This is a genomic window from Cryptosporangium minutisporangium (assembly GCF_039536245.1).
GTDB lineage: Bacteria > Actinomycetota > Actinomycetes > Mycobacteriales > Cryptosporangiaceae > Cryptosporangium > Cryptosporangium minutisporangium.
The window spans coordinates 1-57,671 of the sequence record NZ_BAAAYN010000033.1 but is presented as its reverse complement, the minus strand read 5'-3'; the positions used below and the strand labels follow the sequence as shown (position 1 = coordinate 57,671).

Below are 57,671 nucleotides of genomic sequence, written 5' to 3'. Positions count from 1 at the left end.
AGAGCCGGACCAGCGCGTCCGCGCCGACCCGGCGACCGGGTTCGGCGTGCGCCCGCATCGCGTACGCGATTTGGGTCAGTCGGACGGTGGGGTTCGGCTCCCCGATCGGGAGGTCGATCAGGGAGGTAGCGACACTCGCCCCGACGTCGCCGCCGAACGCCGCCGGCGGACCGCCGCGGACGCTGGTCGGAACCAGGGCTCGGAGAACGCTGTCCGACCGGAGCGGCGTGCCCCGGTAGAGCATCCACTGCCGCAGCGCGCCGGCGACGGTCGCCAGCACCACGTCGTTCACGGTGCCGGACGACCTCAGCCGCCGGTAGCGGTCGAGATCGGTCCGCGCGCACGCGAACCGGCGCTGCCTGCCAGGGTCGGCGTTGAGCGGACTCGTCGGTGCGGGGCGGGCGGACATCAGTAGGCCGGTCCCGGTCCCGAGCAGCCGACCGGCTCCGCGTACTCCGGCCTTCACCGCGCCGACGACGTGCGTCGGGTGCCGCACGAGGTCGACGGCGGCGTCGAGCACCAGCTCGGTCGGGCCGGGCTCCGGTGCCGGACGCCACACCGGAGTCACGGCGTCCGCCGTCGCCGGGCTGTCGTCGAGCAGGACGTGTAGCAGGTCCACGCCGCTGGCGCCGTCCACCAGCGCCGGATGCGACTTGGTGACGACCGCGACCCGGCCGCGGCTGAGCCCTTCGACCAGGTACAGCTCCCACAGCGGGCGCGACCGGTCGAGCTGGCCGGAGATCAGCCGACCGACCAGCGTACGGAATTGCGCGTCGGTGCCCGGAGTCGGTAATCCAGTGCGCCGCACGTGATACGCCAGGTCGAACCGGGCGTCGTCCACCCAGACCGGCGGCCCCAGACCCGCCGGCAACGACCGCACGCGCTGCCGGAAACGGGGTACCAGGGGGATCCGCTGCTCGACCCGCCGCCGCAACACGGCGACGTCCAGGCCGTCTTCGGAGGGTTCGAGCACCGCGACGCCGCCGACGTGCATGGGCGTCGTCGGTGTCTCGGCGGAGAGGAAGGAGGCGTCCATCGGCTGGAGGCGATCAGGCACTGCTCTCACCTCCTCCGACGTCGCGGCGTCACGTCGTTGTGACACCGCCGACACTGTCATCGTGACATGGGTTACTCCCCAGTACCCACAATCCGGCGATCAGCACCTGTCCTGCACCGATCCGGAACAAAAGGCAATTGCCATTTGAATGAAGGCCTTGCGCAAACGCGACTTCTCGGCGACTTCCGCCAGTGTGCGGCCTTCGGCCAAGGCCCGATCGGCGGCGGCACGGTCGTAGGGCAGTGTGCGAATGTCGTCGAAACCGGCGAATCGCTGCAGCGCCGCCGCGACTTCGCGGGCCGGGTCGCCCACAATCGGACCGCGCCGGAGCCGGTTGACGACCACCTCCGGCTCGGCGGTCGGCACGGCCTCGCGCAGCGACGCGAGCCCGCGGATCAGCCGCTGCAGGCCCACCGGGTCCGCGGAGCCGACCGCGAGCACGGTATCCGCGGCTTCCAGCGCCGCCAGCGTGGCGCCGTTACGGCGAGGGGCGGCGGTGTCGTAGACGAGCTCTTCGTCCTGTTCCAGGCTGAATCCACAGTCCACGACCGTGAGCGCGCACAGCGTGCGGGCATGCAGCAGGAGGTCGGTCATCGCGTCCGGGCCGATCTCCGGCCAGCGTTCGGCGCGGCTGATGCCGGTGAGGACCCGCAGGTGCGGCGTGACGGACCGCGCGAGCGTCGCGAGGGTGCGCGGGTCCAGGCGGCCCGCGTCGGCCAGCCGGGCGGCTGACGCCAGCCCGGACGCCTCGTCGAGCAGGCCGAGGCACTGCGCGACCACCCCGCCGTAGGTATCCGCGTCCACCAGCAAAGTGGGGACGCCGAGCCGCGCGGCTTCGTCGGCGACACCGATCGCGACCGTGGTTCGACCGGGCGCACCGGTCGGGCCCCAGACCGCGATCACTCGTCCGGGCGGAGTGGGTTCGTGGTCGGCCCGGCGAGCCGGGAGGGCGGGGCCGGATGTCGGCGCGAGGCTCGACGCGGGACCCGGGAGAGGTGGATGGGCGGGGCCTGAATCAGGCGCGCGCGCGGGGCCTGAGTCAGGCGTCCGTGCGGAGCCTGGCGCAGGCGTAGGCGCGGGGCCTTGCGCTGATGTCCGTGCGGGGCCCGGCGGGGCGTCGGGCGGGTCTTCCGACGCCGACGGCGGGGCTGGTCCCGCGGGCGCAGTCGGCACACCTGGCGCATTCGGCCCCGTCTGTGCGGCGGGCGCGGCGGGCGCGGCGGGCGCGGTCGGCGTAGGGCCCCGGGCCAAGCGGCCTGTGAGCGCCGTGCGTCCGGCCAGGCGGGGGCGGGCGACGCCGGGATCGCTAGCCCGCGCCGGCCACGGCCGGTCCGGACGCTGCGAGTCCGGCTGCTGCGAATCCGGGCGGGCTGAGTCCGGGCGGGCTGAGGCCGGGCGGGCTGAGGCCGGGCGAGTCTGGCCCAGATGGGCCGGGTCCGCAGCGGCCGGGTCCGAACCCGGCGCCGAGCCAGGTGCCGCGATCGGGCCCGATGACCGTTCCGGCCGGGGCCGCGAGTCGGGGCGCGAGCCGGCGCCGCGCTGGGGAGTGCGGTGGTGCGCCAGGGCTGCGGCGGCGGTCCGCAGCGCCGACGCGACCACGGTCGGCGCGGTGTCGGTGGTCAGGACCTGTCCGATGCCCAGCGCCCGCAGCCGATCACGCGCTGCCACGTCGTCCGGATCAGCCAACCCGACGACCGCCACGCCGCTCGACGCCAGCCGGGTCAGCAGCGGACGGTCGAGGTGGACGAGGTCCGCGGGAACCACCGCAGCCCCGGCGACCCCGGTGGCCGCCACCGCCAGCAGGTCGGCGGCTCCGGTGCAGCGACGGACGACCGTGACCCCGGCACTACCGCTCGCCCACGCGGCGACCAGCGCGGCCTCCCAGTCATCGCCGTCGGTGACCACGGTCATTACCGGCAGGGTCATCGATCCGCTCCCGAGCGGTCCGTCTCCCCTGCCACGTCCCGGGCGCTTCCGCCACCCGGCAGCTGCGCGCCACCACCGGACGGAACCGCCCCGCCACCCGGCGGTTCCGCCCCGCCACCCGGCGGTTCCGCCGCGCGGCACGGCGGAACCGCTCCACCGCCCGGCGGCTCGACACCGTCGCCCTGGTCTCCGTCGCCCTGGTCTCCGTCCCCCGGGGTCCCGTCACCAGGCGGAACCGCACCGCCCGACGGCCCTGCGCTGCCCAGCGGCGGGCTACCCGGCGGCCCGGTGCCTTCCGACGGCCCTGTGCCGGGCGGTGACTCCCCGGGTGATGCCTCCCCGGGCGGGGCCGCCTCCGGCGACGGTGAACCGCTGCCGGGCGGAGCCCCGGCCGCCGGGGCACCGCACCCGTCCCCCGCATCCCGCCCGACCGCGACCACGACGTCGATCTCGGCGGTGCGTACCGCGCTTACCACCGCGGGCGTGAGGTCGTCCGCCACCCGCACCACCAGCGTCGGCTCGCCTCCGACAGCGGAGCCCCTGGTCACGCCCTGCACGGTCACCGCTGACAGCACCCGCGACGTCTCCCCCGTCCGCGGCGTCGCGAACACGTCCACCCGGGCACCGCGTCGCACGGTTGCCGGAACGTGCTGCGCGCTCACCGGGATGCTCACCTCGCTGCCGCAGACCCGACCGGCCAGCGCGGCTCGCGGTAACAGCTCACCGGCTCCGACGGGCCGGCTCAGCGGCCGCCCGACCGGCTCGGGTCCGCTCGCAGCCAGATAACGCCCGGCGCTCTCCGGCAACCGCGCTCGCACCGCCACCAGATCGGCCCGCACGAGCACGGTGCCGGAACCGAGGTCGCGCGCGACGGCCCAGACCAGCACGGTCTTGTCAGCCACCGCGAAGAGCCGAGCTCCGACCACTACCGAGCCGAGTACCAGGACCACGCCGAGCACGAATCGCAGGTCGAACCAGGAGGGCATCCGCCGCCGTCGGGCCGGCGGCGAGACCGGAGCGGACATCCGATTCCCTTCGGCCAGGACGCACTACGGCGTCGGAGGACGACGATGGCAGGAACGGGCGACGCAGACGCTCAAACCGATGAGGGAAACAGGGGTCGTCGGTGTTTATCCGGCCCAATCGAGGCCACTAGAGGTGCTCACATAGTCCCGTATCAGAAGCGAAGCACGTGCCAACTATCCACATGTATGAGTCGTTGTGGACGGGCCAGACGCCGGGAGAGACATGAATGCCAAACTGAAGACTGGGGCTGTAGGAGGTGACATGACGACCGAGCGGTTTCTCCAATTGGCCGATGTCGCAGAGATCCTGAACATCTCCTCCTCCCAGACGTACGCGCTGGTCAGATCAGGGGACCTTCCGGCCATCAAGATCGGCGGACGGGGGCAGTGGCGGGTCGAGCGCGCGGAGCTGGAGCGATACATCGAGCGGATGTACAAGGAGACCCGCGACTTCGTGCGCAGCCATCCCTTCACCTACACCGACAACGCGGAGGACGAACTCGGTTGAGTGGGTCACGGGGCGCGGACGACGAGGAGGGCGCCGAGCGGGATGCTCCGAACGGCTCGAACCGCGCCGGCCCGACGAGCGTCCCCCGGTAGAAGCTCAGCGAACTCCGCGAAGTCACGCCCAACCCGATCGAACGTCCCGGACGCCGAGCGACCCCCGCGGAGTACGACTCTGACCGGCACCCGATCGCGCGCCATCCGGCGTAGCGCGTAACGCAGGTCGAGCCGCGCCTCAACCATGCCCTCCGAACCGGGCGCCGCCGTGCGGTCCGGCAGTCCGCTCACCGCGTTCACGGCGGTCAGCGGGATCAGCGTCTCTCGCCGACCGGATCCACCGAGCAGAATCCAATCAGGACCCACTCGCCGGACGGTGCCGCCGATCGGCCCGGTGTCCAGCCAGATCTCGAGCGTCGTTCCCACCGCACCCCGTAGCCGGTCGACGAGGCCGACCAACGCGAACTCCCGACGACTGCGGTCAGCGGCCTCCGCCGTCATCTCCTCCCGGCGTAGCGCATCGAACTGAGCGTCCGCGTCGGCGAACAGGAACTCCCAGCGTTCGTCCACGGCTCCACTGTCGCCGATCCCAACGCCCGACGACCGGAATATCCACAGTCAGCGATGATGCTCTTGCGGAGAGCAAGCAATTGGGCGTTTCCTAATGCAAACGAAAGCAAACAAAGGGAACGCACATGAGCACTCCGCTGGTCTGCCGCGCACCGGCCCTCGAACCCCGCGCCGTGTCGCTTCTCCGGCCACCGCTGCTGCAGGTCCGGACGTCCGTCTCCCCGGAGCTTCCGTTCGCGACCGATCGGCCCCCCGATCGGCAGCCAGAAGTGTCGTTCGGGCCCCAGGCAACGCCCCGGGAGGCGTTACCCGACCCCGCCGTGCACGCTCGGGCACTCGTTCTCGCACTACTCGAGGTACTGAGCGGACGCCGCCCGGTGCGGCAGCTGCGCAACCACCTCACCGAGGACGCGTACGAGCGGCTGGCCGGCCGGTTGCATCGCGCGCGGACAGCGGCGGGCGCCGTGAAGACGTCCGGCTCACCGGCTCGGCAGCCCAGCGCGCGGACCCGGATCTACATCGGTCGCACGCTGGTCTGTGAGCCGGCCGACGGCATCGCCGAAGTCACGGTGCTGGCGAAGGTCGGCGCCCGGACCAGAGCGGTGGCCGTGCGCTTGGAGGGCCTGGACGGGCGTTGGCGCTGCCCGGTCCTGACGGTCCTGTGACGTCCGGGCGGCCAGCCGTCGCCTACTCCGCCGCCGCTTCCTCGACCTCGCGCGGATCGCTGCCCGCGTGGGGCTCCGGACACACCCGCACCTCGGTGATCGCCCGTCGCCGTACCGCCCGCACCTCGAACGACCAGCGGTCCACGGTCACCACGTCGCCCGGCGAGCGCGGGATCCGTCCGAGCACCGCCAGGATCAGGCCGGCGACCGTCGTGTAGTCACCCTCCGGGCGGTGCGGCAGCTCGATCGCGATGTCGACCAGGTCGTGCACCGGGAACGATCCGGGCAGCAGCATCGAGCCGTCTTCGGCCACCTGCACCGACCGGACGTCCTTGTCGGTTTCGTCGTAGATCTCGCCGACGACCTCTTCGACCAGGTCCTCCACCGTCACGAGCCCGTCGATGTCGCCGTGCTCGTCAACGACCAGAGCCATCTGGGTCCGCGCCAACGACAGTTCACGCAACGCGTCCGGCACGCGCATGCTGCCGGGCAACGCCGGTACCTGACGGATCCGATCGATCAGGCGCCCCTCGTCGTCCAGCAGCTCTCGTAGGTGGATGACGCCGATGACCTCGTCCAACGACCCCCGGGGTGCCACCGGCGCGCGGCTGTGGCCGGACTCCACCAGCGCGGCTCGTGCCCGCGGGATGTCGAACTCCACCGGCAACACGAACGCCTCCCGGCGCGGCACCAGGATCTCGCGCAGCACTCGGTCGCCCACCTCCAGCGCGCCGACGATCATCGTCTGCTGGAGCGGGGTGAAGCCCTTGTGCGAGCTCACCATCTCGGTGACTTCCTCGCGAGTGACCTCCTCGCGCTGCCGGTCGGGGTCACCGCCTGCCAACCGGACGACGGCATCCGTGGTGATGCCGAGCAGCCAGATCGCTGGGCGGCTCAGCGTCGAGAGCAAGTCCAGTGGCCGGGCCACCGCGAGCGCCCAGCCCTCGGCGCGCTGCATCGCGATGCGCTTCGGGGCGAGCTCGCCGAAGACGAGCGTCACGAACGTCAGCAGGATCGTGACGATGACGATCGCCACCGCGTTCGCGGCGTTGCCGAGGAAGCCGAGCGGGCCGACCAGCGGCTTGGCGAGCGAGACCGCCGCGGTCGCGGACGCGAGGAAACCGGCGAGCGTGATCCCGACCTGGATCGTCGCCATGAAGCGGTTCGAGTCGCGCGCGAGCCGGGCAAGTACCCGGCCGCCGGCGCCCTTGCGCGCCAAGCGTTGCAGCTGGCTCTCCCGGAGAGAGATCAGTGCGATCTCGCTGCCCGCGAAGGCCGCGTTGAGCAGGACGAGCAGAGCGACGAGTGCCAGTTGGGCACCGACGGAGTCCATGGTTCCTCTCGGGAGCCGGAACGACTCACTCGGCAGCAGGGCGCGCCGGGTGAGACCGGCGGGCCGGACGATGCGCGCCGACATCGGCGGCGACCGGGTGACCCTGCCGGGTGTTAACCCTACCAACGCCTACCCAGCGTCAGCGTCCGCGCAAACGCCCGACGTCCTCCGTCGAATGCCGAGAAGTCAACGTCCCCGAGGCGCCAGGCACGTTGACTTCCCCCCAAAACGCCCGCCGGGCCGCGCCCCCCGACGGCGCCGGCGCCCCACCCCGAGAAACCCCGCACAGCGCAGCGCCGCCGCTGGACGGTGACCGTCCGGCAGCGGCGCTGTGCCTCGCGTAACAAGAAAAACCTAAGCGGGACCGCCCGGCGCACCGTGGCAGCGCTTGTACTTCTTGCCCGAGCCACAGGGGCACGGCGCGTTGCGCGACGGGCCTGCACCGACCTTCTGCCCCGGCGACGCGGACTTGCGGCCACCGGAAGCGCCGGCAGCCGCACCCAGCGGCGATTCCGTCGCCACCGCGACGCCGCCACCGGTACCGGCCTCGCCGTCGATCGTCGGCGAGCTGTACTGCAGCGGCTGGTTCGACGTCCGCGGACGGATCAGGCCCTGGACCTCGGCGTGCTGCACGACCGGCGCCTCGACGGTAGGAGCCTCGTCGGAAGAAGGAGCAGGCGCCTCCTCGGTCTGGATCTCGGCGTGGAACAGCAGCCGGACCGACTCTTCCTTGATCCCCTCCATCATCCCGTTGAAGAGGTCGAAGCCTTCGCGCTGGTACTCGACCAGCGGGTCGCGCTGGGCGTACGCCCGCAGGCCGATGCCCTCCTGGAGGTAGTCCATCTCGTACAGGTGCTCGCGCCACTTCCGGTCGAGCACCGCGAGGACGATCTGCCGCTCGGCGTCGCGCATGAGCTCGGTGCCGAGCTCCTTCTCGCGCCGGTCGTACGCCTCCTGGGCGTCCTCGGTGAGCCGCGCGACGAGCAGCTCGGCGTCGATCGCTTCCCGGCCGCCGACCTCCTCCTCGAGCTCCTCGAGCGTGAACGACATCGGGTAGATCAGACCGAGGCTCTTGAACAGCTCTTCGAGGTCCCAGTCCTCGGCGTATCCCTCGCCCGTGGTGGCGGTGACGTACGCCTCGACGATGTCGTCGATCATGTGCCGGATCTGCTCCTGCAGGTCGGCACCGTCGAGCACCTGCTTGCGCTCGGCGTAGATCACCTGGCGCTGCTTGTTGAGCACCTCGTCGTACTTGAGGACGTTCTTCCGCGCCTCGGCGTTCTGCTGCTCGATCTGGGTCTGCGCCGACTGGATCTGCCGGCTGACCATCTTCGACTCGATCGGGACGTCGTCCGGGATGTTGAGGCGGTCCATGATCGCCTCGACCGCGTTGGAGTTGAACCGGCGCATCAGGTCGTCGCCGAGCGACAGGTAGAACCGGGACTCGCCCGGGTCGCCCTGCCGGCCCGACCGACCACGCAGCTGGTTGTCGATCCGCCGCGACTCGTGCCGCTCGGTGCCGAGGACGTAGAGGCCGCCGGCGTCGGTGACCTTCTCGGCCTCCTCCTCGACCTCGTCCTTGACCCGCTCGATGGTCTCGGCGAGCAGGTCGTCCCAGTCCTCGTCGTCCGGGGTGTGCCCGGCGTTGCGCAGCTGGGCCGCGGCGAGGAACTCGGGGTTACCGCCGAGCATGATGTCGGTACCACGACCGGCCATGTTCGTCGCGACCGTGACCGCGCCCTCACGACCGGCCTGGGCGATGATCTCGGCCTCACGCGCGTGGTTCTTCGCGTTCAGCACCTCGTGCCGGATGCCCCGACGGTTGAGCATCGTCGACAGGAGCTCGGACTTCTCGACGCTGGTGGTACCGACCAGAACCGGCTGACCGTTGGCGTGCCGCTCGGCGATGTCCTCGACGACCGCCTCGAACTTGGCCTGCTCGGTCTTGTAGACGACGTCCGCCTTGTCGAGCCGGATCATGTCGCGGTGCGTCGGGATCGGCACGACGCCGACGTCGTAGGTCTTCTGGAACTCGCCGGCCTCGGTCATGGCCGTACCGGTCATGCCGCCGAGCTTGTCGTAGAGGCGGAAGTAGTTCTGCAGCGTGATCGTGGCGAGCGTCTGGTTCTCGTCCTTGATGTTCACGCCCTCTTTGGCCTCGATGGCCTGGTGCATGCCCTCGCTGTAGCGACGACCGTGCAGGACGCGGCCGGTGAACTCGTCGACGATCAGGACCTCACCGTCGACGACGATGTAGTCCTTGTCCTTCTTGAAGAGTTCCTTGGCCTTGAGCGCGTTGTTCAAGTAGCCGATCAGCGGCGTGTTGACGGCCTCGTAGAGGTTGTCGATGCCGAGCTGGTCCTCGACCTTCTCGACACCCTCCTCGCTGATGCCGACCGTGCGCTTGCCCTCGTCGACCTCGTAGTCGCGGTCGCGCCGCAGCCGGGGGACGATCCGCGCGAACTCGGTGTACCAGCGGGCGGACTGCTCGGCCGGACCGGAGATGATCAGCGGCGTCCGGGCCTCGTCGATCAGGATCGAGTCGACCTCGTCGACGACCGCGAAGAAGTGGCCGCGCTGGACCAGCTCCTCCCGCGACGAAGCCATGTTGTCGCGCAGGTAGTCGAAGCCGAACTCGTTGTTCGTGCCGTACGTGATGTCGCACTCGTACGCGGCCTTGTGCGCGCCGGGCAGCGCGTTCGGAAGGATCGTGCCGACGCTCAGACCGAGGAACTTGTGCACCCGGCCCATCCACTCGGCGTCACGTTGCGCCAGGTAGTCGTTCACCGTGACGACGTGGACGCCCTTGCCGGCGAGCGCGTTGAGGTACGCCGGGAGCACACAGGTGAGCGTCTTGCCCTCACCGGTCTTCATCTCGGCGATGTTGCCCAGGTGCAGCGCCGCACCGCCCATCAGCTGGACGTCGTAGTGCCGCTGGCCGAGCACACGCTTGGCGCCCTCCCGGGCGACCGCGAACGCTTCCGGGAGCAGGTCGTCGAGCGTCTGGCCGTCCGCGTACCTCTCTTTGAACTGGTCGGTCAGCTCGCGCAGCTCCGCGTCCGTCAAGTCCGTGTACTCGTCCTCGATCGAGTTCACGGTGTCGGCTATCGCCTTGAGACGGCGAATGATCCGCCCCTCGCCGGCGCGGAGGATCTTCTCGAAGATCACGGGTTCGGTCAGCTCCCTCGGATGTCCTACCGCCATCGTAGGCGCGGGTCGGCAGCGGCGGGCCTCCCGCACTACGCGGCCAGCCGTCCACCGGTCGGGGCACGGCGTTCCTCCCCCAGTAAACCGCAGCGGCGCGCCGTCGGTTCCCGGGAGCGGCAACCTGGCGGTCACCGCCGCCGAACAATAGTCCGGCCGAGACATTTTGCCGAAGATTTCCCCGTTTGCGCCGGAGCCGCCACTCCGGAACCCGGGTCGAGCGGCCAGGATGGCGGGGTGGACACCGTGGAGATCGCCGCCGGCCGGTTCCAGCTCCGGCCGTGCGCGACCATCGACGCCGATTGGATCTTCCGCGCCTGCCAGGATCCGGCGATCCAGCGCTGGACCAGCGTGCCCAGCCCGTACCGCCACGACGACGCGGTGGGCTACGCCGGCGACTACGTCGAGCAATCCTGGAAGTCGGGTCGGGCGGCGCCGTTCGGCGTGTTCGACGCGGTGAGCGGCGAAGGGCTCGGCACGGTCGCCCTGGTGTCGATGGATCTCGCCGAGGGCCTGGCCGAGGTCGGTTACTGGGTCGCACCCTGGGCCCGCCGCCGCGGCGTGGCCACCGCGAGCACGCTCGCGATCGCCCGATGGGCGTTCGGCGCACTCGGGGTGGCGCGGCTGTCCTGGCTCGCCGAGGTCGGCAACGACGGCTCACGCGCCGTCGCGGAGCGCGCCGGCTTCACGATCGAGGGGGTCCTGCGCGACCGGATCCGCCGCCGCGACGGTTCCCGCGCGGATGCCTGGATCGGCTCGTTGCTCCCCTCCGACCTTTGATTACGCCGTCCGGCGAACCACCGTGGGCGGGTCCCGCTCCGCCGTCGAATTTCCGCCCGTGCCCTCGCGTCCCCGCCGTAGCCAGCCCGGACCACCGCACGCCGCCCGGTCCGGCCCCGCCGCTCGTCGCCTGAACACCGCAGGAGGGACTGAGCGCGCACCGGCGGGGGCGGCGGATTTTCGGGAAAATCCACCTCCGACGGGCACCCGGTCCTCTGCGGCACCGATGCGAGTACGCGCTGGCGCGGTGGCTGGTGCCCCGGCTGCATGGCGGCCCGGAGACGGACGGGCGGAGGCGGACGGGCGGAGACGGGCGGGCGCGTCAGACCGGCGGGCGGAAACGGGGCGGGCGCGCGAGACGGGGCGGGAAGGATCCCGCCCCGTCTCTGTGCGTCGGACGCGTGGTCAGATGCCCAGGGAGATGACTCCGTAGTCATAGCCCTTGCGGCGGTACACCACGCTCGGCCGACCAGTGTCCTTGTCGTTGAAAAGGTAGAAGTCGTGCCCGACGAGTTCCATCTCGAAGAGCGCGTCGTCGACGGTCATCGGCTCGCCCGGGTGCTCCTTGGTCCGGACGATCCGACACGGACCGTCCTCCCATTCCTCGAGCACAGCGACCGATCCTCGCTCCTCCTCCGCTCCGAAGCCCGCACCGTCCTGCGATGTCGAGCCGTTGGGGGGCGCCCACATCGGCGCCGGGAGTTCCGAGGTCGCTTCCGCCATCGCCGAGGCGACCGATACAGGGGTACGACGACCGTGATGCACGCGTCGGCGGTCAGCCGCGCGTCGAAGACGATTCTCCAATTTCGTGATCGCGAGGTCCAATGCGGAGTAGAAATCCGCCGCAGCGGCTTCGCTGCGAATCACCGGACCCCGGGTCTTGACGGTGATCTCGACCCGCTGGCAGGTCTGCGCCTGCCTGCGGTTCGGTTCGTGGAACAGTTCGACGTCGATACGGATCAATTTCTGGTCGTAGCGCTCGACGCGAGTGAGTTTCTCACTGACGTGCTGCCGGTAGTGATCGGGCACCTCGACGTTACGACCCTTGACGACGATGTCCACACGTACCTCCACGCTTCCGCGACTGGTCAGCCTGCCCGACACCGGGCGGCTTCTCTCAACGAGGTACCGGCACCCTGGCCCGTCACACGGGGCGGAAGGGAACCGGTTTGCGGCAACCTCCCCTCGATGTCATCCATCTGCTCAGGGCGAGAACTGCTATGGAACCTGACGCTAACTCTTCGAGGTAGGGGACGTCACCCCTCCACTCCGACCAATTCATCCGGTTTGGGAAAACCGTATGCTTGTCATGCCTGGTGACCAGGTTTTTCGGTTCCAACAGAATGGAATCAGACACCGCGCGTGGCGACACGCCGTACGTGCACACTGCACCCGCTCCGCAACCCTCGCGCTACCAGCGGTCACGAACAGCGCTCACTCCGACGCCGGGGCGGGGCGTCGCGGCGACCACCGCCGCCGCCCGCACCGGTAGGCCGCCGGCGCGGGCCGCGCGGTACGCCTCGGCGAGCGTCGCTCCGGTCGTGACGATGTCGTCGACCAGCACGATCGCGCCGCCGGGCGGTAACCGTGACCGCGCTCCGGTGCGTGCGCGAGCGGCCGCGAACGCGCCGGCGACGTTCACCCGACGCTGCGCGGCGCTCAGCCCGACCGAGTCCGCCGGGGTTCGACACATCGTGAGCGCGCTCTCCACCCGTGCGTCAAACCCTCTTTCACGCAGCGTAACGGCAGCAAACCGCGCCAAGGCGACCACGTGGTCGCCGCGCCGAGCCCGGATCGCCGCGTCCGACGAGGGCACCGGCACCAGCACGATCGACCCGGTCCCGCCCAACCGCACCCCGGGAGGTGACGCGACGAGCGCAACCGCGACCGCCTCCGCGAGCCGGGCGCCGAGCGGACGCGCCAGCGCGCGCTGCCCACGCTCCTTGTACGCGATCAGCGCCGACCGCAGCGCGCCCCCGTACGCCCCGGCCGCGACGCAGCGCGTCGGCACGCCCCCGCCCGGTCGGTCGTCCGCCGGGACCAACGACGGCTCGGTGTGCAAGGCATGGCGTGCACAGACCGAGCAGAGCGGCCCGTCCGGCCCGCGGCAGGCCACGCACCGCACCGGGAGCACCAGGTCGAGCAGGTACCGCCACATGCCCTCACACGGTGACGGAACCCCACCGCCCTCGAAACCCCCTGTGGACGACCGCTACCGGGCTCACCCCGGGTAGAACGGCGCTGTACCGGCCGACAACAGTGCCGGCGTCGACGTGCTGTCCGCCCGTGCGTCGTACAGGCGCCCGTTCAGCTCCAACGGAATCGCGTCCAAGGTCTCGGTGGCGTCCGCGGTGAGCCGCACCTGCGACGTCGCCTTGAGCCGCGTCGACTGCGGGTGTGCCGGCGAGCCGTCGATCGGCGCGATGACGAGGTAGACCTCGTCGCCGTTGTTCCCTGGGCGGGTCACCGCCACCACGACCTGCGCCGGGCCGTACCAGGACACGTCCTTCACCGTTCCCTCGACGGCCAGCCGCCGGGCTTCCAGGACCAGCGCACCGCCCGTCGTACCACTGAGCGTCCCGACGTAGACCTGCGCTGCCGGACCGGATCCGTTGACGAGCACCGCGCGTACGCCGTCCAGCGAGAGCCGAATGGCCGTGACGTTCGTCAGGCGGCGCCCGCCCGGACCGATGACCTGGATCTCCGACGGCGTCCGGGCATTGCCGACCCCGACCTCGAAGAGCCGGCCGCCGACCGGAACCACCACCGTGGACCGGTTGCCACCCCAGGACGGGCGTCCGATGTCCCGGGCCCGCAGCGTGGGTTGCAGCGTGCCGGAGGCGTCGGCGATCCAGAGTCGCTGCGTGCCGTTCGCATCGGTCCGGACCACGGCGAGCCGGGAGAGGTCCACCGAGATCGCCGCCGACCGCACGTTCTTCGCCCGCACCTGCTCGCTGAGCCGGAGCGGCCGGGGATTGAACCCACCGGCCGGGTCGAGCACCTTCACCGCCCCGTTCTGCACGTGGAACGTGGGCAGGGCGCGCTGGACGACGGCCGGGTTGTAGCGCTTCCAGGTGTTCTGGTCCTGGCTGGCGGAGAAGTCGTTGACGTCCACCGGGCGACCACCGACGATCAGCCGCACGGCGCCGGAGAACAGGTCGTTCAACGACCAGCCCACCGCGGCGACGAACGCGTTCAGCTGGTCCTTGGTCACCGACTCGGCCTGGGCTTCGAGTTCGATGACCAGGTCATCGTTCTCGATGGCCACGCGGCTCGTCCGCTTGATCTTCGGGAGCGGGTTCTGTGCAACCGATTCCAGCGCCAGAGAGGGCCCGGCGAGCAACAGGTCGACGATCTGAGTGGCACGGTCACCGCTGTACTCGTTGAGGTAGCGACGTTCCGGGATCACCAGCCGGGGCGTGGCGCCGGTGACCACGCTCGGCTTCGCCGCGAAGTACACCGTGGCCGGGGAGAACGATGCGGCGAACTGCCTGTCCTGGACGATCAACGGCGGTGGCTCGGCGAACTGCCAGAGACCTCGGGCCCGCGACATCCGGACCTGGACCTCCCACTTGGGGTCCTCCGCCTCGAGGAACACGCCGTCGCTGTTCACCGTGCCGATGAGTTCGGCGCTGAATCGGGCGATGGTGGTGACGTCCGCCACGCTCGGCGTCTCCGCGATCGCCCTGATGTCGCCCCGGACGACGGCCACCGAGGGGTTCTGGCGGAACGTGTTGCGCAGCGCCGGCGTGGGGAGGAAGTTGTCGCCCAGCGGACCGGGATTGCGGGTCACGGTCAGCGCGTTGATGTAGGCGCTCACGGAGGAGCTGGGGTCCGCGGCGGGGCGGGGCAGCCCACTGTTGACGCCGTTGCTCCCCGGTTCGCCGCTCTGAGTCACTTCGGGAGCCGCCACCGGAACGGCTGGGCCGTTGTCCGGGACGCGGGCACAGCTGATGACGGCCGTCGCCAGGACCGTGGCTGCGACCAACGGGACGAGCCCGGCTCTACGCACGACGGCTCACCTCCGCGTCGGTCGATTCGGCGGCCGTCGGTTCCGCGGCTGTCTCGGCGGCCGGCTCCGCGGCTGCCACCTCCTCGGGAGTCTCCTCGGAGTGCGGTGGCGCGTCGGTCGATCCCGACGACACCGACGACGCCGACGACGGACGAGCTGCTTCGATCGCGCGGGGGTAGCGGCTGCCCGCATCGGCCGGCGCCAGCGGCAACGGCGCCGCGGTGAGGCGGACGCCCCGCCGCAACGGCAGCGCGAGCCGGAACTGCGCGCCGAGGCCCGGCCAGCCCCACACCTGCAGCCATCCATCGTGCAGCCGGGCGTCCTCTCGGCTGATCGAGAGACCCAGCCCGGTACCTCCGGTCTGCCGTGCCCGGGACGGATCGGCACGCCAGAAGCGGTCGAACACCGCCTGCGCCTCGCCCGGCCGCAGCCCGACGCCGTAGTCGCGCACGGTGATCGCGAGCACGTCCGCGTCGTTGGCCAGCGTGATCCGGACCGGCCGGCCCTCGCCGTGCTCGATCGCGTTGCCGATCAGGTTGCGCAGGATCCGCTCGACCCGGCGTGGGTCGACCTCGGCCACGACCGGCTCGTCGGGCATCCGGACCTCCAACGCCGAGCCGGTGCGCTCGGCCAACTGCGTCAGGCCATCGACGGTCCGCGTCACCAGCGTCCGCACGTCGGTGTCCTCCGGTTCGAGTACCGCTGCGCCGCTGTCGTAGCGACTGATCTCCAGCAGGTCGTTCAGCAGGGACTCGAATCGGTCGACCTCGTTGGAGAGCAGCTCGGTGGAGCGCGCCAGCTCGGGCGGGAACGTGTCGGCGGCCGCATGGATGACGTCGGCCGCCATCCGCACCGTGGTCAGCGGAGTGCGTAGCTCGTGCGACACGTCGGCGGTGAACCGCTGCTGCAGACGCGACAGATTCTCCAGCTGGACGATCTGCCGCTGGAGGTTCGCCGCCATCTGGTTGAACGAGTGCGCCAGCCGGGCCAGTTCGTCCTCCCCGCGCACCACCATCCGCTCTTCGAGCAGGCCCGCCGAGAGCCGCTCGGCCGTCCGTGCGGCGACGCGCACCGGCGTCACCACCTGCCTGGCGACGATCGCCGCGATCGCCGCGAGCAGGAGCAACAGCAGCGCACCGATCGCGGTCAGCGAGTTCTGGACCAGGCCGACCGTCGCCACCTGGTCGTCCAGCGGGAAGAAGTAGTAGAGGTCGAACCGTCCCGCGTCGGTGTCGACCGGCGCCGCGACCACGAGGAACGGACGCTCCGGCTGCTCGTCGATCGAGGTCCGGGTGAACTGGTACCCGCGCTGCTTGCCGGACGCGATCAGCCGGGTGAGTTCGGCCGGCGGCCGGACGGCCTCCAGGTCGTAGCTGGGAACGTACTTCTGGGGAAGGCGGGCGTTGTCGGTCTGCTGCACCGCGATCGCGAAATCGGCGCTGCGCGCAGCGCGCACCGAGAGGTTGCCAGCGGCCAGGCGCAGGGCGCGGTCGAGCTCCGGGTCGTCCGGACCGTTGAGCTCGGACAGCTGACCGCCCAGGTAGTCCGCCCCGCTCGCCAGCTGCGCCAGGCCCTGCTCCTTCTCGGCCGCGACCAGGCCGTCGGTCACCCGGTGCACGACGAACAGCCCCAACGCCACGGTCATGATGCTGCTCGCCAGGAGCGTGCTGGTCACGACCCGCAGCTGGAGCGAACGCCGCCAGCGGGCGAGCACCCGGGAGGCCAGCCACCGCGCGGCACGCAGGGTCCGGCCGTACCCGCGGCGGAACCGCCCGGGCTGGGCGGCGGCCATGGATTCCCCCGCAGCCACGGCGGTGCCGGGGACCACGGGAGCATCCGGTCGGGCCCGTCGTCTCACCCGGTGCCCGCCTTGTACCCGACTCCGCGCACGGTGAGCACCACCTCGGGGTGCTCCGGGTCCCGCTCGACCTTCGCCCGCAGCCGCTGCACGTGGACGTTGACCAGCCGCGTGTCGGCGGCGTGGCGGTAGCCCCAGACCTGCTCCAGCAGAACTTCTCTGGTGAAGACCTGGCGCGGCTTACGGGCCAGCGCGACCAGCAGGTCGAACTCCAGCGGGGTCAGCGCGATCGGGATGCCGTCCCTGGTCACCGAGTGGCCGGGGACGTCGATCTGGACCTGCGCCTGGGACGGGCCGATCGTCAAGGTCTCCGGCGGGGCCTCCTCCCCGCGCCGCAGCCTGGCCCGCACGCGGGCCACCAACTCCTTGGGTTTGAACGGCTTGACGACGTAATCGTCCGCACCGGATTCCAATCCGAGGACGACGTCGACGGTGTCGCTCTTGGCCGTCAGCATCACGATCGGCACACCTGACTCCGCGCGCACCGCCCGGCAGACGTCCAGCCCGCTCATGCCGGGGAGCATGAGGTCGAGCAGCACCAGATCGGGGCGGGTTTCCCGGAACACCGTGAGGGCCGCCTCACCGTCCGCAACGAACGACGGAGCGAAACCCTCCCCACGTAGCACGATTCCGAGCATCTCGGCCAGGGCAGGATCGTCGTCGACCACCAGCACACGCGCTCTCATGCCCACATGGTGGCACTCTCGCCGCCGAGTTGCCTGGGCGCTGCCACACAGACTCGCCGAATCACCCTCGCTCGGGCATGACAGGATGTCGCAAATAGCTCTGGGCACCCACGAGTTTTCTCCGGGAGGGGGCGGTACGCGGGTGAGCACGGCCACCGCACCGGCTCCACCGGTCGGGCTGCCCCCGCTGACCGCCGGGCCAGGATCCGGACCGGTTCCGCTCCGGCCGATGTCGATCGGCGAGGTCCTCGACGGCGGCATGGATCTGCTGCGCAGGCACCCGGGTCCGACGCTCGGGGTCTCGGCAGTGTTGGTCGGCCTGATGCTGCTGATCGTCGTGCCGCTCTGGTGGCTCATGACCAGCCTGATCAGCCGCGAGTCCGACTCACCGGGCACCGACATCCTGCTGTTCCTGCTGACGGTGACCGTCTTCTCCGTGCTCATCTCGCTGGCCTCGACGGTGTTCGCGGTACTGGCCAGCGCGGTGTGTGCGGTGGTGCTGATCCAAGAGACGGCGGGCGCCCCGACGTCGCTGGCGGTGTGCTGGGCGCGCCTGCGTCCGACGCTGGGCCGGCTGCTCCTGCTGGCGCTGGCACTGACCGGCATCAACGCGGTGATCGCGGCGATTCCGATCATCGGCTACTTCGTACCGCTGTTCGGCGGGCTGATGCGGTTGTCGGTACACGTCCTGATCTTCGAGGGCGGCTCGATCGGTAACGCCCTGCGGCGGGCCACCCAGGTCGGGACCGGAACGTTCCTCGCGCTGGTCCGGCAGCTCTGGATCCGGTTGTTGGCGGCCGCGGTGAGTGCTCTGGTCTGGGTGATGATGGCCGCCCCGCTGATGTTCATCGCCGTCGTGTTGGGCGGTGCCGTGGCCACAGAGGAAGCCCTTGCGGCCGGCGACCACGGGGCGTTGCTGCTGATCACGGTGCTGGTCGCAGTGGCGTGGTACCTGCCGCTGATCGTCGTCTGGGCGTTCCGGGCCGGTATCGACACGGTGCTCTATCTCGACGGCCGGATGCGGAGCGAGGCCCTTGACGTCGAGTGGGGGCTGGCTTCCCGCCTGGCACGGAAAGCACGCGTTCGATGATCACGTCATTGCCGACCGAGCCCTACCCGCGGCAGCCGTCGGCCGAGGAGGCCGAGGAGGAGCTCTCCAAGCAGATCTACCAGGACGAGAAGCCGACCCTGCTGGAGCGGATGTTCGAGTCGCTGATGGAACAGCTCCAGCGCGGGCTCGACAACGCGCAGGGCGTCAGCCCGGGCGGCGGTACGGGACTGCTGATCTTCGTCCTGCTGATCATCGCGGTCGTCGCGGTCCTGATCTGGCGGTTCGGACTGCCCGGCCGCACGGCGACGGTCCGGCGCAAGACCGACCCGGTGACGCCGACGCGCAGTGCGACCGAGCACGACGCCCGGGCCGACGCGTTCGCGGCCGAGGGACGCTGGGCCGAGGCCGTCCGGGAGCGACTCCGGGGCGTGGTGGCCGGGTTGGTGGCGCGCGACCTCGTCGACAACCGCCCGGGGCGCACCGCGCACGAGGTCGCCGGGCAGGCCGGTCAGGTGCTGCCGACGGTCGCCGCGGACCTGGTCGCGGCCGCGGAGCTGTTCGCCGAGATCTGGTACGGCGAGCGGACCGCCACCGCAGAGCACGACCAGCGCATGCGGACGATCGCCACCCGAGTGGCCGAGGCCCGGCCGAGCGACGAGGTACTGGTGGGAGCGGACACCTGGGTCGCGCCCGGCGCCTCGGCTCCGTCCGGCTCCGCCAACGGCGCGAGCAGCCAGGGCGGTGAGCGTCCGTGACCCTCGCCCCTCCTACCGCCGTCACGCCCCGCGCGCGGTGGCGCGCCCGGATCCTCCTGACGCTGGCCCTGCTCGCCCTCGTCTCACTCGCGTTCTGGGTGCTGTCCAGCACCGCGCCCTCCGGTGAGCGCGGGGCGCTCGACCCGGACGGCGCCCACCCCCAGGGCACCCGCGCGCTCACCGTCCTGCTCGGCAACCACGGCCACCCGGTACGGAAGGTGACGACCGTGGAGGACGTCGTCGGCCGAGCCGCCGCCGGGAACGTCACGATCGTCGTCCCGTTCCCCTACAACCTCGCCGACGAGAGCCTGCAGCGGTTGGCCGGCCTGCCGGACTCGGTCCGGGTGGTGTTCGTCCAGCCGGACGCGTTCACGCTGGACGACCTCGGCGTCGACGTGCGGGTCACCGGCGCGGCCTTCCCGGAGCCGATCGATCCGAACTGCTCGCTGCCGGAGGCCCGCTCGGCCGGTGACGCCGAGATGGGCGGCTACCGCTTCGCCGGTTCCGGCCTCCTCCTCTGTTACAACCGGACCCTGGCCGTGCTCGACCGCCCCGGCAAGGCCGAGCTGGTCTTCCTGGGCACCCCCGAGCCGCTCGTCAACGACCAGCTCGCCGAGCGCGGCAACGCGGCCCTGTCGCTCGGCCTGCTCAGCGCCCACCGGGACGTCCTCTGGCTGCAGCGGATCACGCCGGAGCCGATCGCCGAGGACGAACCCCGCTCGCTGACCGATCTGCTGCCCCGCTGGGTCCCGGCCACGGCCGGCATGCTGGCGGCGGCCGGGCTGCTGGCGGCGTTCTGGCGTGGCCGACGGCTGAGTGCTCCGGTGGCCGAGCCGCTGCCGGTCGTCGTCCGCTCCACCGAGACGGTGGAGGGTCGGGCCCGCCTCTACCAGCGCGCACGCGCCCATCCGGAAGCGGCCGAGGCGCTCCGCAGCGCGGCGCTGGCCCGCCTGCTGCCGGTGCTCGGCCTCGGCTCGCGCCCCGAGCCACGCGAGGTGTGCGACGCGGTCGCCGAGCGATCCGGCTGGCCCGCCGCGTCGGTCGGCCAGCACCTGTACGGTTCACCGCCGGTCGACGACCGCGGTCTGGTGATCCTCGCCGATGCCCTCGACGCCCTCGTGTCGGCGGTGATCGCGCCGACCTCCACTCCGGCTCCACAGCAAGCCCGCCCTGACGAAGGACGTCCGTCGTGACCGATACGCCCACCCAAACTCCTGCCCCGCTCAGCGACACCGCGCCGGACACCGAGGCCGCCCGGGCCGCGCTCGGTCGGCTGCGCACCGAGGTGGGCAAGGTCGTCATCGGGCAGGACGCGGTGCTCACCAGCCTGGTGATCGCGCTGCTCTGCCAGGGTCACGTGCTTCTCGAAGGCGTGCCCGGCACGGCCAAAACGCTGTTGATCCGGACGCTGGCCGCCGCGCTGTCGCTGGACGCCAAGCGAGTCCAGTTCACACCGGACCTGATGCCCGGCGACGTCACCGGCTCGCTGGTCTACGACGCCCGGACCGCCGAGTTCGAGTTCCGCGAAGGCCCGGTCTTCACGAACTTGTTGCTCGCCGACGAGATCAACCGGACGCCCCCGAAGACGCAGGCCTCGCTGCTGGAGTCGATGGAGGAGCGGCAGGTCACCGTCGAGGGTCTGCCGCGCCCGCTGCCGGACCCGTTCGTGGTGGCCGCCACCCAGAACCCGCTGGAGTTCGAGGGCACCTACCCGCTCCCGGAGGCGCAGCTCGACCGGTTCCTGCTCAAGGTCGACGTGCCGCTGCCGTCCCGGGAGGCCGAGCTGCGGGTGCTGGCCGCGCACCACCAGGGCTTCGACCCGCGGGACCTGTCCGCGGTCGAGCCGGTCGCCACCGCAGCCGACCTCGCCACCGCACGAAAGGCGGCGCGAGGCGTCCAGGTCGCCGACCCGGTGATGGCGTACGTCGTCGACGTCTGTCGGGCCACCCGCACGTCGCCCTCGCTGGCCGCCGGAGCGTCGCCCCGTGGGTCGACGGCACTGCTGGCGACGGCGAAGGCCTGGGCCTGGCTGTCCGGCCGCGACTACATCACCCCGGACGACGTCAAGGCGCTGGCCCGGCCGACGCTGCGGCACCGCATCGTGCTGCGCCCCGAAGCCGAGTTGGACGGCGCGACGCCGGACGGCGTCCTCGACTCCGTCCTGGCCACCGTGCCGACCCCCCGCTGAGATGCGGAAATGATTACCGGCAGGGTCGTCCTGCTCTGCATCGCCGGTGCGTTGGTGAGCGCGGTGCTGCCCTGGCACGGGGCGATTGCGTGGGCTTGGCTGGGGCTGCTGGCGCTGGTGTGCGTGGTGGACTGGCTGCTCGCCGGGGCGGCGGGCAAGGTGACGTTCCGCCGCCGCGGCGCCACCCACACCCGGCTGGGCGAGTCGGCGGTGGTGACGCTGGTAGCCACGAACACCGGTCGCCGCACGGTCCGCGCCCGCATCCGGGACGCGTGGGTTCCCTCGGCAGGTGCGTCGCCGTACGTTCACGAGACCGTGCTGAAGCCGGGGGCGACCGAGCGGCTCGACACGACGCTCGTCCCGACCAGGCGTGGCGACCGGCCGGCGGTGGCGGTCACCGTGCGGTCGACCGGCCCACTCGGGCTCGCTTACCGGCAGACCCGTCGCCGGGCGATCCGGCGGCTCACACCCCCGTGGACGATCCGGACGCTGCCGCCGTTCGCGTCCCGGCGGTTCCTCCCGGAGAAGCTCTCCCGGCTGCGTCGGCTGGACGGGTCGCTGGCGGTGCGGGCTCGTGGCCAGGGCACCGAGTTCGACGCGCTGCGCGAGTACGTCGACGGCGACGACGTGCGCTCGATCGACTGGCGGGCCACCGCGCGGCGCAGCGAGGTCGTGGTGCGGACCTGGCGGCCCGAGCGTGACCGCCGCCTGGTGCTCGTCGTCGACACCGGCCGGACGTCCGCGGCCCGGGTCGGCGACATCCCCCGGCTGGACGCGGCGATGGACGCGTGTCTGCTGCTCGCAGCGGTCGCCGCCAAAGCCGGCGACCGGGTCGAGCTGTTCGCCGCCGACGTCGACCTGCGAACGTCGGTGCGCGGCGCCGGGCACGCGAGCGTCGTCGCGTCGATCGGCGAGGCGCTCGCGCCGGTGGAGCCGCGGCTGGTCGAGTCGGACTTCGACCTGGTGGTCTCCGAGGTGCTCGTCCGCGCCCGGAAACGGTGCTTGGTGGTGCTGTTCACCGCGGTCGAGCCGGCGCCGCTGGCCGAGGGTTTGCTGCCGGTGCTGGCGCAGCTCACCGACCGGCACACGGTGGTACTGGCCTCGGTCGGCGACCCCGCCGCGGCGACGATGGCTGCGCAGCGGGGCAACGCCGAGGCGGTCTACGAGGCCGCTGCGGCGGCGCGGACGGACGCCGAGCGGCGCCGGATCGTGACCGCGTTGCGAGCCCGGGGCGTCGAGGTGGTGGACGCGCCGGCGGACGTCTTCGCCTCCACGGTCACCGATACCTACCTGGCAATGAAGGCCGCCGGCCGCCTCTGACGTCCACCGCACGTGGGGCGTCGCGCGTGCGGGTTTTTCGGGAAGGCCACCTCTCGGAGCGGCTGGAGAGGTGGTCTTCCCGAAAGCCGTGTCCGGTCAGCCGTTCACGGCGGTGTAGGCGTCGATCTCGGCGATCAGCTCCTTCTTCCGAGCATCCGAGAGGAACGAGGCGCGGACGCCCGCCTTGGACAGCTCCGCGACGCCCGCCGCGTCGAGCTTCAGGAGTTCCGCCGCGACCAGGTACTCGTTCTCCAGCGTGGTGCCGAACATCGGCGGGTCGTCCGAGTTGATCGTGACGAACAGGCCGGCCTCGACCATGCCCGCCAGCGGGTGCTCGGCGAGGCTCGGAACCGCACGCGTGCGCAGGTTCGACGTCGGGCAGACCTCCAGCGGGATCTGGTGCTCCGCGAGGTGGGCCACCAACTCGGGATCGCCGAGCGCGCTGGTGCCGTGGCCGATCCGCTCGGCGCCCAGCTCCCGGATCGCGTCCCAGACCGTCTCCGGGCCGGTGGTCTCCCCGGCGTGCGGCACCGAGTGCAGGCCCGCTGCACGCGCCGCGTCGAAGTACGGCTTGAACTGCGGGCGGGGGACGCCGATCTCGGGACCGCCGAGCCCGAAGCTGACCAGCCCGTCCGGACGCTGGTCCAGCGCGATCCTGAGCGTGTCCTCGGCGGCCGGTATCCCGGCCTCGCCCGGGATGTCGAAGCACCACACCAGCTCGAGACCGAAGTCACGGCGCGCGGCGCTGCGGGCGTCCTCGAGGGCCTCGCAGTAGGCCTCGGGGGCCATGCCACGGATGGTGTGCGAGAACGGCGTCGCGGTCAGCTCGGCGTACCGGACCTGCTGCCGGGCCAGTTCGCGGGCCACCTCGTAGGTGAGGATGCGGACGTCCTCGGGGTCACGGACGAGGTCGGCGACCGCGATGTAGACCTCGATGAAGTGGGCGAAGTCGCGAAACTCGAAGAACTTCTCCAGCGCGTCGACGTCGGCGGGCACCGCAGTGTTGCCGGCGTGCCGCGCAGCCAACTCGGCCACCGCGTGAGGGGAGGCCGAACCCACGTGGTGGACGTGCAGCTCGACCTTGGGCAGACCAGCGACGAACGCTTCCAGGTTCACCATGGGCGGACCTTACCACCACCGTGTCAAGGTTGCCGCTCCCGTTAGACCGCCCAGCGGCAGTGGCGCATCGTGATACCGGTGAAACACATGGTTGCCGTACCGGGCAGGCCGGGCGTGGCGCCCAGCGCTGAGAACGTGGAACGCCGTCGGCGGGCTTGGTTGTCGCTATTTCCGGGGGCCGCCGAGATGGATGTCGCCGATTCCGGGTGCTTGTCCCGATAGCTGTCGCCGTCTCCGGGTGCCGTCCGAATGGATGTCATCGTCTCCGGGTGCCGTCCGGATGGATGTCATCGTTTCCGGGTGCGGCCCGGATGGGTGTCGGGGTTTCCGGGCGCTCGCCCGGATGAATGTCGCCGTTTCCGGGTGCCCGCTCGGATGGATGTGGCGCTTTGAGTGTCATGGCACGGAATGCGCGACAACCACCTCAAGCGCCACCCGGAAAGCGCGCCAACCATGGGCGGCCACACCCAACGGGCGCCGCAGGCTGGGCGACCGCAGGCTGGGCGACCGCAGGCTGGGCGACCGCAGGCTGGGCGACCGCAGGCTGGCGGCGAGCAGGTGACCAGGGGCGCCGCAGATCGGATTCGGACAGGCAGCGGTGACGGGGGACGCGAGGAGCGCGTCGGAGACCACCGATGCAGGAGCGGGCATGGGTTGCGGTGGTTCGCCGGGCGGCGTAATTACACGGTGGGAGCCAGATCGCCGCGCTCAGCCATCGCGAGGTCCCCGGTCTCGCCGGCGCGCGCAGCGCGGCGACCGAGCACGACCACGTACGTCAGGAAGCCTGCGAACGCTGCGACGCCGATCGCGATCCGGGCGGCGGTGGGCAGTCCGGACGGCGTGACGAACGCTTCGATGACGCCGGAGATCGCCAGCACGACGACGAGCCCGAGCGCGATGAGCACGGCCGCGCGGCAGGTCTCGGCGAGCGCCTGAGCCCGGGTGCGGCCGCGGCCGGGGGCGATCCACGCCCAGCCGATCCGGAGGCCGGCGCCGGCCGCGACGAAGACCGCGGTCAGCTCCAGCAAGCCGTGCGGCGTGATCAGCCCGAAGAAGATGTCCGCCTTGCCGTACGCCACCATCACGCCGCCGATCGCGCCGACGCTGAGCGCGTTCTGCACGAGCACGTAGAGGACCGGCAGGATCAGCACGCCCGAGAACAAGCAGATCGCGGCGAGCTGAGCGTTGTTGGTCCACACCTGGGCGGCGAAGTCCTGCGCCGGGTACTCCGAGTAGTAGTTGGCGAAATCCTTCTCGACCAACTGCTTGATCGCCGGCTCCGGCCCCAGCTGCGCGGCGAGTTCCGGATGGGTCCCGAACCACGCGATCAGTCCGAACGTCACCGCCGAGAAGGCGGTGGCGACGCCGCACCACCACGGCCACGCCCGGTACACGGCGACCGGGAAGCCCACCGTGAAGAACCGGGCGAAGGTCAGCCAGGACGGCGCGCTGCTGCCGGTCACGGCCGCGCGGGCCCGAGCGACCAGGCGGGAGAGCCGCCCGACCAGCGCCGGATCGGGAGCGCGGCTCTGCACCGCGGAGAGGTGCGTGGCGGCCCGCTGGTAGAGCGCGATCAGCTCGTCGCTCTCGGTACCGGTGAGGCGTCGCCGACGGAGCAGCTGCTCGAGCCGCTCCCACTCCCCCTGGTGCTCGGCCACGTAGGCGTCGAGGTCCACCTAGTGAACGTACTGCCTTCCGCCGAAGGGGGTTCGCGCTGTACCGGAGGTCGCCGCCAACGCCAGCCCACGCGAGCGACGGACCCGGTACGAACGTCGGCCTCAGGCCAGCGTGATCGCGTCGCCGTTGACGGTGACCTGCTTCTCCGGCAGCGGCTTCTTGGCCGGGCCTGCGGTCGGTGAGCCGTCGCTGATCGAGAACTTGCTCGCGTGGCAGGGGCAGTCGATCGTCGTCTCGACCTTGTTCACCTTGCAGCCCTGGTGGGTGCAGACGTTCGAGAACGCCTTGATCGTGCCGGCCTCGGGCTGGGTGATCACCACGCCGGCCTCCTCGAAGATCTTGCCGCCGCCTACCGGGATGTCGGCGACCTGGGCGAGCGCGTCGGCGGCGGGAGCTTCACCGGTGGTGGCACCGGCGCTGGGGGCGGCCGCGCTGGACGCCGGGGGCGCGGCGGCTTCGTTGGAGTTGTCGCCGTAGGTCGAGCAGGCGGAGGCAAGTACGGTCACCCCCACCGCGCCGGCACTGGCCAGCACCGTTCGCCGGTTCAGCAGCCCGCGGGTGAAGCGCTCCTGCCGAGTCTGGGTCTCGTGATCCATGCGTTCTCCTCGGGCCTTGGTATCTGTGTAGTAGATCTATGTAGTAGTTGAGTGCTCAATCAATAGCACAGTCCCATGCCACGCGGCGCCCCTCGGCCAGATCACTTCACATCTTCACAGCCGGGACGCCACGTCCACGGAGTTCACGTCTGCGCGCGGGAGAAAGTTCAGAACTGGAAACCGGACGTGCTGAAGAACCAGAGCGCGGACGTCGCCCAGACTCCGACCAGCGTGGCGAAGACCAGGCCCCCGAACAGCGGGAGGACCCAACCGGCCAGGCCCTGCTTCGTCAGCACGAGCATCTTCGTCGTGAACACCCCGAAGAAGAGGCAGCCCAGCAGGGAGTGGGCGAGCACTCGTGTGCTGTAGTCGGCGAACCCGAGAGCGTAGAGGCAGTGGACGACGACCGGGATCGTCAGCACGAACGCGATCCGACCAGACCACCGGTGGGCGGGGCTGACCCAGGAGCCGCGGATCGGCAGCCGCCCCCACATCGCGAGCGCGGTGACGAGCTGGAAGACCGCGAACACGATGGCGAGGGTGGCGAGCCAGACCTTGACGGTCAGCGGTCCGGAGAAACCGGCGACGCTCACCGCGATGCCGGTGGGGGTGTGCACCTTGCCGTAGACACCGAGGACCACCGCGACCCCGGCGCCGATCGCGAGCGGCACGATCAGCTTCGTCACGGTGCCGGCGGAGGCCGGAGACGGCGGCGCGGACGCCTGGGCGGTGGCGGCCAGCGGTGCGGCGTACCGGTCGGTCGGGGCGTAGGGGTCGTCCGGATACGGGTTCGCGCCGTAGGGGTCGGCGGCGGGAGGGGGCGGCGCCGCGAACGGCGCGGTCGGAGCGTCCCCCGGCGGGTAACCACCCGGCGCCGGGTACGGGGCGTTCCCGGGCGGGTAACCGCCGGGCTGCCCGTACGGCGCCGTGGGAGCGTCCGCGGGCGGGTAGTTGCCCGACGGAGGCGGCGGGTAGGTGGGAAAGCGTCGTGTGGGCTTGTCGTCGGGCTCGTCGTCCCAGCCGGTCATGACTTCTCCTTCAGCAGTGGGTGGTCAGGACGCCGGCTCGGCTTCTTTGACGGCCACGGTGCCGCCGTCGACCGTCGCGGTCTTCGAGTCCAGATCGATCGGGGGCGCCGGCTCCGGCACGCCGTCCACCGCGGCCACCCCGACCTGGGTGCCGTCGGGCAGCACGATCCAGCCGGCCACGACGCGGGCGCCCTGGATGGTCGCGGTACCCCGGTAGACCCCGGACGGCGAGGTCACCAGCGGCGCGTCGAACTTGAACTGCTGCCCGCCTGCGGTCACCGTGCCGGCCGCCTTGTTCCGTCCGTAGGTGCCGGTGAGGGTGCCGCCCGGCGCGCCCTTCAGGTCCAGGTCTCCCCCGGTGGCCGGTCCGCGCATCCACGCCTCGGTGCGGTCCCCGTCGCAGAAGTACGCGACCGCTTGGCCGTCCTTCACCGAGATCGCGACCGTCGCCTTACCGTTCTCCACCCGTCCGGCGAACACCGCCTTGCGGCCCGTCGCCGCCGGCGTGCTCGGCGAGGGGTTGGCAGAAGGGGGGATGGTGCTCGGTGCCGGACTGGACTGGGATGGAGCCGCGGCGGGTGGCGCCTGGGCGGCGTTCGAGGAGTCGGCGCTCTTGGTGGTCGCCTGCGAGCTGCCAACCATCAGCACGGCGGCGACCACGGTTCCGGACAGCAGGGTGAGGAGTGGTCCTCGGTGGCTCATGACGTCTCCAGGTGGGGGCGGAACGGTCTGGGCCACGCGTCTGGTGCCCCGGTCTTCTCCACTGTGCAACCATCCGCCACCTGGCGTCCGTGCAGAAGTACGCACAGTCCTCTTTCGGGGGTTGTCGCCTTCCCGACAGCGGAGGACCGATGACAGTTCCGCGTCTACCCCCGACGGTGCAGCCCGTGCGGGCGACCGTCTGGGCCCTGCACCTCCTGGTTCCGCTCGCCGCGCTCTGGCTGCTGCTGGCGCAGCCGCGCGCGGACGTCCTCTGGCACCACCCGCCGAGCCACTTCTGGCTGGTCCTGGTCGTCGCGGCGATCAGCCTGCTGCCAGGCGTCGCGATGACCGTGGCCGCGCTGAACCGGCGGGACGCCCGGCTGTTCCTGGTCTCTCTCTGCTTCCTGTCGTCGGCCGGATTCCTGCTGCTGCACGCGCTGGCCACGCCGCTCGTCCTGATCGACCACGCGAACATCGGGTTCGACCTGTCCCAGCCGACCGGGCTGGCGATCTCCGCGGTGTTCGCGGCGGTCTCCGCGCTGCCGCTGAACTCGGACCGGGTGCTGGCGCTGCGGGTTCCGCTCTGGGGCGGGCTGACCGCGCTGATGGTCGGGTGGGGCGTCGTGACGCTGCTCGACCTGCCGCCGTTGAACGCGCCGCCGCGGGTCCGGGACGTCGAGGGTCCACTCGCGATCGTCGCGTTGCTGGTCGTCGGCGCGTACCTCTTCGCTGCCTGGCGGTACTACCGGATGCACCGGCGTGCTCCGGCTGCGGTGCTGGTGAGCATCCTCACCGCATTCGTCCTGCTGGCCGAGGCGATGGTCGCGGTGACACTCGCCGACAAGTGGCACCTGTCCTGGTGGGAGTGGCACCTGCTGCTGGTCTTCGCGTTCGGTTTCGTGGCCTACAGCGCCTACGTCCAGTACCGCACCGAGGGGTCGAGCGCCGGGCTGTTCGACGCGGTGATGCTCGCGCCGGCCGTCCGCGCCGTGCGGGAGCAGTACGAGGCGGCGCTCGAAGAACTCGTGACCGCGCTGCGCGAGCGGGAGCGCAGCGGCCGGGCCACCGCCGAACCGCTGGCGGCGCAGCTGGCCGAGCGGTTCGGACTGACCGAGCGGCAGGCCGTCGTCCTCGACCGGGCAGGTGCTGCGCTCGCCGCCGAACGCGAACTCTCCACACTGCTCGGAGCGCTGGTGGCGGTCGGCGAGCGGGCGCGCGTCGGTCTCGGCGAGCGGGAACTGCTCCAGGACGTCCTGGCCCGGGTGCGCCCGGCCTACGGCCCGGTGTCGGTCGGCCTGGTCACGAACGGCGTTCTGGACGTGGAGGGGCGCGCCTATGATCCGGACGCGCTGGCCGCGCGCGGTCCGTACCGGGAGGACGATCGACTCGTCTTCCCGCTGACCGTGAAGGGCCGGGTGGCGGGCGTCGTCGAAGTGCCGGGCCGGGCCGACTCGGACACCTGGACCGCGCTCGCCGAAGCGCTCGCGAACCAGCTCTCGATCGCGGTGGAGAACGCCCGGCTCTACGCGGAGCTGAGCACGCTGTTCCGGCAGTACATGTCGCCGGACGTCGCGGCGTCGCTGCTCGCCGACCCCGGGCAGGCCGCGCTCGGCGGCTCGATCGTCGAGGTCACCGCGCTCTTCGCCGACCTGCGTGGCTTCACGACCTTCTCCGAGCAGGTCGATCCCGCGGAGATCGTGACGATGCTCAACCGCTATCACGGGGTTGCGGTGCCGTGCATCCTCGACAACGGCGGCACCGTCGTCCAGTTCGTCGGCGACGCGCTGCTGGCTCTGTTCAACGCACCCGCCCGGCAGGCCGACCACGCGGCGCGGGCGGTGCGCGCGGGGATCGGCTTGCAGGCGGCGGTGGACTCGATCGCCGCCGGACGTCCCGGCTGGCCACGCTTCCGGGTGGGGATCAATACCGGGGACGCCCTGGTCGGCAACATCGGCAGCGAGACACTACGGGGGTTCAACGCGATGGGTGACGCGGTGAACGTCGCTGCCCGGCTGCAGACGCTGGCCCAGCCCGGTCAGGTGGTGGTCGGGGACGCGACGATGCGGCAGCTCGGCCCGGACGTCACCGGGTACTCGCTCGGAGAGCTGACCGTCAAGGGTCGGTTGCAGCCAGTGCGGGCCTATGTGGTCTCCTCGGCGGCCCTGGAGCGGACACCGCACGCCGAGCCACCACCGCACTCCGAAGACGGGGCCCAGCGGTCGGAGGGGGCGCCGTGATCGTCGAACCGCCGGCCACGGAGTTCTGGGGCCTGCTCAAGGCCGAGGAAGCCGCCGACTACCTCACGCTGGCGCGCCCCCGCTCGTGGCAGCGCGGTGAGGTGCTCTTCGGCGAGGCGGACGAGTCGGACTCGGTGCTGGTACTGGTGAGCGGCCGGGTGAAGGCGTACTCGAGCACCGGCGGCGGCACCGAGGTGATGCTGGCCGTCCGCGGGCCGGGTTCGCTGATCGGCGAGCTGGCGGCGATCGACCAGCGGCCGCGATCGGCCACCGTCGAGGCGCTGGAGCCGGTGACCGCGCTGGTGCTGCCGCTCGGCGCGTTCCAGGAGTACCTGCGGGCGCACGGGCGGGTCGCGCTGCTGCTCGCCCAGACGCTCGCCGAGCGGCTCCGGGACGCCGACCGCAAGCGGATCGAGTTCGGCGCGCACGACACGCTCGGCCGGGTCGCCGCCCGGCTGGTGGAGCTCGCGGACCGGTTCGGTCAGCCCACCGAGGAGGGGATGCGGATCGGGTTACCGCTCTCCCAGGACGAGCTGGCCGGGTGGATCGGCTCCTCCCGGGAGGCGGTCGCGAAGGCGCTCGGGACGCTCCGCGCCGACGGCACACTCCGCACCAGCCGCCGCACGGTCGTGATCCACGACCTGCCCGCCCTCCGGGCCCGCGCACTCGACTTCTGACCGAGCGCGCGGCGCCCGCCGTGCGTTATTGAGCGAGGTAGAAGAGCAGGTCTTGGCGGGTGAGGATGCCGATCGGCTTGCCGTCGTCGAGGACCACGGCGGCGTCGGAGGCCTCGACCGCCTTCATCGCGGCGTCCACCGACTCGCCGGAGCCGACGGCAGGCAGCGGCGAGGCCATGTGCTGCTCGACCGAGTCGCTCATCAACGCGCGCCGCTCGAACAACGCGTCGAGCAGCGCCGCCTCGCTGATCGACCCGGCGATCTCGGCCGCCATCACCGGAGGCTCCGCGCGGACGACCGGCATCTGCGAGACGTGGTACTCGCGGAGGATGTCGATCGCCGTGCGCACGGTCTCGTTCGGATGGGTGTGGACGAGCTGCGGAATGCCGTCGTTCTTGGCGCGCAGCACCTCCCCGACGGTGATGCCGCCGGGAATGCGGTCGGCCAGGTTGAGGAAGCCGTAGCCGGCCATCCACTCGTCGTTGAAGATCTTCGAGAGGTAACCGCGGCCCCCGTCCGGCAGCAGCACGACGACGACGGCGTCCGGTCCGGCCTCGCGAGCCACCTTCAACGCACCGGCGACCGCCATCCCGCACGAGCCGCCGACCAGCAGGCCCTCTTCCCGGGCCAGGCGCCGGGTGAGCAGGAACGACTCGGCGTCGGAGACCGCCACGACCTCATCGGTCACCGACGGGTCGTAGGCACTCGGCCAGAAGTCCTCCCCGACGCCCTCGACCAGGTACGGCCGTCCGGTGCCCCCGGAGTAGACCGAGCCCTCCGGGTCCACGCCGACGATCTTCACGGTGCGTCCGGCCTCGGCGGCTTTCTCCTTGAGGTACCGGCCGGTGCCGGTGATCGTCCCGCCGGTACCGATGCCGGTGACGAAGTGCGTGACCCGGCCGTCGGTGTCGGCCCAGATCTCCGGGCCGGTCGTCGCGTAGTGGCTCGCCGGACCCTCGGGGTTCGAGTACTGGTCGGGCTTCCACGCGCCGTCGATCTCCCGGACCAGCCGGTCGGAGACGCTGTAGTACGAGTCGGGGTGCTCCGGCGCGACCGCGGTCGGGCAGACCACGACCTCGGCACCGTACGCGCGGAGCACGTTCCGCTTGTCCTCGCTGACCTTGTCCGGGCAGACGAAGATGCACTTGTAGCCCTTGGTCTGCGCCACGATGGCCAGCCCGACGCCGGTGTTTCCGCTGGTGGGCTCCACGATCGTGCCGCCGGGCCGGAGTTCGCCGGACTTCTCGGCCGCCTCGATCATCCGCACCGCGATGCGGTCCTTCACCGAGCCACCCGGGTTGAGGTACTCGATCTTGGCCAGGACCGTGCCCGGCACCCCCTCCGCGAGGGAACGGAGTTTGACCAGCGGCGTGCCGCCGATCAGGTCGACCACAGACTCGAAGTACCGCACGGCGTCAGCTCTTTCTGGACGGGCCAGTCACTCTGCTGAATCGAGCCTAGTCGCGTCCTCCGAGAGCTACCCGCCCAGGTCGGAGCGGGTCGCTCCGCGGAGCTGCCGGACCCGCTCGAGCATCTCCCCCGCCTCCGCCAGGTCGGTGTCGGCGAGCAGCTCCTCGGCGCGGGCCACGGCGGCGTCGGCCTCCGCGTGCGCACCGTGGTACGCGAGCAGCAGCGCCAGCCGGAGCAGCGCCAAACCTTCCCGCACGTGGGCATCGACGGCCCGGAACCCGGCGATCGCCTCGCGGAATCGATCGACGGCCGCAGCCGGACGCCCGGCCGCCACGTCGACCTCGGCGAGCGCAACGAGCGTGATGCCGGCGCCGGTGTGGTTCCGGCTGCGCTCGGCTACCGCCCGGGCCGACTCCAGCCACCCGGCAGCCTCGGCCAACCGGCCGTCGGTCAGCTCCAGCCTGCCCAGCTCGCGGAGCGCGGTGACCTCCCACATCGCGTCGCCGAGCCGCCGGAACACCGGCACCTGCGGGGCCACCAACTCGCGGGCCACCTCGGTGCGGCCGGCTTTGCGATGTGCACGCGCCAGCGACGTGCGGGCGCGCGCCAGCCCGGCGTCGTCACCGGCGTCGCGGCGGGCGTCGACGGCACGCTGCAGGGTCCGGACCGCGGCGTCGACCTCGCCCCGGGCGAGTTGCAGGCTGCCGAGGCCACGCAGTGCGCTGGCGCGGAGGCCCGCCGCTTCGCCGGCCGACCACACCTCCGGGGTGGCCTCGAGGCACAGCTGGAGGGTTCGTGCGTAGTGCTCCTCGGCCTCGGCGAGCCGACCGGCGCCGTGCAGCGCGCTGGCCAGGCGACGATGCGCGGCAGCGGTGTTCGGCAGGTCTTCGGTGCGCTCCCACCACTCCAGCGAGTGCCGGGCGTGCGCCAGCCCGCGCCGGATGTCGCCGCTGTACTGGGTAGCCCTGGCCAGCGCGTACTCGGCCCTGGCGATGCAGTCGGGCTGCCCGACCGCGGTGGCGGCGGCCAGCCCGGCGGTCCAGAGCCGGCGGCCGTCGGCGTGGAACGGGTAGTGGGCGAAGTGCGGTTCGACCGCGGCGGCGAGCTCCCAGGCGGCGTCGAACAGCTCGCTCGCCGGGACGGTTTCGACGCCGTCGGCCGACGCATCGGGGGCCACGCTTCGCAGGTGCTCGCCGGCCGCAACGGCGGCGGTGACCGTGGCGACGATGTTCTCCCGCTCGGCGTCGACGAACGCGCGTCGCTCGTCGAGGCCCTCCGGATACCCCGGCTCGGGCTCCGGCGGCCCGGGCGGAGCGGGTGCGGCCCGCTGCGTGTAGTGCCGCGCCAGTCGCCGGAGCGCGGCCAGGCCCTCCGGGCCCAACGGACGCCCTTGAGCCGCCCCGAGCTGCTCGGCCGCGTAGAGCCGCAACAGGTCGTGCAGGCGGTAGCGGTCGGACGTCACCACCTCGACCAGCTGACGTTCGACCAGCCGGTCGAGCGTGGGCTCCGCTCCGGCGGGCAGCAGGTCGGCGAGCGCCGCGGCCGCCGCGGTGTCGAAATCGGTGCCGGGGTGCGCACCGAGGCGGCGGAACACACGCTGGTGGTGCTCGTCGAGCTCGGTGTAGGTCGCGCCGACGCTGGCCCGGACCGCGTCGTGGCCGGTGCTCAGCTCGTCCAGGCGGCGCCCCTCGTCGGCGAGCCGTTCGGCCAGCGTCGCCATCGTCCAGGACGGGCGGGCACGCAAGCGGCTCCCGGCGATACCGACCGCCAGGGGCAGGTTGCCGCAGGCCCTGAGCACGGCTGCGGTGGCCTGGGGGTCGGCGTTCACCCGGTTCGCACCGGCCACCCGGGCCAGCAATTCCCTGGCTTCCGTGGCCGAGAAAACTCCGAGCCGGACGAGCGTCGCAGCGGCCAGCTCGGCCAGGACCGGCCGGCTGGTCACCAGCACCAGCGAGCCGGGCGTCCCGGGCAGGAGCGGGCGGACCTGGGCCGCACTGCGCGCGTCGTCCAGCACGATCAGGAACTGACGACCGGCGATCCGGGTGCGGAACCGGGCGGCCAACGTCTCGGTGTCGCCGCGGAGCTCCCCGTCGTCGGCGCCGGGGGTGTCCGGGAGGCTGCGCAGTAATCGACCCAGGACGTCACCCGGTTCGGCCGGTTCCGAACTGGCTCCGCGGAGACGGACGAAGAGCGCCCCGTCCGGGTACCGGTCGCTGATCCGGTGCGCCACGTGCAGCGCGAGCGCCGACTTACCGACGCCGGCCGGGCCGGAGACCGCGATCACCGGCGCACCGTCCTCCACCGCGGCGAGGATCCGGTCGAGCTCGTCGGCGCGCCCGGTGAACAGCGCAGGCATCGCGGGCAGCTCGGCCGGGCGGTGGTGCGGCGGGGTAGCGGAGTCCGGTGGCGACGCGGGCTGGGTCACGGCGGTGCTGGGCTCGGCGACCGGTCGCTGCTGCCAGTACGCGAGCACGGCGGTGACCAGCGCGGCGACCGCGACGGCCGGCCAGGCGAACGGCTCCAACGGGGCCAGCCGACCGGGCAGCTCGCCGCCGGTGGCCACGTTGACCGCGACCGCGAGCAGAACCGACGTCGCGGCGGACGCCAGCGTCAGGGCCACCAGTACGAAGGCTCGGCGCACAGCGGCTCCCCGTCCAGGTGTGTGCGGGAAGTATCCGGGTGTGCCGGGAGCGGGTGCAAACGCCGAGAGTCCCGACTTTGCAACTGACCGGTCACCGACTTAGTCACCGTGACATAACCGACGCCGAGCTAACTTTGAAATCAGCGCCGTGGATGCTCCGGGGCGTCGCAGCGTTCGCGCCGCGACGATCCGTCGCACCGCGGCGCGAGCCAGCAGTGGCCTCGGTCACACGGCGTGAGCAGGAGGTGACACGGTGGACGGTCGAGTACTTCACACGAAGCACGTCGCGATCGGCGCAGCTTGTGGGGGTGGCCTCGGGCTACTCAGCGCCGCGTTCTACGGACTACTGCTCGGCCAGGCGAACCTGGCCCGCCGTGCGATCCAGCCGCTGGAGGTCGGGCCGCCGCCCGCGGACGGCCGCTACCTTCCCCCGTCGGGTATCGACGACGCCGCTCCGGTGCGCTTGGCCCTGCTCGGTGACTCGAGCATGGTCGGCTACGGCGTCGAGACCGTGGCCCAGACGCCCGGTGCGCTGTTCGGCACCAGCCTGGCCCGGCTCGCCGACCGGCCGGTAGACGTGGTCTCCGCGGCGGTGATCGGTGCCCGCAGCGTCGACCTCGCCGCCCAGGTCGACATCGTCCTCGGGCAGGCACACCGGCCGGACCTGGCGCTGATCTTCATCGGCGGCAACGACGTCACGCACAAGACCCGGCCGTCGGTCGCGGTGGTGCAGCTCAAGCGGGCGGTCCGCCGGCTGGTGGACGCCGGCACCGAGGTGGTGGTGGGTACCTGCCCGGACCTCGGGACGATCCGGCCGATCCCGCAGCCGCTGCGATACATCGTCCGACGTTGGAGCCGTGACCTCGCGGCGGCGCAGACCGTCGCGACGGTCGAGGCCGGTGGCCGTACGGTCTCGCTCGGCGACCTGCTCGGCGCGGAGTTCGCCGCCAATCCGGTGGAGATGTTCTCGCCGGACCGGTTCCACCCGTCGGCGGCCGGATACGGCCGCGCGGTCGACGCCATGCTGCCGTCCGCGGCAGCTGCGCTCGGCATCGGCCCGGCGGCGACCGAGGAGCCCTGCCCGGAGCGCGGCGAGGGTGTCCGTTCGCTGGTCGACGCCGCGGTCGCGGCGGCGGAGGCGGCCGGTACCGAGGTCGCGCCCGCCGAGGTCGGGGGTCGGGAACGCGGCCCGTGGGGACGGTGGGTCGAGCTGCGGCACCGCATCCGGCTGTTCGGCGGCGCGCCGACGGTCGGGAAGCCGCCGGAGATCGCCGGGCTCGGGACGAGCTGAGCACGTGCGTCGAAACGGGCGTGGGCGCCGTACACGCCCGTTTCGGCGGCATCCGGACGGTGTATGCCCCATCTGGTAGCCGACGGGTAGACACCGCCCTGTAGTTCCGACCCGGAGCCCGCTGAGAGCGGGGCTGACATCCGCGCCACTCGACGCCTCGTATTGGTCATACTCAAGTCGTGTGGCGCGGCTGTCAGCGTCGTTCTCAGCGGGCCGCCCACACGTGGAGGAGGCGATGATGAAGCTGAGCACGATCGCGGCCGGCGCGGCCACCGCAGCGGCGACCGCGGCCGGCGCCGCCGTCTCCGTGCTGGCCGTCGAAGGGCTGCTGGCACGTCGGCGGCGGTACCTCTCGGCCGACCTGGCCCCTCCCGGATCCGGGGTCTTCGGGGCAGGGCGGCCGCTGCGGCTGGTCCTGCTCGGTGACTCGACCGCAGCCGGGCTCGGTGTCACGGTGACCGGCGAGACGGTCGGCGGACGCCTGGCCGAACTGCTGGCCTCCACCGGACGACGGGTGCACCTGTCCTCGGCCGCGGTGGCCGGCTCCCGCGCCGCGGATCTGGACGCTCAGGTCGCGCGCGTCCTGGTGCACGGCGTCCCGGACGTCGCGGTCATCCTGATCGGTGGCGAGGACGCGATCGCGTTCACGCCGCTGGACGTCGTCGAGGCGGAGCTGACCGCGACCGTGCGCCGGCTGGTCACCGCCGGGTCGGCCGTGGTCGTCGGCACCTGCCCGGACCTGGGCGCGGCCCGGAACTTCGGGCAGCCGTTGCGGGAGATCATGGCCTGGTCCGGCCGTCGGGTCGCGGCCGCGTCGGCGCAGGCGGCGTCGGGCGCCGGAGCAGGCGTCGTCGATCTGGCCGGCCGGACGGGTGGTGTGTTCCGCGCGGACGCCGGGACCTTGTCGGCGGACGGGTACCACCCGTCGGCGGACGGCTACCAGCTCTGGGCGCTCGCGCTGTACCCGCTCGTCTACGAGGCCTCCCGCACGACATCGGCGCCACGCTGAACACCGCACCACCCAAAAACCTAACGGTGTTACGCATCACATGCCCTCGACGTCCGATCCCGGCCCGCTACTGAGCGGTAACGTGGCCGGTAACAACACCGTCACAAGGCCTGGGAGGACACCGTGGCTGAGTTCGCCGACCGCGACGCCGTCATCGTCGCCACCGCGCGGTCACCGATCGGACGCGCGGTCAAAGGTTCACTGAAGGACATCCGCCCGGACGACCTGGCGGCGACGATCGTCCGCGCCGCGCTCGAGAAGGTGCCGGCGCTCGACCCGACCACGATCGACGACCTGATCCTCGGCTGCGGTCTGCCCGGCGGCGAGCAGGGTTACAACATGGCCCGGGTCGTGTCGATCCTGCTCGGCTACGACTCGCTGCCCGGCACGACCGTGACGCGCTACTGCTCGTCCTCCCTGCAGAGCACGCGGATGGCGTTCCACGCGATCAAGGCCGGCGAGGGCGAGGCGTTCATCTCCGCTGGCGTCGAGACCGTGTCCCGGTTCGTCAAGGGCAGCTCGGACGGTCTGCCAGGCACCACGAACCCGCTGTTCCTGGACGCGCAGAAGCGCACCGACGAGTCGGCCGCCGGCGGGTTCACCTGGAACGACCCGCGCGAGAACAGCGCGCTGCCGGACGTCTACATCGGCATGGGCCACACCGCGGAGAACCTGGCGCAGCTCAAGGGCGTTTCCCGGCAGGAGCAGGACGAGTTCGCGGTGCGGTCGCAGAACCTCGCCGAGAAGGCGATCGCCAACGGGCACTTCGCTCGGGAGATCACGCCGGTCACGCTGCCCGACGGCACGGTCGTGAGCACCGACGACGGCCCGCGCGCGGGCACGACGTACGAGAAGGTCTCCACGCTCAAGCCGGTGTTCCGCCCGGACGGGACCGTCACCGCCGGCAACGCCTGCCCGCTCAACGACGGCGCGGCGGCCGTGATCATCGTCAGCGGCAAGAAGGCTCGCGAGCTGGGCCTCACGCCGCTGGCCCGGATCCTGTCGACCGGCGTCAGCGGCCTGTCGCCGGAGATCATGGGCTACGGGCCGGTCGAGGCGACCAAGCGGGCGCTGGCGCTGGCCGGTAAGTCGATCTCGGACATCGACCTCGTCGAGATCAACGAGGCGTTCGCCGCCCAGGTCATCCCGTCCTACCGGGACCTCGGCATCGACCTGGACCGGCTCAACGTCAGCGGCGGCGCGATCGCGCTGGGCCACCCGTTCGGCATGACCGGCGCCCGGATCACGACCACGCTGCTGAACAACTTGCAGACCCACGACAAGCAGTTCGGCCTCGAGACGATGTGCGTCGGCGGGGGCCAGGGCATGGCGATGGTGCTGGAGCGCCTGAGCTGAGTCGTCCGGGGCGGGCGGCCGAACCGTCCGCCCCGCCCGCGGCGCGCTCCGTGTCGCACAGTTCGCCCGCCCGGCGCGCGGCGCCGCACCGTTCGTCGGTGCGCTCCCGCGCCGGGCGTCAGGGCGTGAGCGGCTTCCGCCGGGGTCGTACGGTCCGGCGGGAGATCCGCCACCCCGCCTCGGTACGCACGACCGTGTCGTCGTAGGTGACGCTGCCCGACCGTGCCGTCGGCTCGGACGCCGAGGCCCTTGGACAGTGCCCGGGCCGCACCGTCCCCCGCGTCGTCCACGACGACGTTCGTGACGTGGTGCGCCAGCGGATTGCCGTCCCCGAGCGCCACCGCGGCCGCTCGCGCCTCCGGTAGTCCCTCGATCGCTCCGAATCCGAGTTCGCTGACGTCGTACACCACGTCGGCGGTGAAGAGTTCGCCCCAGGCGTCCAGATCGCCGGCGTCGGTGAGATGCCCGTGCCGGTTGACCAGATCCGTGATCGCCCATCGGTCCTCGACGGTCAGCGTCCCGGCGTGGGCAACGCGACGCTGTACCGCCACTTCCCCACCCGCGGCGACCTGCTGGTGGCCGTCTACTCCGACGAGGCAGCGTTCGCTCCACACCACCGCGAAGCAGCTCCTGGCGCGGGCTCAGGCCGCCGGTGAGGTGCGACCCGACCTCAGCGTCGTCGACCTGTCGCGCTGGCGAGCGGGGCTGCGCTCACCGGTACGCGCGCCGACCACGCCCGACGCCTGGTCGGGCTGCTCCGGACCGGTGTCGCGCCGACGCCGACACCCCGCCTCGGCCGAGGCCGGCGGGGATGGTCAAAGGCGTGAAGACGGGACCTTGAGGGTCTCCTGGGGACGCCGATCGGGGGGCCTACGGCGCCGGAGCAGAGCAGCGACCCCACCACCACCGACCAACGCCAGCAGCGCGAGCGCCACCCCCCAGAGCCAGCGGTGGCCGCTGGGTTCGGTACTCGGCTGGGCGGCGACCTTCGCCGGCTGCGCGGCGCCGATGCTCACCGGACGCTCGTCCAGCCCGGCCCCGAAGTAGTCGACGGCGTCGGCGCCGGTGTCCACGTCGACGCCCGCTCCCCCGGCCGGCGAATCCGCCGCCAGCGCGAACTGCGTCACGCGGGTGATCTGGCCGGGATCGGTGACGGACGGCGAGGCGGACGCGTCCTGCAACCGCGGATCGACGTCGAGGCCGGTGTCCTTCCCGCCGGCCCGCTCCTGGCCGGTGACCCTCCGCCAGCCCGCTAGCGAGCCGTACCGCCCGTCGCCCCACTCGAACGCCGAGCCGCCGCCCTCGCGCCAGTACGCGTTGCCCCGCAGCACCACTTGGTCGGAGGTGAGGGCCGGCGCGCTGATCGCCGCTCCGGCGCGCTGGGAGAGCAGGATGTTGTTCCGGAGCGTGACCCCGGTCAGCCCGTCCCCGAGCTCGGCCGCGGCCGGCTGGTGCGTGCCGCTGGCCCTGGTGACGATCGTGTTGTGGTGGAGCGCCGTGTCCGCTACCCGGCCGGCGACCGTGAGACCGCCGTACCCCCCGTTGCCCCGGGCATCGTCGACGCTGACGTTGAACCGCACGGTGTTGCCGCGCTGCGCGCCGTTGTCCTGGGCGGTGAACACCAGCAGCCCCGGCCCGTCGTTCGCGTACGACAGGTTGTACTGCAGGAACGAGTTCGACACGTTCTCACCCAGGTCGAAGCCACCGCCGCCGGCCGTGGTGCCGGTGCGGTTGCGGTACGAGACGCTGCGTTGGATCGTGACGCCGGTCGAGTCGTAGGTCCGGATGCCGGCCGGGCCCTCCCGGGTCGACGCGCACTCCGCACCGTTGTCGTACGCCGACGACTGCTCGATCGCCCCGTTCCGCACCGAGCCGAGGACGATCCCGCTACCGCTGTGCGACGCGGTGTTCTTCGGGTTACCCGCGTTGTCGTACGCGGTGACGCCCCGGACCGTGACGTCGGCGTGGGCGTAGGTCGGGTTGTTCGGGTCAAACGCGGTGCCGTAGAAGAGGACGCCGTCGTCGCGGTTGCCGTGCGTGGTCGAGTCGCTGATCGTGACGTCCCGGAAGCCGCGCCCGGGCGCGGCACCGGCCATCGCGATGCCGATCTGGAAGCCGCTGACGTCGAGGTCGGAGATCGTCACCGACGCCGGGCGGGTGGGCACCTTGTCGTCCGCGTAGAACAGGACGCCGCTCCAGGCGTCGTAGGTGAACGTGTCGCCGACGATGGTCAGGCCGCGGATCGTGATGCCGCCCGCGTTATAGACCTTGATCGCCTCCGAGTTGACGGCCTTGATCGTCGCTCGCCCGGTGCCGTAGGTGGCGATCGTGACCGGAGCGTCCTTGGTGCCTGCGTCGTCCTGGAGGAGCTGTAGCTGGCCGTCGAACTGGGCTCCGCCCTGCAGCAACAGCTGATCGCCTGGGAGGAAGCGCTCCTGGTTCGCCCGGGCCAGCGACTTCCAGGCGGTCGCCTCGGTCCGGCCGTCGGCGGCGTCGTTGCCGAGCGGGCTGAGGTAGAACGCCCGCCCTGGCGCGGCGCTCGCGCTGACCGGAGCGACGAAGAGACCTGCCGCGACCGTCAGCACGAGCGCGACCGCGACCGCGACCCGTAACCCGCGGGTGGCCGCGGAGGTGGCCGGCAGGTCGCCGCCCGCCCGGTCGCGAACCGTCACAGGGCTGCCCGCAGGGTGTCGAGCTGGTCAGCCAGACGATCGAGCAACGCGGGATCGACGTCGGCCGTCAGCAGGTCGTTGCCGAGAACCGCGAACTGGTCCGCGAGCACGGACGGCTCGCCCGGACGGGGCAGCGGCCGACGACGCCTGCCCTCGGCGTCCGCCGCGAGGTCAGCCAAGACCTGGGCGACGACGTGGAGCTGGTCGGCGACCGAGCAACCCGGTACTTCCCCGTCCACAGACGCTGCCGAGCTGGAGCGCAGCGCCGTCACGGCGTCGCCCAGCAACGGCGACGCCGCCGCGGAGAACCGCGGCGGCGTCCAGTACGACAGCAGTGTGGTCAACCGTTCCACCGAGCGGCGGAACCGGTCTTCCGGGGGCGGAATCAATCCCGGAAGTAGGAGAGCAGGCGGAGGATCTCCAGGTACAGCCAGATCAGTCCGACGACGATGCCGAAGGCCGACAGCCACGCGTACTTCCGGTCGGCACCGGCGTTCGACAGCTCTTCGATCTGCTTGAAGTCGAGCGCGAACGTGAGCGCGGCGACGCCGATGCAGACGAGGCTGAAGATGATCGCGACCGGACCGCCGTCACGGAGGCCGAGGCCACCGTCGACGAAGAGGCTGAGCACGAAGTTCGCGAGCATGAGCACGACGACGCCGATCAGCGCGCCGATGACCCACTTCGCGAACATCGGGGTGACCCGGATGACCTTGAACTTGTAGAGCGCGGCCATCCCGAAGAACACCGCGAACGTGCCGATCACGGCCTGGATCACGATGCCGGGGTAGTACGACTCGAACGCCTGGCTGATCACTCCGAGGAACACACCCTCGGCAGCGGCGTAGGTCAGGATGAGCGCCGGGTTCGTGACACCCGCGAACGAGATGATCAGGCCCAGCACGAGCCCGACCATCGCCGCGGCGATCGCGACGCCCATGGAGATGCTGTCCGGGAGGACGAACCACCCGATCGCACCGAACACACCAACGACGGCGAGCATCGCCACCGTGCGGACGACGACATCGTCGACGGTCATCCGCTGGGTGATCGGCGGCGCGTAGGGCGCCCCCTGCTGCGGTGACTGAGCGTAGCCAGAGGGGGCCCCGTAGCCGCCGTACTGCTGCTCAGCCGGTACTCGTTGGAAGGTCGCGTGCTGCGCTGACCGGTCAGCCAGCCTGCTCAGCACGGGGTTGCTGCTCTTCACGACGCCTCCTCGGCCTGGCGGCCAACGTCATCGGCCTTCCGACCTGCTGGTCGGGACTCAATCGTAGCGTGGTGACACACCGAGCTGAGCATGCCCGTAGCGGATGTAACCCCGCTTCTCAGCTCTCTGCCAGGTTTCACGGGGGAATCACAGCCGATTCCCGCGGGCCACAGTGCGAACGTAGGCAACAGGTTGCGCCATGCCACTAGTTGACGCCGCGCCCGGCGTCCGACGCAGAGCCACCCATTCGGGTACAATACGTACAGGAAAACTCACTGCAGGTGACCACCTGCCGCACCGCGAAAGGGCCACGCGAACGTGGCCCCCGCTGTCGTGCCCGGGGCGGGACTCGAACCCGCACGCCCTTTCGGGCAGCCGTTTTTAAGACGGCCGTGGCTGCCTTTACACCACCCGGGCCAGGCGCACTTACCGTACGGGGCAGAACCCCGACGACGTAGCGGCTTTGGCAGAAGTGGGATCGGTCAGCCGGGCCGAATCTGTACATGGAACGTCGCCCGGCAACCTGCCGGGCGACGTACTGCAACCATTGGTGCTTATCCGGCGGAACGAGCCGCCGCGGCCGCCGCGGCCTTGTCCGCGTCCGCGGGCTTGGCCCCCGTTGCCGACTTGGCCTCGGCAGCGGGCTTGGTCTCCGCGGCGGGCTTGGCCTCGGCGGTGGCCTTGGCCTCCGCGGTGGGCTTGGCCTCCGGAGCAGCCTTGGCCGGCTCGGCGTCGCCGGACTTGCCACCGGCGGGCGCCGCCGGGGTAGCCGTGGGCTTGCCTCCGGCCGGCGTCGGCGTCGCGAACAGCTCGAAGCTGGCCCGCGGGTCGTGCAGCTGACCCAGCGCCACGACCTCACGCCGGAGGAACAGCGCCAGCGTCCAGTCGGCGAGCACCCGGACCTTGCGGTTGAAGGTAGGCACCCGGCTCAGGTGGTACGAGCGGTGCATGAACCAGGCGATGAAGCCCTTGGTCTTGACGCCATAGGTCTGCGAGACGCCCTTGTACAGGCCGAGGCTGGCGACCGACCCGACGTGCTTGTGCGAGTAGTCCACCGGCTGACCGCCGTTGAGCAGGATGCCGATGTTCCGGCCCAGCCGCTTCGCCTGCCGGACGGCGTGCTGCGCGCTCGGCGAGCAGGTCGCCCCCGGGGTGTCCGAGGTCAGGTCCGGCACCGCCGCGCAGTCACCGGCGCTCCACGCACCCTCGACCACGTTGCCGTCCGGGTCCACGACCTGCAGCGTCGGCAGGCAGGTGATCCGGCCACGCTCGTCCAGCGGGAGGTCGGTGTTGGCCAGCATCGGGTGCGCCTTGACGCCGGCCGTCCAGACCACGGTCCGAGCTTCGAACTCGTCGCCGTCGGAAAGCTTGACGTGACCGTCGACGCACGACTCCAGCCGGGTGTTCAGCCGGATGTCGATGCCGCGGTCGAGCAGACGCTGCACGGTGTAGGCGCCCATCTCCGGGCCGACCTCGGGCAGGATCCGCTGGCTCGCCTCGACCAGTACGAACCGGATGTCGGACTGGCTCAGCGTCTCGTAGTACTTCACCGCGTCGCGGACCATGTCCTCGAGCTCGGCCAGCGCCTCGATGCCCGCGTAACCGCCGCCGACGAACACGAACGTGGTCGCCGCCCGGCGGAGCTCCGCGTCATCGGTGCTGTCGGCGGCGTCCAGCTCGCCGAGCACCTGGTTACGCAGGTAGATGGCCTCACCGATGGTCTTGAAGCCGACCGCGTTCTCTTTGAGGCCCGGGATGGGCAGCGTCCGGGACACCGACCCCGGCGCGAGCACGATTTGGTCGTAGGTGAGCTCGTAGGCGTTACCCATCACCGGGACGATGCTCGCGGTGCGCCGGGCGTGGTCCACGCTCTCGACGTAGCCGGTGATGATGTGGGCGTGCCGAAGCGTCTTGCGCAGCGGCGCCACCACGTGACGGGGCTCCAGGTTGCCGGCGGCGGCCTCCGGGAGGAACGGCTGGTAGGTCATGTGCGGCTGCGGGTCGACGACGGTGATCCGCGCCTTCTTCGCCTTACGCTGCAGCTCCAACGCCGTGTACATCCCGACGTACCCACCACCGACGACGAGGATGTGCGGTCGATCCGCGCTCATGCCTCTCTACCTTCCGCGCTTGCGGCGGCACCGGTGCGGCGCCGTCAGGCTTGCTGGAGGACCTGCGTTGGTCCCGACTTCCGAAAGCGTATCCAGGCTCTCTGGAACGATTCGTTGCGCGGTCGTCGCATGCGACCGCCGACACATTTTCGGCTACCCGCGACGGGGCGCCCGACACCTCAGCGGCCCCGAACGACGGCCCCGTTCACAGTTTTGACCACTGCTCACCGAGCCAAACCGCTTAGGCCTCTCACGTCTATGACAAGGCTTTGGCCTGGGCAAATATTCCATCGAGCATGGGCTCGGTGAGCACTCCGGTGAAGGTGTTCTGCTGGCTCACGTGGTAGCAGCCGAGCATCGTCACGTCGGTGCCGGGGACGGCCACCGAGACGCCGTGGCCGAACCGGGGCCGCGGTCGGGGCGCCACCCCGCCCAGCGCGCCGACCACCGGCCAGAACGCCGTCCAGGCGAACGCGCCCAGGGCGACGATCACCTTGAGTGTGGGTGCCAGCAGTTGGAGTTCGCGGGTCAGCCAGGGCGCGCAGGTGTCCCGTTCGGCCGGCGTCGGCTTGTTGGCCGGCGGCGCGCAGCGCACCGCCGCCGCGATCCGGACGTCGTCCAGCTCCAGTCCGTCGTCGACCGAGACGCTCGTGGGCTGGTTCGCCAGCCCGGCACGGTGGAGTGCGGCGTACAGCCAGTCGCCGGAACGGTCACCGGTGAACACCCGGCCGGTGCGGTTCGCCCCGTGCGCGGCCGGCGCGAGACCGAGCACCAGGATGCGGGCGTCCGGCGGACCGAAGCCCGGCGCCGGGCGTCCCCAGTAGGTCTGGTCCGCGAACGCCGCCCGCTTCTCGGCCGCGACCTGCTCCCGCCAGGCGACCAGCCGCGGGCAGGCCCGGCAGTGCGCAACGCCCGCGTCCACCTGCTCCAGGTCAGTCGCGTTCGCCGCGACATTCCTCACGCCTACGGCATCCGTCGCCGCCGGTGCGTTCGCATGCAGGTACGCCGGGCTTCCCATCAGGCCATCTTCGTGGACGCTCGGCCGCGGAGCATCGCGGGCCACCACGCATTGCCGAGAAGTCAACGTGCGCAGACGCCCGTGCACGTTGACTTCTCCGCAATGCGTTGCCGTCGCTCGGTCAGAGACGCGAGCGGAACAACTCCAAGGTGCGGGCCCAAGCCGTGGCTGCGGCGCGGGGGTTGTAGCTGTCGGGGCGATCGTCGTTGTAGAAGCCGCGCTTGGTGCCCGGGTACTCGTAGATCGTCAGCTCGCCGCCGGCCTCCTCGACCGCCTTCCGGGCGACGTCCAGCTCCGGGCCGGTCGTGGCGGCGTCCTCGTCGGCGGCGTGCACCACCGCCGCAGTGCCACCGAACGCACCCCAGTTCGGCTGGGTCGGCTGCCACGGTACGAGTGGGTAGAACGCCCCGGCGGCCACGACGTCCTCGGTCAGGCTCGCTGCCCAGAGCGCGAGCGACCCGCCGAGTCCGAACCCGACCGCGCCCACCTTTCCGTCCGCCTCGGTCGCCAGGTAACGGGCGGCGCCCACCAGGTCGCCGGACACACGATCGGCCGGGAGCTCCGCGACGAGTTTCTGGGCTTCGTCCGGCCCGCTGGCCACCACACCCCGGTACAGGTCGGGCGCGAGCGCGACGAAACCCTCGCTGGCGAGCCGGTCGGCGACCGACTTGATCTGACCGCTCAGACCCCACCAGGCCGGAAACACCAGAATGCCCGGCCCGCTGCCGTCCACCGGCCGCGCCAAATAGCCGTCCGCCGTACCGCCCTCAACCGACGGTGCACCTTCGACCGCAAAGGTCACGTTCTCGCCCACGGCAGACTCCCTTCGATTGGCGATCACCCAATCACGCGAGTGGACCTCTGGGAACTGATCCGGCGCTAGGTCACATTCACGATCAAGTTTCCTGAATCGATGCGGAAGGGACGCCGAGAGTCGGACTCCCGTGACCACCGATTCGATGCGACCGGATAACGTGCGCGCATGAGCACTCTGTTGGCGAGCCTGCTCGCCGCACCCGGCCTGTACCGGGGACGCGGCGACGGCGCCGAGTCCGGGCCCTTCCTGGCCCGCTTGGTGGTGGCACCGGTGGTCTCGGCACGCGGGGTGGTCATCGACTACGAGGCCACTTCGGACCGGCGCGGTCTGCACCACGTCGAGCACTCGATCCTGACCACGAGCGAGGACGGTCGGCAGGCACTGCACGTCTGCTGCACGGAGCTGCCCGGGGTGGTCCAGTTCACCGAGAGCCGGCCGGGCGTGTTCACGGCGTACGACGGTGGCCTCACCGCACGAATCGTGATCACCACGCCCCAGCCGGGGTCGCTCACGTACTCGTGGTGGTGGACCCGCGACGAGGGCGAGCCCAAGGAACAGTTCCGCGCCGACGTACGCCGCACCGGCTGAGCGGCGGCGTTCCCGAAAAAGCACCCGCCCGCACGGACGCCAGGGCGCCTTCCCGGAAGAGGGCCGTCAGGACGTCTGGGACCAGGCGATGCCGTCGAGGATGTCGTGCTCGCTGGCGACGACGAACTCGGCGCCCACCTCGTCCATGATCACCCGCAGCACCAGCGCGCCCGCTCCGATGACGTCCACCCGCCCGGGGTGCATCACCGGATAGGCGGCACGCTCCTCGCGCGTCTGGGTGAGCAGCCGTTCGGTCACCTCGGCGACCTGGTCCCGGCTGACCCGGGCGTGGTGGATCGCCGCCGGGTCGTAGGCGTCCAGCCCGAGCGCGAGCGCGGTCACCGTGGTCACCGACCCGGCGAGCCCGACAAGCGTCCGGGCCCGCTCCACCGGCACCGTCTCCCTCGCCACCCCGACCGCCGCGACGATGTCCTTCTCGGTCGCGGCGATCTCTTCCACGGTCGGCGGGTCGCTACGCAGGTGTCGCTCGGTCAACCGGACGCAACCGATGTCGACTGATCGAGCCGCGTCCACCCCGGACGTGCCCAGCACGAACTCCGTCGATCCCCCGCCGATGTCCACGACGAGGTACGGCGGCTCGGCGCCCTGCAGGCCACGGACCGCGCCGGAGAACGACAGCCGGGCCTCCTCGTCACCGGTGATGACCTCCGGCGCCGTGCCCAACGTCGAGAGCACCATCGCGCGGAAGTCGTCCGCGTTCGACGCGTCCCGGCTGGCGCTGGTGGCCACCATCCGGACGCGCTCGGCACCGAGCTCCCGGATCTGCGACGTGTACTCGGCGAGCGCGACCCGCGTGCGTTCGATCGCCTCGGGCGCAAGCCGACCGGTCCGGTCCACACCCTGTCCGAGCCGGACGATCCGCATCTCCCGGACGACGTCCACCAGCGGAGCGTCCCCCGTCGAAGGCAGGTCCGCGATCAGCAGGCGGATCGAGTTCGTCCCGCAGTCGATCGCCGCGACCCTCGTCACTCGGTGTCCTTCCCCGAACAGGGATTCCGTTCCCACCAGTGCCCGACCGCCTCGAGCGCCTCGTCACCGAACGGGTTGACGCCCTTCCCAGCCGCGAGCGCGTGCCCGGCCAGCGCGTGCAGGCACTTGACCCGGGTCGGCATCCCGCCGGCGCTCACGCCCTCGATCTCGGGCACCGTCCCGAGCTCGCGCCGACGCTCCAGGTAGTCCTCGTGCGCGGCCCGGTACTGCTGCGCGAGTTCCGGATCCGTCTCGAGCCGGGTGGTCATGTCGCGCATGAGGCCGTCGGCCTCCGCGGTGCTCAGCCGACCGGCCAGCCGCGGACAGGTCAGGTAGAACGTGGTCGGAAACGGCGTGCCGTCGGGCAGCCGCGGTGCGGTCTCGACGACGTCCGGCGCGCCGCACGGGCACCGGTGGGCGACGCCGACGGCACCGCGGGGCACACGTCCGAGTTGCGCCGCGACCGTCTCGTGATCAGCGGGGGAAAGGCTCACTTCTCGTCTGCCGCCTCGACACTGTCCCAGAGCCGTCCGTACCAGGACCGCGGATCGCTGACCGGCGAGGTGGACGGCTCGGTCGGCGTCCGGCTGGTGCCTCCGCGGGACGGGTCTTGCAAGATGAATTGCTTCTCCCCCGGCTGCACCAGCTGCAGACGGGAACTGGCCTGGCTCCGCACGTACGCCGGGTCGTCCCACTTGGCCAGGTCGGCGCGGAGCGTGGCGATCCGCTCGGCCTGCCGCGCCTGGGCGCGCTCCGCCTCGGCGATCTGGGACCGCTGCGCCAGGTACTGCTGGATCGGGTAGGCGAGCGTGAGCACGAGCACCGCGAACAGGATCGCCAGCACCGCCGCCCGCCCCGTGAACCGACCTTCGCCACGGCGGACGAACCGGCGGCCGTCGATCGCCGCGGGCGCGGACGCCGCGGTCCGGCGGACACCAGGCCGGCGTCCCTCCCGGCTTCCGGCGCCCGGGCTGCGTCCGGCGCCCCGCCGCTGGGCCGGAACCGACGAGACCGGGTAGTCACGCTGCTTGCCCGGCACTCGCCCGGTGACCCGTCCGCCGTGCGGGCTGGTCGTTCGTGGAGTGGCGCGGGGGGTAGCCGACCGCGCCGCACTCCGCGCGGCCGACGACGTCGACGGGCGGCGGTTACCGCCGGCCCGCGACGGACGCTGGCCGCTGGGAGTGCGGCGCGGACTAGCCATCAGGTACTCAGGACGCCGGCGTGTACCGGGGGAACGCCAGCGCGCCCGCGTAACTCGCCGCGTCGTCCAGCTCCTCCTCGATGCGGAGCAGCTGGTTGTACTTGGCGATCCGCTCGGAACGGGCCGGCGCACCGGTCTTGATCTGACCGGCGTCGGTCGCCACCGCGAGGTCGGCGATCGTGGTGTCCTCGGTCTCACCGGAGCGGTGGCTCAGCATGCACTTGAAGCCGGCCCGGTGGGCGAGCGAGACCGCGTCGAACGTCTCAGTGAGCGTGCCGATCTGGTTGACCTTCACCAGCAGCGCGTTACCGGCCTTCTCCGCGATACCACGGGCCAGCCGCTCCGGGTTGGTGACGTACAGGTCGTCACCGACCAGCTGGACGCGCTGTCCGAGACCGGCGGTGAGCGCCTTCCAGCCGTCCCAGTCGTCCTCGGACAGGCCGTCCTCGATCGAGACGATCGGGTAGGCGTCGACCAGCTCGGTGTAGTACGCGGCCATCTCGTCCGAGGTCTTCTTCTGGCCCTCGAACGAGTAGACGCCGTCGCCGTAGAACTCGGTGGCCGCGACGTCGAGCGCGAGCACGATGTCGGTGCCGAGCGTGTAGCCGGCCTTGTCGATCGCGGTGGCGATCAGGTCCAGCGCGGCGCGGTTGCTCGACAGGCTCGGCGCGAAGCCACCCTCGTCGCCGAGGCCGGTGGCCAGCCCCTGTGCCTTCAGCACGCTCTTCAGCGCGTGGTAGGTCTCCGCACCCCAGCGCAGCGCCTCCTTGAAGGAGCCGGCGCCGATCGGCGCGATCATGAACTCCTGGATGTCGACGTTCGAGTCGGCGTGCGCGCCACCGTTGAGGATGTTGAGCATCGGCACCGGAAGCGTGTGCGCGTTCGGGCCACCGAGGTAGCGGAACAGCGGCAGCTTCGCGGAGTCGGCGGCGGCCTTGGCGACGGCCAGCGAGACGCCGAGGATCGCGTTCGCGCCCAGGCGGCCCTTGTTGTCGGTGCCGTCCAGGTCGATCATCGCCTGGTCGATCAGGCGCTGCTCGGCGGCGTCGAAGCCGACCAGCTCGGGGCCGATCTCGTCGTCCACGGCCTGGACCGCCTTCTCGACCCCCTTGCCCAGGTAGCGCTCTCCGCCGTCGCGGAGTTCGACGGCCTCGTAGGCGCCGGTGGAAGCGCCGCTCGGCACGGCGGCGCGGGCGACCGTGTCGTCGTCGAGGATGACCTCGACCTCAACGGTCGGGTTGCCGCGTGAATCGAGAATTTCACGGGCGGCGACGGCCTCGATCGTGGCCACGTGCATCGCTCCTCATAGTCGGGGCGTCCGGGGCGGCCCGGCGCGAGTACGGGACCGTATGGCGGTCGGGCGCGGGTTCGGCCCGCCGCTCTCGCCAAAGAGCCTAGTCCCGCACCCAGCGCGACTCCGCACGGCCCGCCGACTGCACGGCTCGCTGAGAGCGACGGATGACAGCCGAGCGCGAGGCCTTGAGACAACACCAAGGTCGCGGCGGCCACGCGCTCAACTGTCCCCGACGCTCTCAGCGGGCTCCAGGTCCGTTGTCAAATATTCAACAAACTACGCAAATGCCTTGGGGACGGGGAACCGTGGGCGAGCATGCGGTCGTGCCACTCCTTCAGCGGCACGTCCGAAGGGCGGGCCGCAGCGATCGCGGACACCTCGGTGTACCCGACGAAGTACGTCGAGAGCTGTGCGGACGTCAGCAGCGCCCGGCGCCACTTGCCGGCCGCTTCACCCTCCTCCTGGAAGCCCTTCTCCACCATCAGCGCCATGGCCTCCGCCTCGGACAGGTCCTCGGCGTGTACGAGCTGGTCGAGCAGCGCGTTGATCACCATCCGCAGCTCCATCTTGAGCTGCTGCATCTGCACCGGTAGCCCTCCGAAACCGGCGTCGATCATCAGGTGCTCGGCGTAGACCGCCCAGCCCTCGACGAACGAGCCGGACATGCACAGCGCGCGGGCACGGGTGCTTCCCCGGAAGCGACGTGCGTGCGCGAGCTGCAGGAAGTGACCGGGTACCGCCTCGTGCACGGCCAGGTTCTGCAGCAGATGGTTGTTGTACTCGCGGTAGAACGACTCCCGTCGGTCGTCCGACCAGTCGGCGGGCGTCGGGGCGATCGCGTAGAACGTCGGGATGTCGGCGGTCTCCAGCGGGCCCGGCGGGTCGCAGTAGGCGATCGCGACGCCACGCGCGAACTCCGGCATCTCGATGATGCGGCACTCGTCGTCCGGCAGCGTCACCAGGTCGTGCGCGCGAACGAACTCGATCGCCGCGCGCAGGCCGTCGTCGGCCCGGGCGATGACGGTCGCGTCGGTCGGGCGGTCTGCTGCGAGCGAATTCAGCGCGGCCCGGACGTCGTCGGAGCCGGTCAGTTCCTCGGCCACCGCCCGGATCTGCTCTCCGACCTCGGCGAGCCGCTTCTCGGCGGCGGCGAGCAGCGCGGTCGCGGTGAGTTCGGAATCGAGCTCGTGCCAGAGCTTGGCCTCCCAGCGACGCCGCCCGAGCCGGGCCTCGCCCTGGGAGCTGTCCAGCTGATCGGTGAGCCAGGCGCGGTGCCGGTCGAGTGCGGCCAGCGCGGCCGCTGCGGGTGCGGTGACGTCGGCTCCGGAGACCTGGGCCGCGAGCCGCGGCACCTCGTCGGTGACCAGGCTCGCGACGCCGTCGAGCTGGCCGATCGCGGTCTCGACGTGGATGCGCGGGCAATCGCGCAGCGTCGCCTCCGCGGCGCGCAGGGCGTCCGGGACCTGCCGAAGCCGGTCGGCGAGCGCTTTGAGACGCTCGGCCGGCGGTGCGAACTCCCGGGTGATCAACCCGTCCAGGAGAGCGCCCGGGTTGTGCAGTAGCGGGTTCCACTCGTGTTCGCGTAGCTCGGTCAGCGCGAACAGTCGCTGGTCGACCGCCGACGCGAGCAGTTGCGCGTCGACGGCGTCTTCCGGGCCCAGGTCGTCGACCTCGATCTCGGCGAGCGCGTCGGCGTCCTCGCGCAGGCGGCGGACCCGGTCGGCGACGGCATCCGCCGAGTAGTCGGGTAGCTCGTGGTCGTGGCGGTGGTCGCCGGCGTAGAAGGCGCCGACCGGGTCGCCCGCCAGCAGGTCGTCGACGACGGCTTCCGCCGTCTTGCGGAACTCACGCGTCATGCCGCGCCACTCTATGCGGCCGCGCGACGCTCCGCCCTAGAGCGGACGCAACAACGCGTTCGGCACAACGGAGAACGGCCGCTCCCCACCGACCCGCAGCTCGGACGTTCCGCTGGCGGCCGCAACGCTGACCCAGCGCCCGTCCTCGAGAACGAGCCATTCGAGGTGAACGTCCAGAGTGTCGGTTAAAACGCCTCGATGAACACCGGGGCACCGCCCTCACGGTATTCGCGGCGTTTTCGATTCATCTCGGCAAGCGTGCTGGTCGGCGACCAAACCTCCACGATGGCATGCGGCACCCCGACGAACACCGGGTCGTTCGCCAGCGAAGTGCCATCTACGAGCACATCTGGGTACCGACCGACGACCACCTCTCCTCCCTCGTCGACCACCAAGCCCCATTGCGCGGGCGGCGTAGCGATGACACCCGGCCACTGCCTCATGCGGGTTGCCGCCCACACGGCGCATCACGAACTCCCCGTTGACAATCTCGACCCGGGCGCCCGCACCAGCCGCCTCGCTCGCGGCGAGCCACTCGTCGACCGTGAGCCCGAGTCTGCGCACCGGCTGACTCATGCCAATGAGGCTACAGCTCGTACCAATGAGCCTGTCAAGCAGGTGGGCGGTAGCGGTAACCGACTCCTCGGACGGACTCGATCGGGGAGTCGGACGGGTCGGACCAGCCGAGCCGGCGCCTCAGCCGCAGCACCGCGAACTTCACCCGCTCCGCTCCGATCCCGGTCGGGTCGTCCCACACCTGGGACAGCAGCTGGGACGGCGAGAGCACCGCGCCCTTGTGCCGGGCAAGCGTGTTGAGAAGCCGGAACTCGATCGGCGTCAGGTGCACCGACTCGCCGTCCACGGTCACCGAACGGCGGACCGGGTCGAGCTGCAACCGGCCGTCGTCGTAGATCTCCTCCGACCAGTCCGGCGCCGACGAGCGGCGCAACAGCGCGGTCACCCGGGCCAGCAGCTCTCCGTTCGTGAACGGTTTGGTCAGGTAGTCGTCCGCGCCGCCGTGCAGGCCGCGCACCTTGTCGCGCTCCTGCCCGTGCGCGGTGAGCAGCAGCACGGGTACATCCGAGATGTCCCGCACTCGCTCCAGCACCTGCCAGCCGTCCATGATCGGCAGCCCGATATCCAGTACCACCAGGTCGGGACGGACCTTGTGAACCAGGCGCAACCCTTCCCGGCCGTCCTGGGCGTGCTCCACGTTGTGTCCGGCCCGCTCGAACAAAAGCTTGAGCCCGAGTGCGATATCCGGATTGTCCTCGACAACCAGTAGTTTGCTCACCGGTCCCCCTCCCGGTCACCGACTCGGCGTTGCGGCAACCAGACGGTCACCGTCGTCCCCCGGCCGAGCTCGCTCGTGATCTCCATCAGTCCGCCGTGGCGCTCGACGATCGCTTTACTGATCACCAGGCCGAGCCCCGTTCCGGGGTGGCTGTGCTTCTCCACGTTCGAGGCGCGATGGAAAGCCTCGAAGATCCGGTCCAGGTCCTCAGCCGGGATGCCGATGCCGCTGTCGGTCACCGACAGCCGCCAGCCGTCGGCCGCGGGATGGCAGCGCACGGTCACCAGTCCACCGGGCGGCGTGAACTTCAGCGCGTTCCCGATCAGGTTCCCGAGCACCTGGTTGACTCGGAGCTCGTCGCAGGACATCACCGAGTCGCCGGACACCTCGGCCTTCAGCGTGATGTCGGCGGCTTGGGCGATCGGCGCGCGCTCTGCCACGGCGGCGCGCACCAGGTCGGGGAGGATGACACGGCTGGGGACGAACTGCAGAGTCCGCGCTTCCAGCCGGGAGAGCAGTAGCAGGTCCTCGATCAGCCGCAGGAGCCGATCCGCGTTGCGCTGGATCACCTCGATGAACTGACGCTGCTCGTCGTCCAGTTCGCCCCAGTCGGGCTGGGCCAGCAGGTTGCTGAACGTGACCACTGACGTCAGCGGGCTACGCAGCTCGTGCGACACGCTCGCGACGAATTCGTTCTTCGCCGCCACCAGGGCGGAGAGCGCCTCGTTGCGCTCTTCGAGGCTGCGCTGCGTGTTGGCCCGGACCGTGACGTCCCAGGCGTGCAGCAGCGCGCCGTTGCCCGCCGGGCCGCCGACCGGGACCACGTCGATCTCGACCACCCGTCCACCGACCAGGACCAGGTCGGTGTCGAGCGCCGTCCACGGCTCCACCAGCAGGCGGTCGAGGCGGTCGGCGACCCGATCCGGTGCGCGCATCGCGCCCGCCATCCGGCGGAGCAGTGCGCGGGCGTCGGTGCCGTGGTAGCGCCGCGGCGGGCCGGGGACACCGAACAGGTCGAGCAACGCCTTGTTCGCGACCGCGACTCGCCCGTCGCCGTCGACCAGCAAAATGCCGACGGTCAGCGTCTCGATCAGCCGCGCCAGCCCGTCGTGCGTCTCGTGGAGCGCCCACTCGGCGTCCCGAGCCCGGCCGACCTCGACGCCGTAGTAGACGACGCCGCCGACGTCCGGATCGTGGACGCGGCTGCGCACGGTCGTGGCCAGCTCGATCCAGGTGCCCTGCGCGGTTCGCACCCGGACCGGGATCGACTGGGTCGGTTCCCGGCCCTCCAGCGCGGCCCGGAAGGCCGCCAGGACCGCGCGCCGGTCGCCGGGGTGCACCAGCGAGAGCACGCGGGCCCGCGCGGGCAGGTCGGCGGGGTGCCCGAGGCCGCGGGTGAACGTGTCCCCCAGCGCCGTCCAGGACCCGTCGGGGTAAACGACGGCCACCGCGGCACGGGCGGCCTCGACCACCGCGCGGAACAGCTCAGGGCGTTCCGAGCCGCGCCGGGGGGCATCGGGGCGTGGGGAACTGGCGGCCGCACGCGCGGCCGCTCCCACCGTCACAGCGCCACCGGCCGCAACGCCCCCGTTCGTGACCTCGGCCACGCCCCTCCTCTGCAGGCGGGCCGTAGTCCGCCGCACGCGACACGAAACTCACATTTCACTAGTTTTGCGTATCTTTCTCATAGTAGAGACTATCTGCGCACATTGACACACGTAACAGTCGACAGGGAAGGACCGGACGCGGATCGCGCGCGCCGGTCCGTGCTGGGAGGAGGGTGAATGGAACCGGCTGCGCCGACAGTGCCGGCGTTCCCCGTGCCTCTCGCCGTCGTCATGGTCGATCCGGACGGCCGGGTGCTGACATTCACCCACAGCGCGGAGCAACTGCTCGGCTATCGACGCCCCGACGTGCTCGGGAGGCAACTCGGCGAGCTGATCGTCCCGGCGCGGCTCCGGGACGGCATCGACGACCCGCTCCGGCCGCTCTACGACGCCTGCGCCGACGAGGAGGGGCAGGGCCATCGCGCGCTGCCGGCCCGTCGCGCCGACGGCAGCGAGTTCCCGGCCGACGTCCTGGTCACCCCGTCGGAGGGCCACGGGTACGTCGTCGTCATCGGTTCGCTGCCGGCCAAGGCCGACGAACGTCGCCAGTCCGAGTGGTTCCACCGGGCACTGGTCGGGCGGTCGCCGGTCGTCACGATGGTCTACGAGCCCGACGGCCGCTGGCGCTGGTCGTCACCGGCCGCGGTCCGACTGCACGGCCCTGGGCGGCCCACCACGGGCGTCGCCGAGTCGATCATCCATCCCGAGGACATCTCCCTGGTCCGCAAGCTGTTCGCGGCGGCGCTGAACGCACCGCGCACCGGCGACCACGTGCTCGGGGCGAGCGACGCGGAGACCGTCGAGGTCCGGCTGCGCCCACCGGGCCCGCACGGCGACGAGTGGCGGGTCTACGCGCTGACCGTGCAGAACCTCGTCGACGAACCCGCCGTCGAGGGCATCGCCCTCTACGCGATCGACGTCACGCGCGCGGTGGACGCCGAGCGTCGCGAGCAGCTGCACAGCGCACGGATCGACACGCTGATCGAGGCACTGCGAGTGGGCATCCTGGTGGAGGACTCCGAGCGGCGGGCGGTACTGGCGAACGACGCCCTGGCGCGCGTACTGGGGTCACGGCTATCCGCGCACGAGCTGATCGGCGAGCACACCACCGAGCGGCTCCCACCGGCCGAGATCTTCGCCGACCCTGTGGCGCTACGAGCCGAGACGCTGCGGCTGGTGGCGCAGGGCAAGCCGGCCACCGGCTCCGAGTTCACGCTCACCGACGGGCGGGTCATCGTCCGGGACTATGCGCCGATCCACGCCGAGGGTGCCGTCGCCGGACACCTGTGGGTGGTCCGGGACGTCACCGACCAGGTCACGATCCGTCGCGGATTGGAGGAGCGGAACCGGGCGCTCGCCGAGGTCGCGACACTCAAGACCGAGTTCGTCGCGGCCGCCTCGCACGAGCTGCGCACACCGCTCACCTCGATCGCGACGTTCAGCCAGATGCTCTCGGAGGAGCCGGACGCCCCGGCCGACCAGCGCCAGATCGCGCTGGAGGCGATCGCGCGCAACACCAACCGGACGCTGCGCATCGTCGACGACCTGATCACGCTGGCCGGGCTGGAGGGCGGGACGTTGCCGCTCACCTTGCGAGCGGTGCACCTGCCCGACGTCATCGGCGAGGCCGTGGACTCGTTCGCGGAGTCCGCGGTGCAGGCGGGCGTCACCGTGGACCTGGTCGGGAACGTGACGGGCCCGATGCTGCGGGTCGACCCGGCCCGGCTGCGGCAGGCGGTGGAGGCACTGCTGAGCATCGTGGCCACCGCCCACGCCGGTACCCGCATCGACGTCCGGGTGACGTTCGGGGCCGCGCAGTGGACCGTCCGGGTCGGGTCGCCGTCCGCGCTGGCCGCCGGTGACCACCTGTTCACCACCGGCGACCGCGGCGCGGGCAACGCGCTGTCGTTCCTGATCGCCAGGGCGATCGTCTCCCGGCACGGCGGTCAGCTCGCCACGCCCCGCACCGGTCAGACCGACGCGTTCGCGATCAACCTTCCGGTGCGCCCCCACCTCCCCGACGCGGACGCCTAGCCGGTCGCCGCCCGGCCGGTTGCGGCTCGGGGCGGCAAATCCGCGGGCAGGACGAGACTCCCGAGCGGAAACTTTTCCGCACCGCCCGGCGCACTCCGCCCTCCCGACATAGAGGGCATGCGTAACCTGCTTCCCTTCCGGTCCGCCTCCGCCCCGACCTCCAAGGTCGCCGCGCTTGCCACCGTTGCTGCCGCCGTCGCGGTCAGCGCAGGCATCGCTACTGCCCCCGCTGCTTTCACCACCGCCGCCCCGCACGCCGACGAGCAGGCCGTCACCAACGACGGACAGAACATTCGTTACGCCGGGCT

The 57,671-nt window shown here is 71.4% G+C and carries 48 protein-coding genes, 1 tRNA gene and 2 pseudogenes (1 of these 51 running past the window's edge); 17 read left to right on the top strand and 34 right to left on the bottom strand.

Translation table 11 applies throughout. The features are described from left to right. The 3 genes from ABEB28_RS25125 to ABEB28_RS25115 all read right to left on the bottom strand — a co-directional run. Nucleotides 1-1,057 carry the 5' portion of a WS/DGAT/MGAT family O-acyltransferase gene (locus tag ABEB28_RS25125; protein WP_345730656.1) on the bottom strand. It extends 314 nt beyond the left edge of the window, so only the first 1,057 of its 1,371 coding nucleotides appear in the window; its start codon is at nt 1,055-1,057; its stop codon lies beyond the left edge, outside the window. A gap of 99 nt (nt 1,058-1,156) precedes the next feature. Next, nucleotides 1,157-1,960 (bottom strand): CpaE/TadZ family protein, encoded by an 804-nt coding sequence (locus ABEB28_RS25120; RefSeq protein WP_345730655.1) that lies wholly within the window; start codon nt 1,958-1,960, stop codon nt 1,157-1,159. Nucleotides 1,961-2,979: 1,019 nt separating this feature from the next. After that, on the bottom strand, nt 2,980-4,008 hold the full coding sequence (locus tag ABEB28_RS25115) for a flagellar biosynthesis protein FlgA (protein WP_345730654.1): 1,029 nt from the start codon (nt 4,006-4,008) through the stop codon (nt 2,980-2,982). Between the two features lie 262 nt (nt 4,009-4,270). Here ABEB28_RS25115 and ABEB28_RS25110 point away from each other — a divergent pair, with 262 nt between their 5' ends. Next, entirely contained in the window at nt 4,271-4,516 is a 246-nt protein-coding gene (locus ABEB28_RS25110; RefSeq protein WP_345730653.1) for a helix-turn-helix domain-containing protein, read from the top strand. Nucleotides 4,517-4,521: 5 nt separating this feature from the next. On the opposite strand, the gene ABEB28_RS25105 is transcribed toward ABEB28_RS25110, so the two are convergent. Next, entirely contained in the window at nt 4,522-5,079 is a 558-nt protein-coding gene (locus ABEB28_RS25105; RefSeq protein WP_345730652.1) for a hypothetical protein, read from the bottom strand. Nucleotides 5,080-5,204: 125 nt separating this feature from the next. On the opposite strand from ABEB28_RS25105, the gene ABEB28_RS25100 reads away from it, so the two are divergent. Then, on the top strand, nt 5,205-5,744 hold the full coding sequence (locus tag ABEB28_RS25100; RefSeq protein ID WP_345730651.1) for an Rv3235 family protein: 540 nt from the start codon (nt 5,205-5,207) through the stop codon (nt 5,742-5,744). Nucleotides 5,745-5,766: 22 nt separating this feature from the next. Here ABEB28_RS25100 and ABEB28_RS25095 read toward each other — a convergent pair whose 3' ends face one another. Then, entirely contained in the window at nt 5,767-7,077 is a 1,311-nt protein-coding gene (locus tag ABEB28_RS25095; protein ID WP_345730650.1) for a hemolysin family protein, read from the bottom strand. A 354-nt stretch (nt 7,078-7,431) separates the two neighbouring features. Then, nucleotides 7,432-10,281 (bottom strand): preprotein translocase subunit SecA, encoded by a 2,850-nt coding sequence (secA, locus tag ABEB28_RS25090; RefSeq protein ID WP_376981432.1) that lies wholly within the window; start codon nt 10,279-10,281, stop codon nt 7,432-7,434. A gap of 237 nt (nt 10,282-10,518) precedes the next feature. On the opposite strand from secA, the gene ABEB28_RS25085 reads away from it, so the two are divergent. After that, nucleotides 10,519-11,061: a GNAT family N-acetyltransferase gene (locus ABEB28_RS25085; RefSeq protein ID WP_345730648.1), complete on the top strand. Its 543-nt coding sequence runs from the start codon at nt 10,519-10,521 to the stop codon at nt 11,059-11,061. A gap of 405 nt (nt 11,062-11,466) precedes the next feature. On the opposite strand, the gene hpf is transcribed toward ABEB28_RS25085, so the two are convergent. The 5 genes from hpf to mtrA form a co-directional block, all read right to left on the bottom strand. Next, on the bottom strand, nt 11,467-12,123 hold the full coding sequence (hpf, locus tag ABEB28_RS25080; protein ID WP_345730647.1) for a ribosome hibernation-promoting factor, HPF/YfiA family: 657 nt from the start codon (nt 12,121-12,123) through the stop codon (nt 11,467-11,469). 349 nt (nt 12,124-12,472) lie between these two features. Continuing rightward, nucleotides 12,473-13,219: a ComF family protein gene (locus ABEB28_RS25075; RefSeq protein WP_345730646.1), complete on the bottom strand. Its 747-nt coding sequence runs from the start codon at nt 13,217-13,219 to the stop codon at nt 12,473-12,475. Between the two features lie 63 nt (nt 13,220-13,282). Next, complete coding sequence (locus ABEB28_RS25070; RefSeq protein ID WP_345730645.1) at nt 13,283-15,073, bottom strand: LpqB family beta-propeller domain-containing protein; 1,791 nt, start codon at nt 15,071-15,073, stop codon at nt 13,283-13,285. Further along, the gene (gene mtrB / locus ABEB28_RS25065; RefSeq protein WP_345730644.1) at nt 15,066-16,865 is read right to left on the bottom strand and encodes an MtrAB system histidine kinase MtrB; all 1,800 of its coding nucleotides are present in this window, start codon (nt 16,863-16,865) and stop codon (nt 15,066-15,068) included. The genes ABEB28_RS25070 and mtrB overlap by 8 nt, the downstream gene beginning before the upstream one ends. Before the next feature lie 62 nt (nt 16,866-16,927). After that, the gene (gene mtrA, locus ABEB28_RS25060) at nt 16,928-17,617 is read right to left on the bottom strand and encodes an MtrAB system response regulator MtrA (RefSeq protein ID WP_345730643.1); all 690 of its coding nucleotides are present in this window, start codon (nt 17,615-17,617) and stop codon (nt 16,928-16,930) included. A 142-nt stretch (nt 17,618-17,759) separates the two neighbouring features. Here mtrA and ABEB28_RS25055 point away from each other — a divergent pair, with 142 nt between their 5' ends. From ABEB28_RS25055 to ABEB28_RS25035, 5 genes are read left to right on the top strand one after another with little or no spacing between them, the layout of a single operon-like run. After that, nucleotides 17,760-18,707 (top strand): hypothetical protein, encoded by a 948-nt coding sequence (locus tag ABEB28_RS25055; RefSeq protein WP_345730642.1) that lies wholly within the window; start codon nt 17,760-17,762, stop codon nt 18,705-18,707. Next, nucleotides 18,704-19,423 (top strand): DUF4129 domain-containing protein, encoded by a 720-nt coding sequence (locus ABEB28_RS25050; protein WP_345730641.1) that lies wholly within the window; start codon nt 18,704-18,706, stop codon nt 19,421-19,423. The genes ABEB28_RS25055 and ABEB28_RS25050 overlap by 4 nt, the downstream gene beginning before the upstream one ends. Further along, on the top strand, nt 19,420-20,616 hold the full coding sequence (locus ABEB28_RS25045; RefSeq protein WP_345730640.1) for a DUF4350 domain-containing protein: 1,197 nt from the start codon (nt 19,420-19,422) through the stop codon (nt 20,614-20,616). Before ABEB28_RS25050 ends, ABEB28_RS25045 begins: the two co-directional genes overlap by 4 nt. Continuing rightward, a complete protein-coding gene (locus tag ABEB28_RS25040) occupies nt 20,613-21,611 on the top strand; it encodes an AAA family ATPase (RefSeq protein ID WP_345730639.1) in 999 nt (332 codons plus the stop codon). Before ABEB28_RS25045 ends, ABEB28_RS25040 begins: the two co-directional genes overlap by 4 nt. A 9-nt stretch (nt 21,612-21,620) precedes the next feature. After that, nucleotides 21,621-22,931 carry a DUF58 domain-containing protein gene (locus ABEB28_RS25035; protein ID WP_345730638.1) on the top strand — a complete coding sequence of 437 codons (1,311 nt, stop codon included), beginning with the start codon at nt 21,621-21,623 and terminating at the stop codon, nt 22,929-22,931. Between the two features lie 96 nt (nt 22,932-23,027). On the opposite strand, the gene ABEB28_RS25030 is transcribed toward ABEB28_RS25035, so the two are convergent. From ABEB28_RS25030 to ABEB28_RS25010, 5 genes are all read right to left on the bottom strand, one after another. Beyond that, entirely contained in the window at nt 23,028-24,050 is a 1,023-nt protein-coding gene (locus ABEB28_RS25030) for an adenosine deaminase (RefSeq protein ID WP_345730637.1), read from the bottom strand. 680 nt (nt 24,051-24,730) lie between these two features. Continuing rightward, nucleotides 24,731-25,726 (bottom strand): stage II sporulation protein M, encoded by a 996-nt coding sequence (locus tag ABEB28_RS25025; RefSeq protein ID WP_345730636.1) that lies wholly within the window; start codon nt 25,724-25,726, stop codon nt 24,731-24,733. 102 nt (nt 25,727-25,828) lie between these two features. Further along, nucleotides 25,829-26,323: a Rieske (2Fe-2S) protein gene (locus ABEB28_RS25020; RefSeq protein WP_345730635.1), complete on the bottom strand. Its 495-nt coding sequence runs from the start codon at nt 26,321-26,323 to the stop codon at nt 25,829-25,831. A gap of 167 nt (nt 26,324-26,490) precedes the next feature. After that, entirely contained in the window at nt 26,491-27,063 is a 573-nt protein-coding gene (locus ABEB28_RS25015) for a DUF6529 family protein (protein ID WP_376981444.1), read from the bottom strand. Between the two features lie 312 nt (nt 27,064-27,375). Continuing rightward, on the bottom strand, nt 27,376-28,053 hold the full coding sequence (locus tag ABEB28_RS25010) for a hypothetical protein (RefSeq protein ID WP_345730634.1): 678 nt from the start codon (nt 28,051-28,053) through the stop codon (nt 27,376-27,378). Nucleotides 28,054-28,202: 149 nt separating this feature from the next. Here ABEB28_RS25010 and ABEB28_RS25005 point away from each other — a divergent pair. Both ABEB28_RS25005 and ABEB28_RS25000 read left to right on the top strand, forming a co-directional pair. Next, nucleotides 28,203-30,203: pseudogene (locus ABEB28_RS25005) on the top strand (adenylate/guanylate cyclase domain-containing protein); the annotation flags it as partial. 86 nt (nt 30,204-30,289) lie between these two features. Beyond that, nucleotides 30,290-30,967 carry a Crp/Fnr family transcriptional regulator gene (locus tag ABEB28_RS25000; RefSeq protein WP_376981446.1) on the top strand — a complete coding sequence of 226 codons (678 nt, stop codon included), beginning with the start codon at nt 30,290-30,292 and terminating at the stop codon, nt 30,965-30,967. Nucleotides 30,968-30,992: 25 nt separating this feature from the next. Here the strand turns inward: ABEB28_RS25000 and ABEB28_RS24995 are convergent, their stop codons facing one another. Beyond that, nucleotides 30,993-32,378, bottom strand: coding sequence for a cystathionine beta-synthase (locus ABEB28_RS24995; protein ID WP_345730633.1), 1,386 nt, complete (start codon nt 32,376-32,378; stop codon nt 30,993-30,995). A 66-nt stretch (nt 32,379-32,444) separates the two neighbouring features. Beyond that, entirely contained in the window at nt 32,445-35,018 is a 2,574-nt protein-coding gene (locus ABEB28_RS24990) for an ATP-binding protein (protein ID WP_345730632.1), read from the bottom strand. A gap of 253 nt (nt 35,019-35,271) precedes the next feature. On the opposite strand from ABEB28_RS24990, the gene ABEB28_RS24985 reads away from it, so the two are divergent. From ABEB28_RS24985 to ABEB28_RS24975, 3 genes are all read left to right on the top strand, one after another. After that, a complete protein-coding gene (locus tag ABEB28_RS24985) occupies nt 35,272-36,309 on the top strand; it encodes an SGNH/GDSL hydrolase family protein (protein WP_345730631.1) in 1,038 nt (345 codons plus the stop codon). A 238-nt stretch (nt 36,310-36,547) separates the two neighbouring features. After that, on the top strand, nt 36,548-37,318 hold the full coding sequence (locus ABEB28_RS24980; protein WP_345730630.1) for an SGNH/GDSL hydrolase family protein: 771 nt from the start codon (nt 36,548-36,550) through the stop codon (nt 37,316-37,318). A gap of 123 nt (nt 37,319-37,441) precedes the next feature. Then, nucleotides 37,442-38,674 (top strand): acetyl-CoA C-acetyltransferase, encoded by a 1,233-nt coding sequence (locus ABEB28_RS24975; RefSeq protein ID WP_345730629.1) that lies wholly within the window; start codon nt 37,442-37,444, stop codon nt 38,672-38,674. A 248-nt stretch (nt 38,675-38,922) separates the two neighbouring features. Here ABEB28_RS24975 and ABEB28_RS24970 read toward each other — a convergent pair. After that, a pseudogene (locus tag ABEB28_RS24970) lies at nt 38,923-39,225 on the bottom strand (nuclear transport factor 2 family protein); the annotation flags it as partial. On the opposite strand from ABEB28_RS24970, the gene ABEB28_RS24965 reads away from it, so the two are divergent. Continuing rightward, nucleotides 39,136-39,330, top strand: coding sequence for a hypothetical protein (locus tag ABEB28_RS24965; RefSeq protein ID WP_345730669.1), 195 nt, complete (start codon nt 39,136-39,138; stop codon nt 39,328-39,330). The pseudogene ABEB28_RS24970 and the gene ABEB28_RS24965 sit on opposite strands and share 90 nt — an antisense overlap. 159 nt (nt 39,331-39,489) lie before the next feature. Here the strand turns inward: ABEB28_RS24965 and ABEB28_RS24960 are convergent, their stop codons facing one another. The 7 genes from ABEB28_RS24960 to ABEB28_RS24930 form a co-directional block, all read right to left on the bottom strand. Beyond that, nucleotides 39,490-41,346 (bottom strand): right-handed parallel beta-helix repeat-containing protein, encoded by a 1,857-nt coding sequence (locus tag ABEB28_RS24960; protein ID WP_345730628.1) that lies wholly within the window; start codon nt 41,344-41,346, stop codon nt 39,490-39,492. After that, complete coding sequence (locus ABEB28_RS24955) at nt 41,343-41,690, bottom strand: hypothetical protein (RefSeq protein ID WP_345730627.1); 348 nt, start codon at nt 41,688-41,690, stop codon at nt 41,343-41,345. Before ABEB28_RS24955 ends, ABEB28_RS24960 begins: the two co-directional genes overlap by 4 nt. 41 nt (nt 41,691-41,731) lie before the next feature. Next, nucleotides 41,732-42,553 (bottom strand): Bax inhibitor-1/YccA family protein, encoded by an 822-nt coding sequence (locus ABEB28_RS24950; protein ID WP_345730626.1) that lies wholly within the window; start codon nt 42,551-42,553, stop codon nt 41,732-41,734. 334 nt (nt 42,554-42,887) lie between these two features. Then, nucleotides 42,888-42,970 (bottom strand) — tRNA-Leu (locus ABEB28_RS24945). A gap of 137 nt (nt 42,971-43,107) precedes the next feature. Next, the gene (locus tag ABEB28_RS24940; protein ID WP_345730625.1) at nt 43,108-44,664 is read right to left on the bottom strand and encodes an NAD(P)/FAD-dependent oxidoreductase; all 1,557 of its coding nucleotides are present in this window, start codon (nt 44,662-44,664) and stop codon (nt 43,108-43,110) included. 256 nt (nt 44,665-44,920) lie between these two features. Next, the gene (locus ABEB28_RS24935) at nt 44,921-45,682 is read right to left on the bottom strand and encodes a uracil-DNA glycosylase (RefSeq protein ID WP_376981434.1); all 762 of its coding nucleotides are present in this window, start codon (nt 45,680-45,682) and stop codon (nt 44,921-44,923) included. 121 nt (nt 45,683-45,803) lie between these two features. Beyond that, entirely contained in the window at nt 45,804-46,496 is a 693-nt protein-coding gene (locus ABEB28_RS24930; protein ID WP_345730623.1) for a dienelactone hydrolase family protein, read from the bottom strand. A 168-nt stretch (nt 46,497-46,664) separates the two neighbouring features. Here ABEB28_RS24930 and ABEB28_RS24925 point away from each other — a divergent pair, with 168 nt between their 5' ends. Beyond that, entirely contained in the window at nt 46,665-47,087 is a 423-nt protein-coding gene (locus ABEB28_RS24925) for a hypothetical protein (protein WP_345730622.1), read from the top strand. A gap of 66 nt (nt 47,088-47,153) precedes the next feature. Here the strand turns inward: ABEB28_RS24925 and ABEB28_RS24920 are convergent, their stop codons facing one another. The 8 genes from ABEB28_RS24920 to ABEB28_RS24885 form a co-directional block, all read right to left on the bottom strand. Beyond that, nucleotides 47,154-48,077, bottom strand: coding sequence for a Ppx/GppA phosphatase family protein (locus ABEB28_RS24920; protein ID WP_345730621.1), 924 nt, complete (start codon nt 48,075-48,077; stop codon nt 47,154-47,156). Next, nucleotides 48,074-48,520 carry a DUF501 domain-containing protein gene (locus ABEB28_RS24915; protein ID WP_425558992.1) on the bottom strand — a complete coding sequence of 149 codons (447 nt, stop codon included), beginning with the start codon at nt 48,518-48,520 and terminating at the stop codon, nt 48,074-48,076. Before ABEB28_RS24915 ends, ABEB28_RS24920 begins: the two co-directional genes overlap by 4 nt. A gap of 47 nt (nt 48,521-48,567) precedes the next feature. After that, nucleotides 48,568-49,278: an FtsB family cell division protein gene (locus ABEB28_RS24910; protein WP_345730620.1), complete on the bottom strand. Its 711-nt coding sequence runs from the start codon at nt 49,276-49,278 to the stop codon at nt 48,568-48,570. Nucleotides 49,279-49,285: 7 nt separating this feature from the next. After that, nucleotides 49,286-50,569 carry a phosphopyruvate hydratase gene (gene eno / locus ABEB28_RS24905; protein WP_345730619.1) on the bottom strand — a complete coding sequence of 428 codons (1,284 nt, stop codon included), beginning with the start codon at nt 50,567-50,569 and terminating at the stop codon, nt 49,286-49,288. A 263-nt stretch (nt 50,570-50,832) separates the two neighbouring features. Continuing rightward, nucleotides 50,833-52,428, bottom strand: coding sequence for a DUF885 domain-containing protein (locus ABEB28_RS24900; RefSeq protein ID WP_345730618.1), 1,596 nt, complete (start codon nt 52,426-52,428; stop codon nt 50,833-50,835). A 185-nt stretch (nt 52,429-52,613) separates the two neighbouring features. Further along, a complete protein-coding gene (locus ABEB28_RS24895) occupies nt 52,614-52,871 on the bottom strand; it encodes a hypothetical protein (protein WP_345730617.1) in 258 nt (85 codons plus the stop codon). Between the two features lie 167 nt (nt 52,872-53,038). After that, nucleotides 53,039-53,722, bottom strand: a complete 684-nt coding sequence (locus ABEB28_RS24890) for a response regulator transcription factor (RefSeq protein ID WP_035848720.1) — start codon at nt 53,720-53,722, stop codon at nt 53,039-53,041. Further along, nucleotides 53,719-55,329 carry a PAS domain-containing sensor histidine kinase gene (locus ABEB28_RS24885; RefSeq protein WP_345730616.1) on the bottom strand — a complete coding sequence of 537 codons (1,611 nt, stop codon included), beginning with the start codon at nt 55,327-55,329 and terminating at the stop codon, nt 53,719-53,721. Before ABEB28_RS24885 ends, ABEB28_RS24890 begins: the two co-directional genes overlap by 4 nt. Nucleotides 55,330-55,506: 177 nt before the next feature. On the opposite strand from ABEB28_RS24885, the gene ABEB28_RS24880 reads away from it, so the two are divergent. Together ABEB28_RS24880 and ABEB28_RS24875 are read left to right on the top strand one after the other, a co-directional pair. Beyond that, nucleotides 55,507-57,363: a PAS domain S-box protein gene (locus tag ABEB28_RS24880; RefSeq protein ID WP_345730615.1), complete on the top strand. Its 1,857-nt coding sequence runs from the start codon at nt 55,507-55,509 to the stop codon at nt 57,361-57,363. 117 nt (nt 57,364-57,480) lie between these two features. Beyond that, the coding region (locus ABEB28_RS24875) for a hypothetical protein (RefSeq protein ID WP_345730614.1) at nt 57,481-57,671 on the top strand (191 nt) is incomplete at its 3' end.

Bases quoted from the DNA above. Each gene is read 5' to 3' on its own strand.
- ABEB28_RS25095 (WP_345730650.1), bottom strand. From the start codon at position 7,077: ATGGACTCCGTCGGTGCCCAACTGGCACTCGTCGCTCTGCTCGTCCTG.
- ABEB28_RS25020 (WP_345730635.1), bottom strand. From the start codon at position 26,323: ATGGATCACGAGACCCAGACTCGGCAGGAGCGCTTCACCCGCGGGCTG.
- ABEB28_RS25100 (WP_345730651.1), top strand. From the start codon at position 5,205: ATGAGCACTCCGCTGGTCTGCCGCGCACCGGCCCTCGAACCCCGCGCC.
- ABEB28_RS25010 (WP_345730634.1), bottom strand. From the start codon at position 28,053: ATGAGCCACCGAGGACCACTCCTCACCCTGCTGTCCGGAACCGTGGTC.
- ABEB28_RS25030 (WP_345730637.1), bottom strand. From the start codon at position 24,050: ATGGTGAACCTGGAAGCGTTCGTCGCTGGTCTGCCCAAGGTCGAGCTG.
- ABEB28_RS24880 (WP_345730615.1), top strand. From the start codon at position 55,507: ATGGAACCGGCTGCGCCGACAGTGCCGGCGTTCCCCGTGCCTCTCGCC.
- ABEB28_RS25050 (WP_345730641.1), top strand. From the start codon at position 18,704: ATGATCACGTCATTGCCGACCGAGCCCTACCCGCGGCAGCCGTCGGCC.
- ABEB28_RS25075 (WP_345730646.1), bottom strand. From the start codon at position 13,219: ATGTGGCGGTACCTGCTCGACCTGGTGCTCCCGGTGCGGTGCGTGGCC.
- mtrB (WP_345730644.1), bottom strand. From the start codon at position 16,865: ATGGCCGCCGCCCAGCCCGGGCGGTTCCGCCGCGGGTACGGCCGGACC.
- ABEB28_RS25110 (WP_345730653.1), top strand. From the start codon at position 4,271: ATGACGACCGAGCGGTTTCTCCAATTGGCCGATGTCGCAGAGATCCTG.
- ABEB28_RS24965 (WP_345730669.1), top strand. From the start codon at position 39,136: ATGCCCGTGCCGGTTGACCAGATCCGTGATCGCCCATCGGTCCTCGAC.
- ABEB28_RS24895 (WP_345730617.1), bottom strand. From the start codon at position 52,871: ATGAGGCAGTGGCCGGGTGTCATCGCTACGCCGCCCGCGCAATGGGGC.
- ABEB28_RS25115 (WP_345730654.1), bottom strand. From the start codon at position 4,008: ATGTCCGCTCCGGTCTCGCCGCCGGCCCGACGGCGGCGGATGCCCTCC.
- mtrA (WP_345730643.1), bottom strand. From the start codon at position 17,617: ATGAGAGCGCGTGTGCTGGTGGTCGACGACGATCCTGCCCTGGCCGAG.
- ABEB28_RS24935 (WP_376981434.1), bottom strand. From the start codon at position 45,682: ATGGGAAGCCCGGCGTACCTGCATGCGAACGCACCGGCGGCGACGGAT.
- secA (WP_376981432.1), bottom strand. From the start codon at position 10,281: ATGGCGGTAGGACATCCGAGGGAGCTGACCGAACCCGTGATCTTCGAG.
- ABEB28_RS25035 (WP_345730638.1), top strand. From the start codon at position 21,621: ATGATTACCGGCAGGGTCGTCCTGCTCTGCATCGCCGGTGCGTTGGTG.
- ABEB28_RS24900 (WP_345730618.1), bottom strand. From the start codon at position 52,428: ATGACGCGTGAGTTCCGCAAGACGGCGGAAGCCGTCGTCGACGACCTG.
- ABEB28_RS24910 (WP_345730620.1), bottom strand. From the start codon at position 49,278: ATGGCTAGTCCGCGCCGCACTCCCAGCGGCCAGCGTCCGTCGCGGGCC.
- ABEB28_RS24925 (WP_345730622.1), top strand. From the start codon at position 46,665: ATGAGCACTCTGTTGGCGAGCCTGCTCGCCGCACCCGGCCTGTACCGG.
- ABEB28_RS24940 (WP_345730625.1), bottom strand. From the start codon at position 44,664: ATGAGCGCGGATCGACCGCACATCCTCGTCGTCGGTGGTGGGTACGTC.
- ABEB28_RS24980 (WP_345730630.1), top strand. From the start codon at position 36,548: ATGAAGCTGAGCACGATCGCGGCCGGCGCGGCCACCGCAGCGGCGACC.